The organism is Streptomyces sp. NPDC059994 (genome assembly GCF_042737755.1).
Taxonomy (GTDB): Bacteria; Actinomycetota; Actinomycetes; order Streptomycetales; family Streptomycetaceae; genus Streptomyces.
This window is the reverse complement of the sequence record NZ_JBHWUR010000007.1, coordinates 1-55308: the sequence shown is the minus strand read 5'-3', so window position 1 is coordinate 55308 and position 55308 is coordinate 1. Positions and strand designations below refer to the sequence as shown.

The following is a 55308-nucleotide window of genomic DNA, read 5'->3' as shown; positions in this document are numbered from 1 at the left end:
CTGCGCAGCGCGAGCGAGCAGGTTCGCCGCGCGCACGATCCGTCCCGTATCAGGAGTACTCCGCCATGCACATACCCAGACCCTCACGCTTACGGCGCGCCAGAGCCGCTGTCGTCGGAGCGGCCCTGGCGGCCGCCCTCACGCTCGCGGGCTGCCAGGACAGCACCTCCGGCGCGGCCTCGGCGCCGCCGTCGCTCACGGCGAGCGCCACCCCGAGGGCCGGCTCCCCTGCCACGTCTTCCCCGACCGCCCCGGCCACGACTCCCGCCGCCTCCCCCAGCCATACGCCTGCCCCGAGCCGGACGAGCGCGAAGCCGCACACCCCGGCTCCCGCGCCGACGAAGTCGCGCACCCCGAAGCCCCCGGCGCCGGGCAGCCACCCGAGTACGAAGGCCACCGCCTCCGCTCACTCCGGCAGCTGCGAGATCGTCTCCAACGCGGGCAACTGCTACAACGCCGGCCAGTTCTGCCGCAAAGCCGATCTCGGCCGTTCCACGCATGCCGCGAACGGGCGAATGATCTACTGCCGGACCGTGAGCGGCCGCCCTCATTGGCAGTACTGACCGTCTCGTCCGCGCCCGTCGGCGCGGCGCGGCGGGTCTCGTGATCGGTTCGGCCCGCTGCGGACGGTCCCCGGATCAGCCGAGTCCGAGTCCGGGCGTGCTCATGGTCTGCTCGGCCATGCGCTGCTCGCCGAGCGCGTTGGGGTGGACGGGAACGACGTTCTGCCCGAACAGGAGCGGTTCGATCCAGCGGGTCCCGGTGGGGGCGCACGCGTCGTGACCCTCGGACGCCCGGGAGAAGTCCACGTAGGTGGCTCCGGTCTCATTGGCGGCGCGTTGGACGACGGCGTTGAGGTGCGCCTGTATGCCGCGTACGTACGGGACGTCGCCGGAGGCGATGGGCAGCTTCACGAAGCAGGACGGGTCGGCGGTGGCCGGGGTGATCCAGGGGTAGCCCAGCACCGCCACGCGGGCGTGGGGCGCCTTGGCGCGGACGGCGCGCAGTGCGCTCTTGAGCGCGGGATACGTGTTCGCGTCGATCTGGTCGTCGAAGGCGGTGCCGTTCCGGTCCTTGCAGGGGCTGCCCTGACCACCACTGAAGACGCCCGCGGTGCCGCAGGTCAGGATGGCGTTGATGAAGGTGTTGTTGTCGTTGCCGCCGATGGTCAGCGTCACGAGTTCGGTGTCGGCGGTTACGGAGTCCAACTGGGGTGCGGTGCCCGGGTACTGGGATGCGGAGAAGTCCTTGGTCTGTGCGGCGCCGCAGGTCACGTCCGTGAGGTGGGCGCCGGTGCGGGAGGCGATGACGTGGGGGTAGTTCGCGGTGGACCGCAGGCACAGCAGATTGGTGGGGTCCACGGGCAGGACGCCGGATCCCGCGCTGTAACTGTCGCCGAGGGCCACGTAGTTCAGGGCCGGAGCAGAGGCTGTGGCCGCATCCTGGGCCGGGGACTGGGCGGCGTGCGCGGTGGTGGCGCCGACGAGTCCGAGAGCCAGCGCACCGGCCGCGACTGACGCAGACATGACATATCGAGCGGACATGGGCACGATTGCTCTCTCTTCCCGGGGAACGGCGCGCGCCGGACCGGCGCGACGAAGGAGCGGCTCGAACAACGAATGACGGCAGCGGGCCGACGGTGCGCGCGCCGACGACCGCGGAGGACCGATGCGGGATTACCGCCCGGTTCTACCCATAGGTAATGTGAGGTGCCGCCAGGGCCGCGTCAATATTGGTGACCGGATTTATTTGAAATCCTCACGACCATGACAGCGGCGATGACTTGAGCAGCACCTCCCGGGCGTCGCCGCGCACCCCCGTCACCCAGTCGGCTGGGCCCGTACGGTCGAGGCCGACCGCCGCGCCACATACCCTGGCCGGCTCCGGTGCTGCGGAGCTGCGGAGCTGCGGAGCTGATCGTCAGGCTGGACGAGGATCAGGCTCGGGGGAAGGTCCTGGAGTGGGAACTTCCCAACCACCTCCGGCGCAAAGCCCGCCTCCTCTTCGTCGCCGGCCGACGCGACGAGGCGGCCCAGGCACTGGCGGAGGCGGTCAGCCAGAGAACGTGCAGCCCCGAGTACGACTACGCATGGGAGGCCCTCACCTACGACCTCGATCTTGCCCATCGGGAGCTCAACGGCGCCCCCGCGCTCACCCTGGTGAGAAACACCGTCCAGCGCCTGCTCACACACGACAGGCGGCCCGCCGGCTCAAGTCGGGCCCAGGAGGTGATCCGGGCCCTGGAAAGCATCGGCGCCCACAAGGAGGCCGCCCACCTCAGACGGCTTTCGGGCGCCTGAAGCGTCCACCCGGGCGCGGCCCTCGCTGCCGAGCAGGTCGTCAGAGCGGGTCGATGCGGGCCTTGAGCAGGCAGAACTCGTTGCCTTCGGGATCGGCGAGGATGTGCCAGGACTCCGCCCCGGTCTGACCGATGTCGACGCGTTCGGCCCCGGCGGCCAGGAGGCGTTCGAGCTCGGCGTCCTGATCGCGGTCGGTGGCGTTGACGTCGATGTGCAGCCGGAGCTTCCCGTTCTTCGGCTCGTCGCTTCGGCTGAGGACAAGCGTCGGCTGCGGGCCGCCGAACCCTTCGCGCGGTCCGATCTCGATGTCGCCCTCGTTGCGATCCAGCACGATGAAGTCCAGGACCTCGCACCAGAACCGCGCCAGCACCTCGGGGTCGCGGCAATCGAGCACGAGCTCACTGATACGGCTTGCCATTGACGAAACCTACTCTCAGCGTGGGAACTGCCGGGTGGCCGCGCGCGGATCTGATGGGCTCCCGCAGGGAGAACACTCCCGCGACCGTACCGGGCGAGGCGAGCAGTGGCGGGATTATTTCAGGGCCCTCGCCCGGAGAGCCGGTTCGCGCGGCACGGCCCGGGCACTCCGTAGAGCCCCATAAGGCGCACCGTATGTTGCCGGGAGCCGCGCTGGGTGTTGAGGTCGGGACCATGGGCAGTGACGGCGACGCCGCCGACGGGCGCATGCGCAGAGTGACCGGGGAGAAGGTGTTCGCCAGCGACTTCCGGCCGGTGGACATGGCCGCCATGGGCTGGCCCACGGACTGCCGGCACGCCCTGCTGCTGCGCAGCCGACACGTCGACCGGCTCTTCACGGGTGTGGATTTCGCACGGCTGCCGGTCGAGCTGCGGCCCGACGTGGTCGTGACAGCCGAGGACCTCCCGCAGCCCCCGTACAGCAACCGTGTCTCCGCCGACAATGTGCAGGCGCTCCTGCCGGCGGGTGAGAAGGCCGACTACCTCGGTCAGCCGGTGGCCATCGTGGTCTACGGCGACTTCGTACGGTTCCGCCGCGCGGCGCAGGAGCTGCGCGAAGGCGCTGCTCCAGTGACGTACGGACCCGCCACCGGCGTCCTCCCGCCCACGGAGGAGCAGCTGATCACGCAGGATCTGGAGGCATGGACGCAGCGGAGCTTCACCGGCACGCCGCGCCAGGCGCACTACCTGCTGGACGCCACCGTTCCCAACGGCTACTCCCACTGGAACCGGGGGCGTGTCACCTACGACGCCACACAGAGCACGTTCGTCAGGAACGGGCAGCCCGACACCGACGCGGAACACCTGTTCTCGGCGATCGAAGGCGACATGGCCCAGCCCGGCGCGCTCGGGGCCGTCACCACGACGTTCACCCAGCAGACCGACCCGGCGTTCTTGGAGCCGGAGGCAGGACTGGCCTGGCTGGACCACTCCTCCGGCACCCTGCATCTGGTCCTGGGTACGCAGTCGCCGCACGGCGACGTGCCGGACATCCAGACGCTGCTCGGCCGCGCGGCCCATCCGAGCGTACGGTCCGTACGGCTGTGGTCGAAGGACTGCGGCGGTGGGTTCGGTGGCCGGGACAAGTCGCCGTTCCCGTACTACCTGGCGCTCGCCGCGGTGTTCGCGCCCGGCCCCGTCCGGCTGGCGTACGACCGGCGCGAGCAGTTCCAGGGCGGCTTGAAGCGACACGCCTCCGGCGTCCGCAGCTGGCTCCGGGCGGATCCCGACGGGCGGATCCGGGCGATGCGGTCGTTCATCGTGCTGCACGGGGGTGTCGAGGCAAACCTCAACGGGCCGGTGCTGGGGCTCGCGGCCCTGCACGCCACCGGCCCCTACCGGGTGCCGCAGGCCTCGGTGCACGCCATCGTGGTGGAGCGGGCGATCCCCGCCGTCGGTTCCATGCGCGGCTTCGGCATCCCGCAGGTGGCGTTCAACCTGGAGACCGCGCTCGACCGGTTCGCCGTACGGGGTCTCGGCATGGATCCACTCGACTTCCGCCTGGCGAACGTGGTCCACTCCGCCACCGACGGACCGACCGACGCCACTGACGCGGACACGGACCTCGCGGGGACTCCGCTGCGGTTCCACGTCGGCGCCGCCGCGGTCTGCGCGGCGGCTCGGGACCACACGCTGTGGCAGCAACGCGACGAGGCCCGTGACCGGGTCGCCGGGCGCGGAGACGGCACGCTGTACGGGGTCGGCTTCGCCTGTTGCATGGAGGCGTACGGAACCAGCCAGGACAGTGTCTACACGGCCGTGCAGGTGGCCGGGGACGGCCAGGTCGCGGTGTGGGGCCAGAGCGTGGAGATGGGACAGGGCTCCCGCGCCGCTCTGGAGCAGGCCGCCCACGACGTGCTGGGGGTACCGGCAGTGGCCCGGCTCGGTGTGGTGGGGCCCTTCGAACGCTTCGCCCAGCGGCTCAAGGAGCGCGGACTGCACGACCAGGTCAAGATCTCGCTGTCCCACGGAGCGAGCAGCGCGTCGAAGACGGCGTTCTTCCATGTGCACGTGGTCCGCGAGGCCTGCCGCGCACTCCTTCGGCTGCGCCTGCTCCCCGCAGCACGCACGCTGCTGAACGAGCCCACGCTGAGCGACGCCGACCTGCTGGCTGCTTGGCACGATGGTGCCGTGCGGCTGCCGGGCCGCCCCGCGGTGCCGCTGGCCGCACTCGCGCACGAGCTGGTGCGTACAGGAAGCCAGACATGCGTCATGGCGCACGGCTACTTCTGCAACGGCTGGTCACAGGCGACGTTCCAGGTCGACGGGATGCCTCACGAGGCGTCCGTCGACGCGCTGGCGCTCGTCCGCTCGCCGGACGACGACCCTGTGCCCCTCACCCCGGTCGGCCCGCTCAAGGCCCCGGTCGCGCGTGGACCGGGCGGGGACGTCGTACCGCGGTCGCTGTACGCGGCGGCCGGTCACTTGATCGGCGTGGAGATCGTGCCGGGGCACGGGGCGATCCGTGTCGTGGACGCGGTGACGTTCCTGGACGCGGGCGACCCGCTGCTGCCGGCCGCGCTGGAGGGCCAGGTGGCAGGCGGGCTCGCCATGGGGATCTCCCACACACTGCACGAGGAACTGCCCCCGGAGACGGGTGCCGGTCCCTACGTCAACTTCGACCGCTACCGGCTGGCACGCTACGCCGACATCACCGGAATCCGACGCGAGACGATCCTCGTTCCCCTGCCGACCGCGGGTGTGCTCGGCACCGGCAGTCCAAGCCTGCGGCACAAGGGGATCGGGGAAGCAACCATGACGACTGTCGCACCCGCCGTGGCCAACGCCGTCGCGCATGCCCTCGGGCACGGCGACGACCGCTGCTGGCCCTCCCGTACCCCGATCCGCCTGGCGGACCTGCCCCTCCCCGACAACGGGCGGTCGTGATGCAAGAGCCGAACACCGATCTGGACCTCACCGTCAACGGCGTCCGCCACCACGGCCGTTCCGTGCCCGGCGATATGTCCCTCGTCCACTTCCTGCACGAGGACCTGAGCCTGACCGGCACGAAAATCGGCTGCTCCATCGGGGAATGCCGCGCGTGCACCGTCGCGGTCCGCACCCGCCCCCAAGCCCCGGTGGTGACACGTCAGGCGTGCATGACCAGCATGCGCCACGTACAGGGGTGGGACGTCACCACCGTCGAAGGCCTGGCGGCTGACGGCGCACTCCACCCCGTACAGCAGGCGTTCCTGGAGCGTGAGGCGTTCCAGTGCGGATACTGCGCGGCCGGGTTCGCGGTCGCCAGCAGCGTCGTCGTCGACCACGCCGGCAGCAACCGCGAATCGGGCGAAGCGGATCAGCAGTTGGAGGAGACCGTCGACACGGTCCTCGGCTCGCATGTGTGCCGCTGCACGGACTACGAGCGCTACCGGGCGGCCGTACTGGCCACCGCGCAGAGCGCGCCCCCGGCCCCCGCCCCGCCGGAGCGCGAACTCAACCCGGCCGCCACACCAACCCTTCCGGAGACCGGGGCAACCGCCCCCAGGGCCATGCCCCGGCTGAGCAGGACACCTGCGCTGTCCGCGGCGGACACCGAACGGCTCGGATACACCCCCGTGTTCGACGATCCGACGCTGGAACTGATCCGGCTGCTGCGCGACGGTGCGGAGATCGAGCACTCATTGCTCGTCCAGTACCTGTACGCCGCCTTCTCGATCAGAGTGCCGCGTTTCGCCGACCTCGCCGGCTGGCCCAGCCACCGCTACGGAGGCCGGCCGCTGCACCTGATGGGCGTCGCCATCGAGGAGATGACCCACCTCGACATCGTCAACTCGCTGCTCGTCGCACTCGGTGCGGCCCCGCACCTCGGCCGCCAGCAGTTCCCGTACGAACAGGACATCTATCCGTTCGACTTCGTGCTGGAACCACTGAGCCTGCACAGCCTGGCCAAGTACGTATACGTCGAGGCATCGCCCAGCGCGGTCGACCCCGCCCAGCAGCACACACCCGAGGACCGTGCCTTCGTCGACCGCCTGTACGAGGTGCTCGGCTCGACAGCACCTGCGGCCCCGCGCCCCAACCAGGTCGGCAGCCTCTACCGCAAGGTCACACGGGTACTCGAACTGCTACAGGAGCGGGAGCCGGACCGGCTCGACTACACCTCCTGGTTCGCCCGCCTGGAGCTGTTGCGAGAAGAAGGGGAGAGCGAACACTTCACCCTCTTCCGTTCCATGTTCGAGGGCACTCATCCCGCACTGAAGGACTGCACTGACGTATGGAATCCGGCCGGCCCGGACCACCCGGTGGTCCCCCTCAGCCACACGAGCGGGCTGCCCGCGTCCGGCGACCCCGTCCCCGACGAAACGGTGCCGGCACTGCGCCACCTCGCGAACCTCCACTACTGGGCGGTATGCATGCTGCTGGACGCGTCCTACCGGCAGGGCATGCTCTTCCACAGCGCCGCACGCCGCCATATGACGGGCCCGCTGCGCAGTCTGGGCACCGCACTGGCCCACCGCACCGAGGGCCTCCCCTTCGACGCCTTCGTCGCCGGATACGCCCCCGGACTGGACGACGCGCAGAACCTGCGTCTGGCCCACAGCATGGTGCAACAGATCACGATCGACCAGCAGCGCTACGCCCGCCACCTGCCGTACGACTACCCGGCCAACTGCGCCCTGGAGACGCTCTGGGAGCTGTCGCTGGTGCCTGGGGGGCGGTGAAACACGGTCTTCCCGCGCCGAGACGTCCTGTCGCGAGGAGAGACGGAGGCCATGGCCCGGGCCCCGTCCTCTGCACCGACCCCAACCCCACCCGCAGCACGGCGCACCTCTCGCCCTCGGGGCGGGGGGTGCTCATCGTCATGCCGCCTCGTACTGGTGAGGCCGGCCCCCGCGCCATTCGATCATCGCCGAGTCCCCCGCCACCATGTCCTCGGCCGTCGTCTCATCGAGGCCCGACTGCCGCAGGAACTCCACAAGATCTCGGTCGTTGTGCGCGAGGCCGATGATCTGCCCGCGCACGGTGACACGGCGACCGCCGGTGCCACGCGGCCGGTGCACGACTATCAGTGCCCCATCCATCTCTCCAGCGTGCTCCGTGCCGGCCACTCCAGCACACCGAGCGCGGTGTCCGGAGGCGACAAGCCCCGGGCGCGTTTTTCGACTACACGTTCGAGTTCGGGCGGCCCGCCACACGTCCTGCGCCGGGGCCTCCGTAAGGTGGACGCGATGAACGAAGACGCGCAGGTCCTGGCCCTGCTGCACACTCTGGACCAGCTGTCGGGACCAGACCACCTGGAGTTTCCCGACGGCTTCGACCATCCGCTGGCCAAGGCGCAGGCGACCCAGCTGAAGGACCGGCTGACCAAAGACTTCGGGCACGCCTGCGGACTCGACGACGAGATCCAGGACGCCAGCTACTACTTCAAGATCGCTATACCGGCGGAGGCGACCGAGGCCGGGGTCCCTCTGGGACTGCGGTTGAGCAACTTCGGCAACCTTGCGGTGGTGACCACTCCGGGACCCGACAGCCACGACGACCTGGACCACGCCGTTCGGGAGGGCGCGCTAGCCGTTGCGGACCGCGGCCGGATCGAGGCCGCCCTCTGCGATTTCGGCTACACGCCGGTGCCCCCACGGCTGCTCCACCGGCCCTACGACGGCGTGACGTGGCTCGCCGGCGAAGGTTCCTTCTACGCCGGCTACGGCCCGCATCAAGGGCGCGCAACTTGGTGGACCCGCTACTTCGAGTATCTGTGACGACCGGTAGAACCCGCAGCACTCTCACTGGGCACACCAACGCCGATACCGCCGCCCGCTACAAGTGCTTCCTCAACCTTGACACCCAGTCAGGTTCACATCGCGCCCTCTCACTTGTCGGCCTGCTCCAGGCCGATCTCATGGAGGAGCCGGTCGTCAGCGCAGAACTGGAACCTCGTAGCAACGGATGAAGCCCGCGTTCCAAGGCCGGTGTACTCAGGGCTTGCTCGGTCCCACTGACCTGGGAGTTCCGGTCCGGCGCACCCGTGCGGCGTACCGCCGAAGACCGCAGCGCGCAAGGCCGCTTGGCGGGCTACCCGCGCAAGGGCGGGGTCCGGTTCGAGGGGCGGGGTCCGGTTCGAGGGGCGGGGTCCGGTCGAGGGCGGGGTCCGGTCCTGGGCGGGGTCCAGTCGAGGGGCGGGTACGTCCTCAATGCCCCGCTTGGCCGTCGCCCCCAGGAATCCCCGCACCCGCCGGTCGGCGGAGCGGTTGCCCGTCGAGCCGGCCACCATGCCGATGACGCGACAGCACAGGCGGCACAGGCGGCACACGCGATGGTCGCGGAGCATCTGGAGGCGGCTGCTGTAAGACCATGGTGACTGCTGCAAATAAGGAACCTGTCGGAAGGTGAATGTCATGGCGACCCTGCGGATCTCTGTTTCCACCGACTCTGACGAGGGGGTGGCCCGTCAACTCGTGGCGGAGCTGTGCCGCCGCGGGTACGAGGTGATCCCTCATGGCGTACTGGCAACAAAAGAGACGGCCGACTGGGCGTTCTGCACGGAGGCTGCCGCGCGGGACGTGGCAGAGGGGCGTGCCGATCAGGCGGTGGTGTGCTGCTGGACCGGTACCGGCGCGAGCATCGCGGCCAACAAAGTCCCTGGCGTGCGGGCGGCGCTGTGCACGGATGCCTACACAGCCAGTGGTGCCCGCCGCTGGAACGACGCGAACGTCCTGGCCCTGGGCCTGCGACTGACCTCCGCAGCCACACTCGGAGAGATCCTGGACGCGTGGTTCGACACCAGTCCGAGCCAGGACCAGACCGACCAGCAGAACATCCGGCATCTGGAGCGCCTTGACCAGGCGTGACGGGACAGCGCTCACCCAATCGTTGGCCGAGCCCCATCCCCATCCCCATCCCCATCCCCATCGTCGATCCCGACCCCAAACCTGACCAGTTACCGATAAGTGGCCGTCAACAACAACCAGTTGGCCATCTCGGGCGGACGGCGGGACGGGGTGCCGGAAGTGGCCGCGACCGCGCCTTCGTACGTCGGTCACACGCTCGCGAGGAGGTCGTCGAGCGGGGCCGGTACCTGTCCCGGGTCGAGGGCCTCCACCAGGAGACGGCCGTAGCGGATCTTGCGACCCTTCTTCGTGCCGAGGAAACGCCGCAACTGCTGCTGCCGGGGCCGATCCTGCTGTGCGGGCTGGTGCAGGAAGGTCTGCCAGGCGCGCAGGTCGCCCTCGGCCCGGATGATCTCCCCGACCCGCGCCGTGCCCAGCGCGCGGATCAGCTCGTCCTCCAAGTCCGCGACGCACACGTAGAAGCCCCGGCGCGGCGCCCCGGCCCGCGCCAGGCCGCGGTCGTAGAAGCGCTGCTCGCCCTCGTCGCACAGTCCGCTCAGGCGCAGACCGAGACCGGGCGGCCCGAGAAGGCCGGCATAGCGGCCGACGCTCATCGCCCCGCCCATCGGCACGACGCACACTCCTTCGGCGGCCAGGTTCCGGCGACGCCGTGCGGCCAGCTCCTCGACGGCCGCGAGGTCACTCGGCCCCTCCAGCAGTACCGCCGTCCTCAACCCCAGTCGCACGGCCAGTTCACTCGCCGGTTCACCGGGACCACCGGCCGCCCAGCGGCTCACCGCATCCCGGAACGCCCACACGTCTGCCATGAGGCGAGTCTGCCCTTCCACCGACCGGCACGGCACGCGATATTCGAGAGCCTCGCTCTACACACCGGGCGCCCTCATCACCTGGGCAGCCATCAACCTGATGATCCACCCCATCACTTGTGGCGCCGAGCCGGTGGAGGCTCGGGCTGCGATGTAGATGATGGTGTGCGTCTCGGAGCGGTCCGGGGCGACCGTTTCGATCACCTCGGGCCGGCCGCCGAGCGCCCTTGGCCGCCCGACTGGCCCTTCCCGCGGCGGACTTCTCCATACGGTTCCCACGTGCGTGCACGATCAGTGCGCCAGCGGACCGGGTGTGGCCGCGTCCCTGGCCGCAGGGGTGTGGCGCTCCTCAGCACCGACGTGCGCGCCCGGGCCACCGCGGGTAACCCGGAACACCCGTGATCGTTTGCCCGGGCATGCGCATCTCACGACGAATGCACGCCGCAGTCGCCCTCAGCAGTGTTCTGCTGGGCGCCGCCGCAGCCCAGGCCGCCGGAACGCACGGAGCCGCCGGGCAGAGCAGGACTGTCGCGCCCGGCGCCCGGCACGACACCACCGACGGCTCGTACACGTACCGCGACGAGGACCACCAGTACGACGAGGGCAACTTCTACTCCAAGTACGGACACACCGCGTATGAGGCCGACAACGAGCATTACCAGAGTTACTCCTGACCCGACCGCGTCACCCGACGGACTCTCCCCGTCGCCCGGTCCCCGGGCAGTGTCAGGGCGATGGCCCCGCCGGGAGGCCGTCTCGCGCGCCGCGTCCCGCGCGCGGCCGGCGGTCTCCACCGCCTTGCCGCGCGCGGGCAGACCCGCGCGGATCTCCACCGACTCATACAGACGGTTGAGAAGGTTCCGTACCCCGGCGCTGCGCCGGCGTCGACGCGCTGAGCGTACGCGAGCCGCTCGATACTTCGTCCGCCTCTGGGCGCAGGCACTCGATCAGGTAGTCGCCGGTGGCGGAGTCGAGAGTCACGCCGTGGGTTTCGCTGCGGAAGCCGGGGAAGTGGCGGTCGAAGGACTCCAGTGCGGTGAGGTAGCGCAGCAGGGGGCCGTCCGGGTCGCCGACGCTCTCGCCGGGCATGAGCACGGGGATGCCGGGCGGGGTGACGGTGACCATGGCCGCTGCCACACGGCCCGCCGCATCGGCCAGCCGTACCCGCTCGGTGCCGCCTCGGATCAGTCGCTGGTAGCACAGTTGAGGCGGCGCGACGGGCTCGGGAAGCTGCTGGAAGGCGGCGTCGAGCAGAGCGACCAGGCGGACCGAGCGCAGATAGTCGTGCATCTCCTGGCACAACTCGCGCAGGGTACGGCCCGAGTAGCGCTGCGGGTACTCGGCGACCAGAGCCGGCAGAACGCGGTCGAGCGGTGCGTCGTCGTCGTAGAAGGCCTTGAAGTCCATCAGGGCGTCCAGAAGCGTGCCCCACTTGCCCTTGGTGATGCCCATGGAGAACAGCACCAGGGTGGTGTAGCTGTCGGTCTTCTCCACGACGATCTTCCGCGTGTCCAGATACGCGGTGAGCACCCGGGCCGGGATGCCCCAGTCGCTCATGTCGCCGGTGGCGTTGATCCCCGGGCAGGTCAAGGTGACCTTGATGGGGTCGAGCATGCAGTGGCCCTCGGTGAGGCCGGGGAAGCCGTGCCAGTCCGCACCCGGTTCGAGATGCCAGCAGGACGGCTCGGTGCGCAGCAGATCGGCCGATGCCTCGTCGAAGGGCACGTGTGCGCCACTCACCGGGTCGGTCACCGTCTCGGGCTGCCACACCCCGAAGAACCAGGGGGGCCGGTCGCCTGCGGCCTCGATCCGCCGCCCGATGCGTACCATTTCCTGACGGAAGCGAATCGCCTCGGTCACCGCCTCGTCGATCAGCCAGCGGCCCTGCGCACCGTCCATCATCGCGGTGGCCACATCCAGCGAGGCGATCATCGGATACAGCGGCGACGTCGTGCCGTGCATCATCAACGCCTCGTTGAAACGGGCGCCTTCCACCGGCGCCCGGGGCGCGGGCCTGACGTGCACCATGGCCCCCTGCGACAGGGCGGCCAGCAGTTTGTGCGTGGACTGGGTCGCGAAGACGGTGGGCCGCTCGGGGCCGGGGAGGGTCTCCTCGTCCACCGACATGCCGTAGCGCCCGCGGTACAGGGGGTGGAAACGGGCGTAGGCGAACCAGGCTTCGTCGAAGTGGAGACGGGGGGTGCTGGCGGCGAACGACCGGGCCGTTGACACGGCGTCGTAACAGAGGCCGTCGTAGGTGGAGTTGGTGAACACCGCGTACTGGCAATCCTGTGAGGAGGCCCCCTGGGCCAGCGGGTTGGCGGCGACCCGGGACGCCACCGAGCCGGCCTCGATCTCGGCCGGCGGCAGGGGTCCGGCGAGGCCGTAACCGTTGCGTGTGGGGATGAGGAAGACCGGCCGGGCGCCGGAGACGACAAGGCCGTGCAGGACCGACTTGTGGCAGTTGCGGTCCACGAGCGCGATCTCGTCGCGCGTGACGCTGAAGTGGCCGACCAGACGGTTGCACGTGGAGTCGCCGTGCAGAACGAAGAAGGTGAGCTCGGAGCCGAACACCCGCGCCGCGTTGCGCTCCGCCTCACCGATCGGGCCGGTGTGCTCGAACAGCGACCCGAGTTCGCCGACCGAGATGGAGAGGTCGCTGCGCAGCAGACGTTCCCCGAAGTAGTCGTGGAAGGCGCGGCCCACCGGCGACTTCAGGAACGCGACACCGCCGGAGTGCGCGGGGGTGTGCCATGAGTACTCGTGCGCGTCGTCGAAGCGGCGCAGGGCCTTGAAGAACGGTGGCAGGAGCGCTTCTTGGTAGGTGCGAGCGGCGGCGGTGATCCGTCCCGCGATGAAGGCCGGAGTGTCCTCCAGCGGCCACACGTACCCGATCACTGACTGCGACACCCACAGCGGCAGTTCGCGCAGGCTGTCGTCCCTCATGACGAGGAACACCGGAAGGTCCTTGAAGCGGCGGCCGATCGCCCGCAGAACGGTCGCGCCACCCGGTTCGTCCTTCGCGTCGTGCCCCGCCGGAAGGTCCCAGGCCACGAGTACCGCCGCGAGGCCCGCCTCCGTACGCAGCACCGCCTCGGCGTCGGAAACGCTCACCACCCAGCGGACGTCGTACCCCTGGGACTCGATGGCCCCGCGAATCCTGTTCAGCTGATCCACACCGGCACTGTCGTCCCGCGGGTGTTCCGGTACCGCCACCAGAACAGCGTTGTCACCCATGTGTCCCCTCCCGGTCGGCTCCTGCCTACCTCGATCAGTCTCGGCCGGACCGCGCCGCGAAACCACCGAGACGGGGATAAACCACCCGGCTGAAGGAATGTGGGGCCGTGAGGCTGACTTGCCGTACGCAACCTCGCCAGCGGGCCGGCCGTCCCCGGCGACGCACTGCGCGGGGCCACCCGGCCATGCGTTCCATGGCAGGGGGGCGGGCAGCCCTGCACGCCGCGTCGCGGATGCGCTGCAGCGTCCACTGGCCGATGCCCCGGATGAAGTCGGCGATGGCCGGGTTCACCCCCTCGTGCACGAGGGGGACGCGCGCCTTCCTGCCCACCACACGAAACTCCTCCTTCTCCACGACCCTGTACCGCATACTGCCGCTCCCTTCGACGACGAGGCGGAAGGACATCCGTGGCTGGGACCGCAGACTCGCACCGACCCGTCTGGCCTCTCCCGGACCGACGCCGTGCATAGCGCGGAACGCGCGCGCGAACGCCTCCCCCGAGGTGTAGCCGTAACGCACCACGACCTCCAGCAGCGTCCGCTCGCCGGTCAGCACCTCGGCACCTCGGCACCCGCGACCGTCAGCCGCCTGCGCCGGATGTGTTCCGACAGCGGGATCCCCGCCAGCGCGGAGAACAGCCGCCGCAGGTGGTACTCCGACGTCACCGCGATCCGCGCCAGGTCAGCCGCCTCGATCCGCTGATCGAGATGGCCCTCGATGTGCTCCATGGCCTGGTTGAGCCGCTCCAGCACCCCGGTCTCCTTCCCTTTCGATCACTCACATCAGAAAGGACTCACCTTGCCGCACCCGACATCCTGTGCCCGGTCCGGTCGGGTACGGCTGACGACGGGCATCAGGGGGCCGGCACCCAGGTGGCCGACGAAAAACACCGCACACAATGATCCCGAGTGCCGGCCCGTCGGTGCCCGACTCGACGTTTCCGCGCCGTTCACACGGACACGGGCTTGCTGTCCTGGCTGCCGGATACCGCCGTTGGACAACGTCCGCGACCACCTCTTCACCGACCAGCCGTTGCTGGCCACAGACCCGGTCCTGGCCCCGTGGCAGAGGCCGGCGGACCTCGACGTGGTGCAGACCGGCGCGTGGGTGCTGCCGGACGAGCGCCCGCTTCCCGCCGAGCTGGTGGCGTTCCTGGACGCCGGCACACCGCCGGTGTACGTGGGGTTCGGCAGCATTCCCGTACGCGATCCGCGGGACGTCGCCCGGGTGGTCATAGCCGCGATCCGCGCGCAGGGCCGCCGCGCGGTCGTCTCCCGCGGCTGGGCCGAGCTGGGCCTGATCGACGAGGGGGACGACTGCTTCCCCGTCGGCGAGGTCGACCACCAGGCACTGTTCCGCTGGTCGTGCCCGCGCCGTCGTACACCACGGCGGCGCGGGCACGACCACGACGGCCACCCGGGCGGGCGTACCGCAGGTGGTGGTACCCCAGAGCGGGACCAGCCCCACTTCGCCGGCCGGGTGGCGGACCTGGGCACCGGCGCGGCACACGACGGCCCGACGCCGACCACCGAGTCCCTGTCGGCCGCGCTCAGGACAGCCCTGACCCCCGAGACCCGCGTACGGGCGACCGCCGTGGCCGAGGCGTTCCGTACCGGCGGGGCGACGGTGGCCGCGAAACCGCTCCTCGATGCCGCCGGCCAAGGAAGGCCGTCCGCGGTGCCCGCGTGAACCTGGTGGGATGGTCGAGCGTGCCCAGCTTGTGCCTAATCGGCGTGGCCTGTCGCTGCCACGGTCACGCCCAGGCCGATCATCGCGATGCCGCCCGCCCCTCCGACCATCGACAGGCGGCGGTCCGAGCGGGCGAACCAGGAGCGGGCCGCCGAGGCGCCCAGGCCCCAAAGGGTGTCCGTGATCATGCCGATGGCGACCGGGACCAGCCCCAACACCATCATCTGGAGCGGCACATGGCCCGCCGAGTGGTTCACGAACTGGGGCAGCACCGCCGCGAAGAAGACGACACCCTTCGGGTTGGTGACGCCCACGAAAATACCGTCCAGGACGGTGCGCAGATCACCACGGCGCTCACCCGCCGGGGCCGCCATGTTCGACGCGCGCATCTCCTTGCGGTGCCGGAAGGCCTGCACGCCGAGGTAGACGAGATATACCGCCCCCGCCAGCTTCACGCCCACGAACACCGTGGCCGAGCTCTCCACCAGCGCGCCGAGGCCCCACGCCACAGCGATCACCAGGAGGTACGAACCGATCAGGTTGCCCACGACCGTCGCGAGCGCCACACGGCGGCCGTGTGCGAGGGCTCTACCGATCACGAACAGCACGCTCGGCCCCGGAATCACGATCACCAGCAGCGAAATCGCCGCGAACGCGAGAATGCTCTCCGTGGACACCATGTATCCGCCACCTCCTGCGATTGTCTCCCAGAGGTCATACAAACAGACGGCGGACCGTCCGCTCTAGACACATCCACCCACCAATATCACCGGGCACCGACGGGCACGGTCTCTTGACGCCGTGGGTGGGCGGGGAACCTGCGACCGTGTGGCGTGTCCTACGGTACGGCGCCATACGGTCACTGCCGGAGGCGGCGGGTGCAGTGACAGGTCAGTACAGCGGGCAGCCCTTGGGGAGCTTGGGGAGCTTGGGGAAGTCGGTGAACCCATACTCTGTGGGACCGCCTTGAGTCTTGGGCTTCAGCTGCGGGTCCCAGCCGGACGGCTGCACGATCTCGGCGTAAATACCGGCCGACGCGGGCAGTTTGGGGTGACTGCGGTTGAGTGTGCCGAGCCGCGTGACCTGGCTGCCGTCGGCCTCGTCGATGAAGGTGACCCACGGTGGCAGTCGAGCGGTTCTGGGCGCTGATCGACCGCTGGCGCGACAGTGCCGCCACCCTGACCGACGAGCAGCTCGACACGGTCGGCTTCTCGCAGTACCCGTACAGCAACGACTCCGAATACCCCTACGTTGGCGTGCTGGCGTCAGCCAACCTCGAATTCATCCATCACATGGCCGAGATCGCGCTGCTCCGCGACCTGTGGCAGGCCCGCTCCACCACTGACAAGAGGTAGGTACGAGCGCGGTGGTGTGGAGCGCAAACGGCATTCAGCACCCACTCGCGCGCTCGATCAGCGCGGGTCGACCCATCTGCTCAGCAGCACTGGCCTGGCCAAGCGCCAGGCGGCCTCTGGCCACCGGGCCGCGCCGAGCGCCGCAGGAGAACCACTTCGTCAGCGGCGGCCCCGGCGGCCGTTCAGCCGGGCGGCCTGGCGAGTGAGGTGATCGCGCTCTGCGAGGTTGGGGGCCTTCTGGGCCGCCTCGGCGTACAGCCGTGCCGCCGTCGCCAGGTCACCGTCGCGCTCGTGGAGGTACGCCGCCACCGCGGTATGGCGGGGCAGGGAGTCGTCCAGTGCCGCGAGTGCCGCCAGGCCGGCGCGCGGTCCGTCCGCCTCCCCGACGGCCACCGCGCGGTTGAGGCGGACGACCGGGCTGTCGGTCAGGCGCGCGAGCTCGTCGTACCACTCGACGATCTGCACCCAGTCGGTCTCCTCGGCAGTGAGCGCGTCGGCGTGGAGGGCCGCGATGGCGGCCTGGGCCTGGAACTCGCCAAGGCGGTCACGGGCGAGAGCCGCCTGGAGGATCGCGACGCCCTCGGCGATCGACTTGGTGTCCCACCGGCCGCGGTCCTGCTCGGCGAGCGGCACCAGGCTGCCGTCGGGCGCGGTCCGGGCGGCGCGCCGGGCGTGGTGGAGCAGCATGAGGGCGAGCAGCCCCGCCACCTCGGGGTGGTCGATCGCGGCCGCGAGCTGCCGGGTGAGCCGGATCGCCTCGGCGGCGAGGTCGACGTCGCCGGAGTAGCCCTCGTTGAAGACCAGGTAGAGGACGCGCAGCACGGTGGCGACGTCGCCGGGCTGGTCGAACCGTATGCCGGAAACCGTGCGCTTGGCCCGGCTGATGCGCTGCGCCATGGTCGCCTCGGGCACCAGGTAGGCCTGGGCGATCTGGCGGGTGGTCAGCCCGCCCACGGCGCGCAGCGTGAGCGCGACCGCGGACGACGGCGTCAGTGACGGGTGGGCGCACAGGAAGTAGAGCTGGAGCGTGTCGTCCACCGCGGGCGCGGGCCCGGGCGCCGGTTCCTCGTCGACGACGTCCTCACGCCGGCGGCGGGCGGTGTCGGCCCGGGTCGCGTCGAGGAACCGGCGCCAGGCCACGGTGACCAGCCAGCCCTTCGCATCCCGCGGAGGGTCGGCCGGCCAGACGCGGACCGCCTCGACCAGCGCGTCCTGCACGGCGTCCTCGGCCGCCGCGAAGTCGGCGCCGCGGCGGACGAGGATCCTGAGCACGCTCGGCGTGAGGCTCCGGAGCAGGGCCTCGTTCATCGTTGAGGTCACTCCGTGATGGTGGGCGACACGCCGTAGAACGGGCGCAGCTCCAGCCACTCGTGGATCGGCTTCCCGCCCGCCCCGGGGGCGGCCGACAGTTCCCCGGCCAGCTCGACGGCGCGGTCATAGCTGTCGACGTCGATCACCATCCAGCCGGCGATGAGATCCTTGGTCTCGGCGAACGGGCCGTCGGTGACCGGCGGGCGCCCCTCACCGTCGTACCGGACCCATGTCCCCTCGGGTGCGAGCGCCTGCCCGTCGACGAACTCGCCGGTCCCCTCAAGCCGGGCCGCGAAGTCCTGCATGTACTGCACGTGCGCCGAGATCTCCTCCGGCGTCCACTGCTCCATGGGCACGTCGTTGGCGGGAGCGGGAGCGCCGCGGTAGTGCTTGAGAAGCAAGTACTTGGCCATGGTGGTTCTCCTCGGTACTGGTGCGACCCATTCTGGCCGCGTTCACTACGGGGACGGAGCCAGCCACGGGTTCTCGACATCGCCGCCCGAACTTTTGTGAAGCAGTCTGTGCATGGGGTTCAAGCCTTTCACCTTCAACGCGCCTCTTGGACCCTGGAGCGCCACCATCTCCCCGCCCTGAGCCAATGGAGCGCCGGGATCATGGGCCACTCCGGCGGCAGCCGGTTGCGCCTGGCGGATCGTGCCCTGAGGTCGCCCGTGAGGCATGCTGGCGCGGTGAGTGATTCCCCATCCGGGTGGCAGGCCTGGCTGAACAGCCTGGACTCGCGCCGAAGCGCGGCCGCAGAGTCGCTGCGTGCCCAGTTCGAAGCACTCGGCGCGGCCGATGCCGAGGAATGGGCCAAGTCGGAGATCCGCGAAGATCTTCCGCACCTCGCACGGTTCATGCTGCTGCGCAGCCTGTGGCGCGGTCCGATCGACGGTTGGGCCGATGCAGGCGCGTTCGATCAGCTTCCGGCTGCGCAGCGACTCCTTGCCGCTGGGGCGGACAGCCAGGACCTCGTTCGCCTGGCCCGAGCCGTCGCCTACGAGGCGGTTTTCGCGACGCTCGACGAGCTCGGCGCCGGCAGCGATGTGAACGTGCCGGGCATCGATGTCGGCTGGGTTGTCATGGAGACGGGCGAGGACGGCTCCCCGACCGGCCGAGCCCTCTCAGGTCTGCATGAAGACCTCATGACCATGGACCCGAGCGGACGTGATGGTACTGATTTCTGGCAGTAGTCACGGGAGGAGGCGCCGCAGGAATAACAGTTGGGGTGACGATCCGGGCGCGGCGGAGACGGTCACCTCTGACACTTCAGGGCCTGTACTCTCGCCTGACCGGACGACGAGTTGCTCGCCGTACCAGCCGCCACCGCCGGCGTCACAGGGGCAGCGACGGCCAGTGCCGTCACAACCGACAACACCGCTCCACGCAAAGGCACTTGGTTCCTCCTGTTTCGACTTCCGTGCCACGCCCTGCCTGCCGGGGGGTCAGTCCCGACCCGGGCGTCGCGGTCGTCATCGAAGCTACAAAGCACGTTGCGGGCGGTCGTCCAACGCACAATTGAGCTTCCGGTAGACCGCGCGCGGCAGCGCCGTGGGGAGGTCGACTCCGGCGGTACACCGCCTACCAACCCGAGGCTGGGAGCGAGCCCGGACACGACGACGCCGGGGTGTCATTGACACCCCGGCGCGAAGTCGAAGGCGAGGAAAGCGAAGGGACTAATTTCAGTAGGATGGAGAAGGAAGTCCGTTCATGGCCTCGCCCGGCCAACAGTAGCAGTCAGCCGGGGATCAGGTCGCGCAGATTTTCCGGCGTGAGGATGCGGGAGCCGGGGTGCAGCCCCTCCGGGCGTTCCAGGCCGATGTAGGTGACGGGGCCGTCCGGGACCGACACACCGTCCCACGGTGTGGTGGCTGTCGCCCGGTCGGCCATCAGATCGGTGAGGTAGCGGACCGTGAGGTGGTCGCGCTCGACGATGCCGCGCAGCAGCATGGCCACCGAGACCCGGTTGCCCTCGACCCGGTTGGAGTTCGGGTTGCCCTTGAGGTACAGGTGCAGCCACTTGGCGCGCCAGCGGCCGTCGTCCCCACGTATGAACGCCAGCGGCAGCGCGACGCGGCCCGGGCCGCGCAACTCCGACTTCATCCGGACCGTACGCGGTTCGAAGGGGCGGCCCTGCTGCTCGGCCTCGCGCAGCATGAAGCCGAAGAACGACTCCTCGACCTCCTCGAACCCCTCCCCCGAGAAGATGTTGACCTGCGGGACGATGAAGGTGCCGCGCACGGCGCCCAGACGCAGATTGATGAACTCCGAGGCGCCGTCGGGCGCGTCGGTGATGTCGCCGGAGTGCTCGCCCTCCATCTCGGTGAGCGCGGTGTACGACAGCCAGGACACGGTCTTGTACGAGGCGTTCAGCATCAGCGCCGACAGGTCGAAGTCGGTGCTGCGGCTCGCCTGCTTCCAGTGGACGAAGAACCGCAGCAGCTGACCGTCGACCGGGGAGAGCGAGCCGCGGGGCAGCACGCCGAGACCGGCCGCCGTCGCCTTGCCGCTGAGCGGGAGCGCGACATCGAGGACGTCGGGGTCGATCAGCAGGTGGCCGGGGTCGGGCAGACGGCGGCGTATCTCGGCGTCCAGGGCGGTGATCAGGCGCTCACACTCGCCCGCGGGCACGGGCGGCCGGGTGTCTTCCGCGACCCAGGCCCGCCCGCGGCCGTTGACGAAGACACGGCGCTCGCCGTGCTCCTGCGCGCGGTTGTGCAGGTGCTCGCGCACCGACAGCAGGACCCGGCCGGACACCTGCGGGACGACCCGCTCGGCGGCGGCCACCACCACGTCGCGCTCGTCCTGGGTGTCGCACGAGCGCAGCAGATGGTCCAGCGAGCGGAACAGCTTGCCCGGAGCGGACTCCAGCAGCCGCGTCGCCCCGGTGACGTCGTGCGCGTCGAGCAGCTCCGCCGCGCGGCTGTCGAAGGACCGGGCTTCCTTCTCACCCCGGGCTACGGCGAACACGTCGGCGGCGTGCGGCCAGCGCGCCGCGTACTCGTGCGCGTGCAACCGCTCGCCCAGGCGCTTGAACGCCTCGCGGTGAGCGGCCACGTCGGCGAGCTTGGCCGGGGACGCCGCGACGACCGCGTCGAGGCCGGCGAGCAGGGCGCGCCGCACCGGGCGGGCCGGCGACCGGAACCGGGTCGGCTCCAGAAGGGTCACGTCACCGTCCGACAGCGCGCAGGCCAGCCGGAGCACATCGGTGACGGTGTCAAGGAGCAGGTCCGCACCGGTGTCGAGCCGGGCGTGGTTGACCACGGCACGGTTCTCCCGGACCGGGATCGTCTCGGGCTGCGGCCCGTCCGCACAGTGCCCGGCGAGCACGGCCAGGTCGAGCAGCCCTTCGTCGCCCAACGGCGTGGTGCTCCCGGCCAGGGCCAGGTACAAGGCGGTGACCTCGTCGTTCGGGGTACCGCCCAGGTGCAGGACGGTCAGGCGGTCACCCGCCGCGGCGATCAGCTCGTCATGCGCGGCGAGCATCTGCGCGTACGTGTGCTGATAGGTGCCGTAGGACGGGAGGGTCAGCAGGTCGAGCACGCCCGTGCGCAACTGGGCGAGCGTGCCCTCGCGCGACGCGTCGTCGGCGAGCGCCTCGGTGATGCACCGCGTCCAGAAGTCGAGGGTGTCCGGCACGTTGGCCGGGAAGTCGATGAAGTAGGCGTTGTGCTGGACGTGGTCGCCGACCATCTCCCGGACCGTGTCCAGCGTCCGTACGGCGGTGTCGACGACCGTCCCCTCGGACAGCGCCGACAGGTGCCCCAGCAGATCTGCCGAGAGCTTGAAACCCACCGACATCAGCGCGGCGTCGAACTGCCGCGCCGCGACGTCGCCTTGCCCTGCGGTTCCACAGGGGGCGGGAAGGCGGTGGGTGTGCCGGATGACCAGGGGCTCGAAAGGGTGGACCATCCGGGAATGATCCCAGAGCCGTACGAACCGACGCACTCGGGTTTTCGAACGCCGCGCGCAATGGACCGCGTCCATACCTCGATCTCCCGGGCCCGGCCGCCGGACGCGGGAACCTGCCGTCGCCCTGTCACACCGTGCCGGTAGGGTCGGCTCCGCGCCAGGGGGGGATCACCGGGCGCCGCAGCGGCGCACCTGCCGCAATCCTTCGCCCTGGGGAGGGCGTCCCATGCGTCAAACCAGAGCCCGTGCCGCAGCGATCGGCGCGGCCGTGGCCGCCCTGGCCGCCGGCGCCCTGACCACCGCCCAGCCCGCCGCCGCGGACGAGGGTTTCTTCCCCACGGTGCGGGACCTCACCTTGAGCCCTGGCTACAGCTGGGGCCCGGCCGGCGGCGCGGGCGGGGTGCCGAACGGCACGGTGGTCTACGCGTTCAGCAAAGGAGCCGCTCACCGACGCGTCGTGGAGCGGCGGCGGCCTGCCCGCCGGGCTGACGGCCACCGCGGGCGGGGACGGCTGCACGGTGTACGCGGGTGCGCCCGGAGTCTTCGCCTGTCCCGTCACCGAGACCAACGTCTTCGACCAGCCCACGGTGGCAGCGGCCGCGTCGGCCGGCAATGACACCACCGCGTATGTGGGCGTCGGCTACGCGCCGCACGGTGCCGGTATCGTCACCGCCGTCAAGGCAGCCCAGCTGGTCGGCACCACGTCCGACCCGGAGAACCCCACCGCGGCTGTGATCAAGGCCAAGACGCCGGAACAGGTCGCCGAGAGCAACCTCCAGCTGACCACCCCGGACGTGCCACTGAACTCGACGCTCGTCCAGAACGTGCGCGTCCATGCCGAAGACGCCGGCCATCTCAGGCTGAACTCCGAGCGCACCCGCGATGAGCGGGACCGGGACCAGGAGGAGGTGGACGGCAACCTCTGGTTCCACGAGGGCGACGGCGCGGGCGGCTACGCTCCGCGCGTCCAGATCGGCAACGGCCACCCCGACAACGAGCCGCTCCTCTAGACCCGGTCCGGGCGATCGCCGCTGTCCGGGCGACCGCCCGCCTCCCTGGGACGCCCCCCCTGCTGCGCAAACGTCACCCGGAGGGACCCGCCGACGTGCCCGAATGCGGTGCGGGCTCAAGAATGAGGGGCCACCGGCGTTGCGGCGCGCCCCGGCAGAGAGGCCCTCCCATGCCAGGACCTACTCGTCGTCCGGCCGGGCCACGCCGTGGGCACGCGCGCACCGACCGCATGCTCCGTACAGTGCTCCGCCGCCGCAAGCGGTCCCTGAGCAGCGCGGACGTGACGGTCGCCGATCAGCCGCAGGTGCGCCGCGCGGTGACGGCGGCCGCGCTCGGCAACACCATGGAGTGGTTCGACTTCGGTGTGTACGCCTATCTGGCCGGGACCCTGGGCAAGGTCTTCTTCCCTGCGAGCTCCCCGGGCGTCCAGGTCGTCTCCACCTTCGCGACCTTCGCCGCGGCCTTCCTGGTCCGACCGCTCGGCGGGCTGGTGTTCGGCCCGCTCGGCGACCGGATCGGCCGGCAGAAGGTGCTCGCCGCAACGATGATCATGATGGCGGCGAGCACCTTCGCGGTCGGGTTCCTCCCCACCTACGCCGCGGTCGGCTTCGCCGCGCCGCTGCTGCTCCTCGTCTGCCGGCTCGTCCAGGGCTTCTCGACCGGCGGCGAGTACGCGGGAGCCACCACGTACATCGCCGAGTACGCGCCCGACCGGCGACGCGGATTCCTCGGCAGCTGGCTCGACTTCGGCACCTTCGTCGGCTACGCCCTGGGATCCGGCCTGGTCACGATCCTCACCGTCACTCTCGGCGCGCAGGGACTGGAGGACTGGGGGTGGCGCATCCCCTTCTTCGTCGCCGGGCCGCTCGGCCTCATCGGTCTGTACATGCGGCTGAAGCTGGAGGAGACCCCGGCCTTCAAGAAGGAGGCCGCCTACGCCGCGGCGGAGAGGGGCACCAGCGGGACCGGCGAGCCCATGACCGAGGAAGCCCCTCCGACGGCCAGGGGGACCCTCAAGGAGATCTTCACCCAGCACTGGCACGCGGTGCTCATCTGTATGGGCCTCGTCCTCCTGTACAACGTCACCAACTACATGGTGACGTCCTACCTTCCGACGTACATGACCGTCACCCTCGGCGAGGACGACACCACCGCGCAGTTGCTGGTGCTGGCCACCATGCTGCTCGTGGTCCTCACCATCACGACCGTGGGCCACACCTCGGACCGCTGGGGCCGCAGACCGGTCTTCCTCGCGGGCAGTGTCGCCCTCATGGTGCTGGCCGTACCGGCGTTCCTGCTCATCCGGGAGGGCGGCATCCTGCTTCCGGCCGTGGGCTGTGCGGTCCTGGGCCTGCTGCTGGTCTGCTTCGCGGGCACGGCCGCCTCCACCTTGCCGGCGCTGTTCCCCACCCGGCTGCGTTACGGCGCGCTGTCCATCGCCTTCAACATCTCGGTTTCGTTGTTCGGCGGTACGACGCCGCTGTTCACCTCCGCGCTCGTGGAGGTGACGGGGAACGACCTGGTCCCGGCGTACTACCTGATGGTGGCCGGGTTCATCGGTCTCGTGTCCACACTGTTCCTGCACGAGACGGCGGGCAAGCCGCTGCGCGGGTCCGGCCCGATGGTCGAGACACCTGACGAGGCGGAACGCCTCGTCGCCCACAGCCGGGCCGCGGCCGGGCGGCAGGCGCGGGACATCTGGATCCGGCTGCGCCACCCGTGGGCCCACCACCCTCCCGAGGACCGCCGCGACTGACCACTGCCCTGTCCACCCTCGCGGGGTGGCGTCCTCTTCGCGACAGCACGTCTCTACGAACGCAGGCCGGCCTCTGCCATCAGGCGTTCAACGAATCGGCATGCCCCCACGAGGGCTGTTCACCACCGTGGCCAGTGATCCAGCGGCAAGGTAGTAGTGCCCGGGGTAGTACTCGATGTGCTGGTGACCGCCGTCGTCCCGTGCTGAGGGCGAGGGCCAGGCCGAGGAGTTCCGTCGCGCTGCCCGAGAGGTCTACTGCGTCTTCATCGGGAAAGAACAACACCCTCATCTGTCACAACCCCTTCAGCTCCCCAGCGCGACGAAGCGCAGAGGGGTACCCCCCCCCCCACGCCGGGCCTGAGCCCTCCGGGGCTCCTGGTCCGTCCGGCGCCGCTTGGTTCTCAGCTCCGCGGGACGGCCCAGACCGCGGCGACGATCACGCCTCCGGGAAGCAGGAGTCCGGCCTCGCCGAGGGTGTCCACCAGCCATGGGGACAGCGAGGTCCAGTGGTCGTACGCGATGCCGACGGCGACTCCGCTCGCGACCGCCAGGGCGCCGCCGATGTACAGAGCGGCCCAGGACGCGATGCGGACCCGGCGGTTGAGGAGGACGTCGTCCCGCCACAGGGTCTCCGTCTGATGCCGGGGCCGTGGAGAGGGCGCGGCAGGCAGCGGCTTCCACCAGAAGAAGAAGACCGCCGCTGACAGAAGGCCACCACTGCCCCACACCATGGCCTCGGTCCATCCGGCGGCGCGGTGGTGGAGGACGGAGTTGTTGAATCCGGACGCGGAAACGATGAGCATCAGCGTGGAGAACTGCGCCGCGAACTGGATCAGCCCGCGGAAGAAACTGATCATGTCGTTGTTGTCGCGGCCGTACGCGGGCAGCAGCCAGGCGAGCGCGACGATCACGACGACGGCGTCTCCGGCGAGGATGGCCCCGGCGAACAGCTGTTCAGTGATGGCCCGGCTGCAGACCAACTCCCCGGAGGTGAGGGCGTACAGGTAGGACGCGGTGGCAAGGCCGATGAAGCAGGGCAGCAGAAGCCTCAGCCCGCGCGAGGCGTGACCGTCACCGCCGGGCGGGTTCTTCTCCCCGATGACCACGATGATGCCGGCGAGGACGAAGCCGGCCATGATTCCGCAGAAGGCACTCATCGCCCCCGCGGAGGCTATCGCGCTCCAGTCGATGCCTCCGATGCCGCTGCCGCAGGTGTCGGGAGTGAACGCGGACTGTCTCTCAAGTGGCGCCATGGCCATAGATGTTGACAGCCCGTCACCAAGGGCGGCGCCGGGATCGACGGGATCGTGAGGTACCACTTGGCGTACTCGGGGCGCACGTCACCGGCGCGCCGATACCCGTTACACGCCCCCGGCTACCACCGCTCCGGGTTCATTCCACCCCGGAGTCGAGGCGACCCCTCGGTCAGCCGGCGACCACTTCCGCCGAGCGCACCGCCCGCGTCGCCGGTGACACCGCGAGGCGCACCACACTGCCCGGCACGACGGCCGGTGCCTCGGGCAGCAGGGCCCAGGCGATGGTGCGGTCCGTCTCGCCCGTATCCAGCGCCAAGAAGCGCGGCGCACTCTCACGCCTGCGCGGCTCCATGCGCAGCACCTCACCCGTGACCGTGTGCGGAGCACGCCGCTCCAGGACGGCGAGGGTCGCGTAGTACGCGGCCGGCGCGCCGAAGCAGACGATCACGACCATCTCCCCCACCAGCGGCCCGGAGCCGTCCATGGCGTGGCCCAGCCAGCCGTGGGCGCTGCCGAAGTTGCCGGGCGTCAACGCGAGAACGCGAGGAACGCCAAGAACAGCGTCCAGCGGCCGAAGCGGCCCGCCACCAGCACGCCGAGCAGTGCGATGCCCACCCAGCCGGCGCTCAGCAGCAGCCCGGGGCGGCGCAGCGAGTGGTCCGCGACCGGGCCCGTGGTCACCGCCCAGTCGGGCTGACGCAGTACCGCGAAGAGGTACAGGGCCACGGCCACCACACCCGCCGCGCACGCCAACTGCAGCAGCCGGCCCGTGGTGGCTCCGAAGCCGGGGCGCAGCCGTGGACAGCGGATCCGTACCGGGCGCCAGGTGCCAGGCGCCAGGTGCCATCGTACGAGGACCAGACCCGGCGCCTGTCGCCCACGTCGAAGCCCAGCAGTCTCCCGGCCCGGCTGGTGACGCCGAGCGCGGTGCCGTATCCGAGACAGCGATCCAAGACGGTGACGGCCGCCGGTGGCAGCCGGGCGAAGTCCTCGTGTGCGTGCAGCCAGGCCTGGACCCCGGCCCAGTGCCCCGCCGTTCGAGCCCGCGCGGGGTGGCCCGCTCACCGAGCGACCTGGCCAGCAGCCACATCAGCGGAAGCGCCGGAAGGGCCGCGATCACCAGGGCGCCAGACCTCAAACCTCATGGCCCGGCCCCGGCCCCGGGCCGAGCCTGCAGATCCTATGGCCATAGCCATACCGGGCCGGACACCGCCATGAAATTCGAGCCACGCTTCGGGGCACGGACGGAGACCCACTCCTCGGCCGCCGCACGTGAACAATTCACTGTGACCTGGGATGCGGTGTCCGTAGGGTTCCTGCATGGCGGATGAGACCGAGCAGGCCGTACAGGTGGCAATGGAGAGGGAGCTGCGGCTCCTCGATCCTGAGGTGCGTGCTTCCCCGGACCGTGTCCTGGAGCTTCTTGATCCGGAGTTCACCGAGATCGGGGCATCTGGACGCCGGTGGGACGTGGCGTCGATCCTCACGGTGACGGGTGACGGCACGGTGTCCCCGGAGTCTCCGGTCAACGTCGACGAGATGGCCGGCGTCGTCCTTGCCCCGGGCATCGTGCACCTGACGTACTTCGCCCACCACCAAGGCCGCCGGGCATGGCGGAGCTCCTTGTGGCGCCTGACGGAAGAGGGCTGGCGCATGTACTTCCACCAGGGCACTCCGGTCGGCTGATCCCAGGCGCAAGTCCACAGGGTGAGGTAGGTGCCGTTGGCGTTGTACGCGTCGCCCTGCGGGTCAGACACCTCCCGAGAAGTCGGAGAACCGCGGTGTGCCGGGCTCCAGGGGGAGCCGGGTGGCGCGGGCGGTGTAGCTGATGGCGTGGTACCAGCCGCACAGCATCAGGAGGTCCAGGAGTTGCTCGGGGCTGAACTCGGTGGCCAGTCGGTCCCATAGCGCGTCGTCGATGTCGTGGTGGGCGTGCAGCGCGTCGGCCGCCTCGATGAGCAGCCGGTCGCGTTCGGTTTCCCAGCATGGGTCCGTGCGGGTTCCGTGCGTGAGCGAACGGATCTGCGCCGCGTTCAACTCTGCGCGGGGTGCGAAGCGTTGAACGTGCACGCCCCACTCGTACTCGCACCCGCACAGCGCGCAGGTGCGGTCGATGACGATCTCCCGGTCGCGCAGGCCGAGACTGAGTCGGCGGCTGAGCTGGTAGGCGCCCCAGGCGTGGAGCGCCTCCGTCAGTCGCGGATTGCGCGCGTAGGTCCGGAAGAGGGCGATCGGCTCCTCCCCGGTGGGCATCATGCCGCGCAGCACTGACGCAACGTCAGCGGAGTACGGGGCAGTCACAGGTGAGATCCGGGAAGTCATGGAGCCTCCCTCTGGAATGCTTCTCTTTTAGAAGCGCCTGGAGGGAAGGTACTGTCTCTGAAACCGAAGCACCATCCCGGGCAGAAGAGAGCAGAAGAGAAGGGCATGCTCGATGACCGCCACACCAGTACCCCGGCGTCCCGTCCGCGGGTCCTCCACCGGGCGCCCCCTCATGGCGGCCCTCGACCTGTTCGGCCGACGCTGGACCTTGCGCATCCTGTGGGAACTTCGCGACGAGGCTCTTGGATTCCGGCCGCTGCAACAGCGGTGCGACGGCATGTCGTCCAGCGTGCTTCAGCAACGCCTCGCCGAACTCCAGGAAACCCGCCTCGTCGAGCGCGACCTCGAAGGCGGTTACCGCCTGACCCCTCTCGGCAAGGACGCCTGCCACGAACTTCGCGGCCTGCACCGCTGGTCCGAGCGCTGGGCCGCCGAACTCGACCGGACACCTCCCGACGGCTTGAAAGCGGAGCCGTAAAGCGATCGCCCGGCCCGCTGAAGACCGACCCAGGGTGCCCGGCGGACGTTGCCGCTCTCAGCCCGTCTCCCGCAGGGCATCGGCGGCCCCGCTGGAGAGCTCGACTCGTACCAGGGCGGCCGCCAGCTTCGGCAGGTCCTCGGCCGCGACGAGACGCGCCAGCCCCTCAGGTGTCTTCGGGAGCCCGAGCTCGCCCGCAGCGTGGCGGGCCCGGCTGTCGAACGCGGGGCGCAGCTCGGGCCACACGCCCTGCGCCTCCCGGCAGAAGATGCCGGCTCCCACCGGGCCGATCCGAGGGACCTCCTGCAACAACTCGCTCACCCGGTCCGGGTCGCCGCCGGCCTCCTCGCGCAGCCGCCGCAGGTCCCCGCCATACCGGTCGAGAACGAGCTCGGCTCCGGCTCCCAGCGCGGTGGCCGTGCTCTCGTCGTAACGGCGATAGTGCGCACGGCCGAGTGCGTCCACCCGCGCCTGCCACGACGACGCGGCCATCGCCCGGGGTGTACGCATCCCGGCCGCGAACAGCTCGCGCGCCGCGGCCACCGCGATGTCGGCCTTGATGCGCACCGAGAACAGTACGCAGAGGGTCAGCAGCTGGTACAGCGGTGCCGGCGTGTTCCGCAGCCGGATGCCCGCCTCCTCGGCGTGGGTCCTCCCGTACTCCTCCAACAGGTGCTTCGCCGTGACTCGCCGTGCCATGGTGCTCCTCGGGGCCGCAGTCGAGAACGGGCAGGTCACGCAGACTCGGGTTGCGGGATGACTCCGGACCCGCGCGTAAACGCCACGACAGGCGCACGGCGGAGCCGCATCCGGTCACGCGGCGCGCCCGCGCCCTCACGCCTTGGGTGCGACACCAGCATCGTCGACAGTGCCCTGGCGGATGATGACCACCGGGCACGACGCATGCTGGGCGCACTGCAGGCTGACCGAGCCGAGCAGGAGACGGGCGAACCCTCCCCTGCCGCGGTTGCCCACCACCAGCAGCGCCGCGTCGCCCGATGCGCCGATCAGCACCTCTGCCGGGTTGCCCCGCACTACGTGGCTGGTCAGTGCCACGTCTTCGGCCTGTACGAGCACGGCGTGAATTTCATCGGCAAGATCCTTTCTCGCCTGTTCCTCATCGAGGTCCGCGTCCACCGCCGGAGCGGACCACCCGGCCGCCCCGGGCACGTCGTAGGCCGCCACGGCGTCCACCGTCGCCCGGATGAGCCGGGCGTGCCGCACCGCCCAGCGCAGCGCCTCATGAGACGCCTCGGAGCCGTCGACACCCACCACGACACGGGGATTGCCGATATTGGTATCCATGGCCGCTTCCCTTCTCCCTGGCCGCCGCCCAAGGCCGTCTTCACGCAGCCGCCGGCCGTCCTTCTCGAAGGCCTCCGTCTTCACCCGTCCCGGCGCGCCCTGACGGTCCGGCCATGAGCGGGGCCCGACCTCAGGGGAAAGGGGAAAACCGGGGCGCTTTGTGTTGCTTTCTGCTCGCGCGACTTCTCCTCCTCCAGGGTGCTACACACCCTGCGGCGTGACCACCGGCGACGCACCGGACCGGGCGGGCGGGGGCCGCCACACCGCCTCACCCGGAGCACACCCCCCGTTATCGAGGGTGTCCGGGCGTTGGCTTCAGAGGCTTCAAAGCCGGGCGCGGCGGACTCACTGGCCGGGTTACGGGTGGCGGCCGAGGCCCTTTTCGTACGCGCTCCAGCCCTTCACGCGCTCCGGCGCGGCGGGCCGTGTCGCACCGCTCGACGAGACGGCCCGGGCCGCCCGCGTACCCGAGAGCGCCGCGAGCGCGATGGCCGCCAGGGCGAGCACGACGCCCGCGACGGTGGCCGCCGTGATCCGCGTATCACCGCGCGGCAGCAGCAGGTCCAAGGCGAGGGAACCGGCCAACTGACCGCTGATCGTGCACAGTCCGAGCACCAGGACGCCGAGCTTCTGCACCGTGGCGACCGCGATGGTGATGAAGGAGATACCGACCAGCCCCCCGAGATAGAGGTACGGCCCGGTCGGCAGACGAGCAGGCAGCCCCGTCGCCACGGCATGCACCAGGAAGATCACGCTCAGCGCGCCGGTACCGGCGACGAAATTGAAGAGCGTCCCCGTGTAAGCGGACCCGGAGGCGTTCCTCACATGCCCGTTGACCGCCTGCTGCCAACTCACGCACACGCCCGCCACCAGCGGGAGCAACAGCATCGGATACGGGAATCCCCCGCCCAGCTTGTCCGCCATCGACAGACCCACGGCCGCGAGCACGAGCACCGCGCCGACGACCCGGCGCCGCGTCGGCCGCTGCGGTCCGGCCGGCCCGAGCCCCATCCGGTCGAAGAGCAGTCCCCCGGTGACCTGGCCCGCCACGATCGCCACGGTGAACAGTGCGACCCCGAGCGCCCCGACGGTCAGCCCCTGCGCGAGCAGAAAGGCCGCACCTCCGAAGCCACCGAGCACCTGCCACCACTTGAGCCGCCCGCTGCCTACGTCCGCCAGCACCAGACCGATCCCACGGCGCGGCTTTCGCAGCACGAGCAGCCCGAGGGCCAGCACCGCCAACCCCGAGCCGAACGAGATCACCGCGGCCGTGAAGCCGTCGCCGCCGAGCCTGGCGGCGAGCTCGCCGGTGATGCGGGCCTGGAGGGATATCAGGGTGCCGGAGAAGACGGCGAGGAACAGCCAGGGGGCTGCGGCTGCGGGCATGTGCGTACGACCTCTGAGCTGGGCATTGCCGACGGGAAACGAAACGGCCCGGAAGCACCTGCGGAGCGGCATCCGGGCCGGTCCCTTTTTAGCTGATCAGCTCATCGCCGGACAGGGCGGGCCGGATGACGAGACATCCGGAGCGCCGGCCCGTAGCAGGCTGCGCACGCCGCACCCCAGTGCTGACCGCCCACCCAGTCGGCTCCGAGCGGGCCGATCGTGTCGGTCGCCTCCATGAAGTGGACCTCGGTACGCGGCACGTCGGCGTACCGCGGGAGGCGATGGCGCCGGAAGGACGCCGTGGTCACCTCGCCGCGCTCGTCGAGCCGTACGCTCTCGAAGAGCGTGGCGCCCAGCGCCCGGGCGGCTCTCCGGCCACGGACGCAAGCTCCGGGGGGCCGGGCCGGAACCCGGCAGCCCCCCGGAGATTTTCAGCGGTCGCGGCGGCTAGTTGTAGACCCAGCCGCTGCACGCCGGGCCGGCGCCCGTGGAGACGTCCTCGACGCAGACGTTGTCCTCAAGCCGTCCGCCCGAGGAGGCGAAGCCGTGCCAGTAGGTGGCCGTGTTGGCTCCTTGCTCGGGGGCCGCCACGTAGCCGGAGTTGGAAGAACCCTGGTTCGGGCGGGCGCTGTCCCACTGATAGATGGTGACCTTGCACGTGTCGTACGAATGGTCCCAGGTATGGCCGGTGACATGGTTGGCGTCCCAGGTCGTCCAGCCGAAGCAGCTCCCCGACCAGCCGCTCCAGTTGGCGCCGGCCGCGCTCGCGCTGGGCGCCGCCAGGAACGTGGTGGCGAGTGCGGCGGCGGCGATCGCGCCGGCCGCACCGATGCGGACCTTGCCCCGGCGTGCGCCGGGAGCCGTGCGTGATCTGCGCATGGAATTCCTCCTCGTGCCGTTGAAGTCGTCCCAGGAGACTAGGAAGCGCGCTGCCTGGCCGACAACGGGTTGGGACAGGGTGGGACGACTTGGGACAGCCACCGGGCGGCCCAGGACAGCGTGACTCCCACTGTCTGCGCGCGCCGTTGTTGCTTCGAAGCCCGCTCGTGGTGGCAGCCGCAGGCGGGGCCGACGTTCTCCCCTGGCCAGGGCCAGGGGCCGGAAGCCATCTGTCTGGCCCGCGACACGCACGGTCTGTCACCGGTGTGAGGGGGCAGGCTGGACACCATCGCGGGATGCCCACATGGAGCACTGGCCGAGAGGCGATGCCGCCTGGCGGGTACCGCTGTAGCAGCCGAGGCCGCGACCGCCGGTCGGGGTGACGAACGATGAGAGGTGACGAAGGATGCAGCACGTCAGGCCGAGTGGCCTTGAGCAGATCGACAAGCTCAGCGGCCGGCCTGCCTCCGGCCGCCGGAAAACCACCCGGAAGGCGCCCGGCAGATGCCCGAGCGCTGACACCCGCCCCACGAAGCACGGCTCCGGACGCCCCTGCCCGTAAGGATCCCGCATGCAGACCGTCACCCTGAACAACGGCGTCGAGATGCCGACCCTCGGCTTCGGCGTCTATCAGATCCCGGCCGAGCAGACCGAACAGGCCGTCAGCGACGCCCTCGCCGCCGGCTACCGCTCCCTCGACACCGCGGCCGCCTACCGCAACGAGGAGGCCGTCGGCCGTGCGATCAAGAGCAGCGGCATCCCGCGTCAGGACCTGTTCGTCACGACCAAGGTGTGGGTCTCCGACGCCGGCGAGGACAAGGCCAGGCGTGCTTTCGACGCCTCACTGCGCAAGCTCGGCCTGGACCACCTCGACCTGTATCTGATCCACCAGCCCTACGGCGACGTGTACGGCTCCTGGCGAGCCATGGAGAGCCTGCACCGCGAAGGTCTCATCCGGGCCATCGGCGTCTCCAACTTCCACTCCGACCGCCTCGTGGACCTCATCGACCACAACGAGGTCACACCGGCGGTCAACCAGGTCGAGACCCACCCCTTCCACCAGCGCGTCACCGATCAGGACCTGATGCGCGGGCGCGGGGTCCAGATCGAGTCCTGGGGTCCCTTCGCGGAGGGCCGCAACAACCTGTTCACCCATCCGGTACTCGTCCGGATCGCCACCGCGCACGGCAGGTCGGTGGCACAGGTCGTACTCCGCTGGCTCATCCAGCGGAACGTCGTGGTGATTCCCAAGTCGGTCCGCGCCGAGCGCATGGCGGAGAACCTCGACGTCTTCGACTTCGAGCTCACCGACGACCAGATGACGGCCATCGCTGCCCTGGACACCGGAGAGTCGCTCTTCTTCGACCACCGCGACCCCGTCATGGTCAGCCGGCTCGGCAACAGCACCCTGGACAGCTGATCCGCCCTGCGGTCGTGGGGCCCGAGCGGCGCCTGCCTGCACGGGTCGCGGGGCTGCGGGCGGGTCGATTCGCCGCAGGCGCCGGAAGCCGGCTCCGGTTTCCTCGTGTACCTGCCGAGATCATGACATGACGGATACACTCCACCACATCCGACGGCCCGGTCGAGCTCTGGTGGGGGATATGGCAGAGGCGCCGAACGACACGTACGTAGACCTCTCGGGAATCGCTCTCACGACGTCCTACCTGCTCCCTTCGGGGAGCCTGATGGGAGCGGTCATCCACGGGGCGAACTTCGCGCTTCCGAAACCCCTGTGGGTGTCGATCGGGGCGGGCGGGCCGGAGTACCTTGACGCCGGTCTCCTGTTCGGGCTCCGTCAGCGGGGTCAGATGGTCCTGGGCGGGGCGGTCAGCGGCGCGCCCGTCATCGCCGCCGTGCGCGAGATCGTGCGCGAGCTGATCGCCGCCGGCATCCGGCGGAACCTCGCGCAGCAGACCGCGGCGTCGACCTCCACCTCCACCTCCTCCGACGAGGTCGAGGCCGAGGAGAAGACGCCGGGGCGGAGCCGCTGGGAGGACTCCGACGAGGAGGAGAGCGCGCCGCCGCCCCAGCCGGTACGGCAGGTGCCGGTCGCGCGGCCGCAGCAGCAGAGGGTCCCCCAGGGCCCCACGGCGCAGGAGATCGGCGCGCGGATGGCCCCTGGGCAGCGGTTCGTGACACCGCGCGGGCGGGCCTGCTACTTCAGCGACCGGGGCGACAGCGCGCTGCGGCACTTCGGCGAGTACCTGGCCTCGCAGAAGGAGCAGGCGGCCGTCTACTTCTCGAACGTACGGCGGTACTCGCCGCTGGAGTACTGGGAGACCCTCCTGAAGATGTGCGACACCACGATCGACCTCTACGCCATGGGCGCGGCGCGTTACGGCCAGAACTGCGTCGTCCTGGATGCCGAAGGCCGTCCGTGGACCATCGGCGTGGCACAGCCCGAGCGCGAGTACCGGCTGACGCACGCGCACTTCGAGAACTACCAGAACAGCTGACCGGAAGCAGCTCACCGGCCTGCCCGACCGGCTGCCGACCGCAGCCGGTCCGCGACCTGCCGCGGCGATCCGCCGCAGCCGGGGGCCCCGGCACCGGCGGAGCCTGCTCCCCGTTCCCGCAGCCGATGGTGTACGAAGTCCTTCGTGAACGAACAGATTCAGCCCTCGACCGTCCGCGTGTTCATAGCGCTCGCGCCGCCCGACGACGCGAAGGCGGAGCTGGCGCGAGAACTGCGGCACGCCTACTCCGCGTACCCCCGTCTGCGGTGGAACCGCATCGAGGACTGGCACATCACCCTGGCGTTCCTCGGCGAGCTCCCGGGGGCAGCCGTCCCGCTCCTCCAGCCGCCCCTCGCCGACCTCGCGGCAGTGAACCAACCCCTGCGACTGGCATTGCGCGGCGGCGGGCACTTCGACGAGCGGGTGCTGTGGAGCGGGATCGAGGGGAACCTCGAAGGGTTGCACCTGCTCACCAACGAGGTCCGCGATGTGATCAGAGCGTGCGGTCTCGCCTTCGAGGACCGGCCCCTGCGCCCCCATCTGACGCTGGCCCGGTCACGCCGCGACGACTCCTCCAGCGTGGTGGAGGCCGCCGCCGAACTCGCCGCCTTCACCGGCCGGCCATGGCGGGCCGAACGCCTGCACTTGGTCGCCAGCAACGTCGGCCGCGGACCGGGACCGATCCACTACCGCGACATCGAAGCGTGGCGTTTCGGCGCGGAGCCTTCCTGAAGCACGGTTGAGAAGGCCCGGGTTCAGCAGGTCAGGGGTCGGGGCCCGCACCCCACCAGGACGCTTTCAAGCCGGACCAGCTCCCGCCCTTTCCCGACCGCACCCCGCCGAACCCCGCCGAACCCCGCCGAGCCTTCCCGACGCTTCCCCGGCTCGGACACTACGAGCGCCACGCCATCCCCCATTCCGACTTCCTCCGACCGGCCCTGGATCATCGACACCGTACGCAGGCAACCGCTCTGAGCTGGGCCTTTCCCCCAAGGAAGTCCATCGCAGCACGGCGGCCCGTGACCTCCAGGGGCGCGCAGGGGCTTGGTTCACGCCGGGGCGCGTGCGCGCTATGGGTTGACGGTGTGTCACATTCTAAGTCTGGTCAAGCATTGAACTTCCCTGCCCGAGTGGCCGGATTCAGGGGTCAGAGTGTGGTGTCCGGCCGAATCGGCGCCGTACACGCAGTACATGCACGCAGTACACGCACGCAGTACATCCGCACATCCCGGCACCCCCGCGCTCGTCGCAGGTGCCGTGAACTGGGGGCCCACATGTCTTCTCGTTCCACCGCCCGCGTCCTCGCGCTCGCTCTGGCCACCGCCGGCCTCGCCGGCGCCGCAGTCGTCCCCGTCAACGCCGCCACGGCCGCCGCCAAGCCGGTGCCGCGTTCGCCGATCGTGCTGGGGGCGATCCAGTACGACAGCCCCGGACGCGACGACCACTCGCAGCGCTCCCTCAACGCCGAATGGGTCACCGTCACCAACACCGGCCGCGGCACGGTGAACCTGAAGGGGTGGACCCTGACCGACCGATCCCGTCACACCTATACGTTCCACAGCCTGCGCCTGGCCGGACACCAGTCCGTGAGGGTCCACACCGGCATCGGTCGCGACACCGGCCGCGATGTTTACCAGGACCTCCGCACCTACGTGTGGAACAACTCCGGCGACACCGCGACCCTGCGCGACAACCACCGGCACGTCGTCGCCGCCAAGTCCTGGGGCCGCCGCTGACCACCACAGGCCGGCGCCGCCGCCACAGTGCCGGAGACGAGGAGGCCGGCACCCCTGAACCAGGGGTGCCGGCCTCCGGCCTGCGGCTCTCCAGAGCCGGAGGCTCAGCCCGCGAGGCGGGCCATCCACTCCTCGACCTCGTCCGCCGAGCGCGGCAGGCCCGCCGACAGGTTCTCGTGGCCGTAGGCGGTGACGACCAGGTCGTCCTCGATACGGACACCGATGCCGCGCCATTCCTCGGGCACGGTGAGGTCGTCCGGCTGGAAGTACAGGCCGGGCTCGACGGTGAGCACCATGCCCGACTCAAGGACGCCGTCGACGTACTCCTCGTTCCGGGCGTGTGCGCAGTCGTGGACGTCCAGACCGAGCATGTGACCGGTGCCCGCCATGGTGAAGCGGCGCTGGAGACCGAGCTCGTAGGCGCGCTCCGCCGGGCCTTCGATGAAGCCCCACTCCACGAGGCGGGCCGCCAGATGGCGCTGGGACGCCTCGTGGAAGTCTCGGTAGGCAGCGCCAGGCTTGACGGCGGCCATACCGGCTTCCTGGGCCTCGTACACCGCGTCGTAGACCTTGCGCTGCAGCGGCGTGAAGGTGCCGCTGATGGGGAGCGTGCGTGTGACGTCGGCGGTGTAGAGGGTGTGCGTCTCCACACCGGCGTCGAGCAGGAGGAGGTCCCCGGGGCGGACCGGGCCGTCGTTGTCCGTCCAGTGCATGATCGTGGCGTGCTCGCCCGCCGCGCAGATCGTGCCGTAGCCGACGGCGTTGCCCTCCAGGCGTGCGCGGCGGAAGAACGTGCCCTCGATCCACCGCTCGGACGACGCGATCGCCCGGGAGAGCTCACCGATCACGTCGGTGAAGCCGCGCACGGTGGAGTCCACGGCCTTGCGGAGCTCGGCTATCTCCCACTCGTCCTTGACCAGGCGGAGGTCGCTGAGCGCCTCCTCCAGTTCGGCGTCGCGCTCCTCCTCGGTGGCGAGGGCGGCCTCAAGGGACGGGTCGACTCCTCGGACGATCCGGGTCGGCGCACCGGAGGCGGCGGCGAGGTCGTCGGCCGCCGTGCGGACGTCGCGGCAGGGCAGTCCGAGCACGACCTCGGACTCGACGAGGGAGCGGCGCCGGCCCATCCACAGCTCCGCCGTGGCCCCGGTCCAGAACTCGTTGTTGTCCCTGCTGTCCCGCGGCAGCTGGTAGCAGTAGGCGTCGTGGCCGCCGTCCGCTCGGGGTTCGAGGACGAGCGCGCCGTCCCGGGCCTGGTCTCCGGTCATGTGGACGTAGCCCGTGTACGACCGGAAGGGGTAACTGTCGTCGTTGGAGCGGGTCTTGAGGTTTCCCGAGGGGATCACGAGGCGTTCGCCCGGGAAGCGCGCGGAGAGCGCGGCGCGGCGGGCGGCAGCGTACGGGGCCTGCTCGTCGGGCCGCAGATCGTGCCGCTCGGTGTCCGCCCACCCCGTCCGCATCAGCGCGGACAGTTCCTCGGAGATCCCTGAGTAGAGACCGTTCTTCCGGCCTTTCGCCACGGCGTACACCTTCCTCTGAAATGGGGCTGCTGGGTGCGTTTCCTCGGCGGACGGTACTCCGCGCCGCGCACACTCGGTGCCGAAGAGTGCCACTGGCACGAATCGGCCACAGCCCCGGCGGGTGCCGTTGATAATGCGGCGTATGACGAACGCGAAACTCGGCGAGGCCCTGCGGCTTCTGGGCATCGATCACACGGCGGGCCGGGTCTATCTGGCGCTGCTGGAGCTGGCCCCCGCGCCGCTGAGCGCGATCGCGGCCGCGGCTGGTCTGGAGGGTGCGGAGCTCGCCGCGGCGTACGGCGCGCTGGTCGACGCAGGTCTGGCCAGTGCCGCCGAGGAGGGTGGGGACGTGGTGGCCCCGGTTCCGCCGGCCGCCGGTCTGGAGATCCTGGCCCGGCACCGGGCGGCCGAGGTCGAGGAGTCGCGCATCGCCGTCGGGGGCGCGTTCGAGTCGTTCCGGCGCCAGCGGCTCGCCGCGTACAACGACAACCTCGTCGAGGTCGTCACCGGCGACGCCGTCGGCCCCCGGATCCGTCAGGCCTGGGCGAGCGCCCGCGAGCAGATCCGGCAACTTGAGTCGCCTCCCTACCTCACCCTGCCCGGCTCCACGGACGACGCGCTGGCCACGCTCGCCCGCGGGGTGACGCAGCGCGTCGTGTACTCGCGCGAGTCACTGGAGTACCCGGGCCACCTGAAGGAGGCCATCGAACCGTGCGTCAACGCCGGCGAACAGGCCAGGGTGCTGCCGTCGGTGCCGGTCAAGCTCGTGATCATCGACGAGGCGTACGCGCTCGTGTCGTTGTCGATCAAAGAGGCCGACGTGCACAACACCATGCTGGTCGTACAGCCCTGCGGCCTGCTCTCCGCGCTCATCGCTCTGTTCGAGCAGTCCTGGCAGAACGCCCTGCCGTTCCACGGCAGCACCACCCGCCCCGGCGGCGTGCCACCCGCCGACCGCCGTCTGCTGTGGCTCCTCGCGGGTGGCGCGAGCGACGACGTCATCGCCCGCGAGTTGGGACTCAGCCGCCGCACACTGTTCCGCCGCCTGCAGATCCTGATGGCCCAACTGGGGGCCGCGAACCGCTTCCAGCTCGCGCTTCAGGCACAGCGCCACGGGTGGCTGTGACACCGTCCTGCCTGAACGCCCCGGCACGGCTCAGCTGGAGCCCGTACGCAAGCGGAAGGTACGGCGGCAGGCGTCGGGAGGCACGTCCACCGTGCGGTTGAAGTGCCGCCGCAGCGTCGTGGCGGTGCCCATGCCGGTCGCCGTCGCGATGGAGGTGACGCTGTCGTCGGTCTTCTCCAGCAGCTCCTGGCGCGGTGGATCCGCTGGGTCAGCAGCCACTGCAGCGGAGTCGTGCCGGTCGCCGCGTGGAAGCGGCGGCCCAGGTTGGGCGAGCTCATTTCCACATCGACGTCGGCCCAGCCGGGGACGGTCACGGTGGCGGCCTCGCGCAGCCGCTCCAGTCCATGGTCGGGCTCCAGGCGCTCGCCCCGGACTCCCCGGCGTTGGCGGCCGTCGATGAGCGGGCCCGGTCGGCGCAGACCTTCCCCGTCGACGTCGTCGTGCGCTCCGGCGGTCGCGAGCGGCGCGCCGTGCGAGGGGCCGGGACATCCACGCCGTCAGCGCGCCGCTCGCGGTGGATGCGGTGCACCGCATCCTCGCCGGGCGGACGAGGACGGTCGGTGTCGCCTCCGCCGGCGCGCTCTTCGACGCGGCCGACTTCCTCCGTGCCCTGTCCCCGCACATCTCCTTCGACCTGGGCGAGTGACTGGGCGAGCGACTGAACGAGTGACTGGGCGAGCGAAGGACAGAGCCCGGACGCGGTGCGGCGGCCGGCGGAACACCGACGAACCTGACCGTCAAGAGGTGGCGAGGGCCCGCGTTTCGGCGGTGTAGAGCTCTGCGGGGTCGAATCCCATACCCCTGAAGTGGCCCGCGAGTTCGAGGGACAGTACGCCGTGGAGGCGGGTCCAGAAGAGGAGGGCGCGGCTGAGCGCCGACGGCGGTGCCTGGTGCTCGCGCGCCCAGGGCCGGTGCTCGGCGAGGTGGTCGTCGAGGGGAGCCGCCGGGGAGCCTTGCGGTGTGCCGGCGGCGCAGGCATCGAGGAGGACGGCCATGATCTCGGAGGCGATCCGGGTGGTGTCTTCGGGGGCCTGGTATCCGGGCACGGGGGTGCCGTAGACGAGGAAGTACCGGTGGGGGTCGTCCAGGGCCCACCGGCGCAGGGTGTGCGCCAGTTCCGCGAGGTCGGCGCCGGCCGCGGCGCGGGCCAGGAAGGTGTCGGCGAGGCTGCGATAGGCGTCCCGGATGAGCTCGGTGATCAGCTGGTCGCGGTTGGCGAAGTACCGGTAGAGCGCGGGCCCGCTCACGCCGATCTGCTTGGCGATGGCGTTGAGGGACAGGGCGGAGGCCCCGGCATCGGCGATCTGCTCCCAGGCGTGCTTCTTGATCTCCTCCCGCACCTGAGCGCGGTAGCGCTCCCGGGGGGTCCTCGCGTCCGACTCTGCCACGTCCGCCTCCAGGCTTCACGACTACAGCATCAACCTCTAGTTAGAGGCTATCACTTTCCCTCTTGACTCTCACCGGAGCTTTCAGTTATAACTTCTAACGAACGCAACAGCTTCCACAGAGCGTCTACAGAGAGGGATCGTCATGACCAGCGAGCACCTGACCGAGGTCGTCCTGCCGGGCATCGTGGCTCCGGAGGGCCTCAAGATCCGCCACGGAGCCGTACCGGAGGCCGGCCGGGGCCAGATCCTGATCGCCATGGAGGCGAGCGGGGTCTCCTTCGCCGAGCAGCAGATGCGCCGGGGGCGGTACTACGACCAGCCGCCCTTCCCGTTCGTGCCCGGCTACGACCTGGTGGGCCGCGTACTGACCACCGGAGAGGGCGTCGACCCGGAACTGGCCGGCCGGCGGGTGGCCGCGCTGGTGAAGGTCGGCGGGTGGGCCAGCCACGTCGTCGTCGACGCCGAAGACGCCGTACTCGTCCCGGACGGCCTCACGGCGGCGGAGGCGGAAACCGTGGTGGTCAACGGCATCACGGCCTGGCAGATGCTGCACCGCCGGGCGCGGGTTCGCGCCGGGCAGACCGTCCTGGTGCACGGCGCGGGCGGCGGAGTGGGCTCCGTCCTGGTCCAGCTGGCGCGTGCGGCCGGTGCCGAGGTGATCGGCACGGCGTCTCCACGGCACCACGAAGCCCTGCGAAAGGTCGGCGTGATCCCCGTCGACTACCGTGCGGGCAACGTGGCTTCCCGGGTTCGGGAGCTGGTGCCCGGCGGGGTGGACGCGGTCTTCGACCACGTCGGCGGGCGCAGCGTGATCGACTCCTGGCACCTGCTCGCACCCGGCGGCACGCTCGTCTCCTACGGCAGCGCCTCCACCCGCGACGACACCGGCTCCAAGCAGTGGCCCGTACTGAAGATCCTCGCCCGCACCTGGCTCTGGAACACCCTGCCCAACGGCCGCCGAGCCCACTTCTACAACATCTGGGCCGGCCGCGCCCTCGGCAAGGACCGGTTCCGCGCCCGCCTGCGGGCCGACCTCACCGAGGTGTTCGCCGCCGTCGCCCGGGGCGACGTCAGCGCCCGCATCGCCGCGCAACTCCCGCTCGCCCAAGCCGCCGAGGCGCTGCGCCTGGCGGAGTCCGGCACCGCCACGGGCAAGGTCGTCCTGACGCCCTGAGCCGCTCCCCGGCTCCCCCGGCCGCACCAAGCACTCTCCGGCACTCTCCGTACCGCTTCTACAACCATCGGGCCCGTTCGGCGATCAACTCCCGTGCACACAGCGACAACACTGGGAGAGCCGTGAACCGTACCGCCATCGTGTTATGCACCGTCGTCGCAGCCGCAGGGCTGGCCGCGTGCAGCAGCGACGACACCGCGCCCCAAGCGCCCGAGGCATCGAAGTCCGCCGCCATTCCGAAGGCCTCCGCATCCCAGCAAATCGCGGACGGTCTGGCCAAGTTGGGCATCCCGCGACGGCCTGATGCCGCCACTCAGGCGAGGTACATCGTCGCCTTGACCTCGATCGACCCCGACATCGTGCACGGCAAGCCCGACAAGGCGGTCGACCGTGGACGCAACCAGTGCAGCGTCATCGCGAGCAACCCGAAGGACCAGGCCAAGCAGGTGGAGCTCGCGAACAAGCGGTTCACCTCGCCCGCGCACCCGGACGGCTTCGGCCTGGCCAAGGCGGCCGAGGTCAACGAGGTGGTACACGCGCAGCTCTGTCCCGGGAGCTGACGCTTGACCGCCCTCGACGCGCCCCGAGTCCCTCATCGTCGTATCGTCGAGGGCTGAGCGGCAGTCTGCCGCGCGTACGCGAAGCACCCTGGCACAGTTCAGAATTCGCGGTCGATCCCCGTGACCGCTGCAGGCCCCAAGGGGGCGTCCTCCTCGGTGAATCCGCTGTCGCGCAGGGCAGTGGAGACCAACCGCACCGCGTGTGCTTCGGCCTCGGTGCGGCTGGCGGCCTCCACTTCGAGCCGGACGGAGAACGTGTTGCCGTCCTGGACGGTCAACAGGCTCAACTCCTCGTTCTCCCCGAAGTCGGTGTTCGCCGGGTCCTGGGGACGCAGCTTCCGCTCCACCGCGGAACGCTGGGCGTCGGTGACGCCGTGCACGAACGTGCCCGGCACGGTGATGACGTAGTCGGTCATGGAAACTCCTGACGTGCAGGCCCCCGCGGGTGTCGGGGGCATCCTCTTGGAATGCCCCGCAATGGGGATACCAACCAACCCACTCCCCCACCCGGGTGGTCGCCCGCCAAGAGCCCGCCTCGCTTCAGCCCACAACTGCTCGAACTCCTCGGCGGAGATCTCGGCTGCCCGGGACTGGCCCTGCCGGCCGTCCATGGGGTCCTCGGCGAGAACGCCGTACCGGAATACAAAGGGCCCCCGCGTGCGCCCGCGGGTCAGTGGACCTGCCCGATGGGGCGGACCACCACGGTGCTCACATCCACTCCGGCCGGCTGGCCGAGCGCCCAGGTGATGGCGTCGGCGACGTTCTCCGCGGTCATCACCGGCCCTGTGGGCGCGGCGCCCTGCGGGTGGCTGCTCCAGAACGGGGTGTCGACCCGGCCGGGGGCGATCAGGGTGACACCGACTCCGGCACCGGTGACCAGGACGCGGGTGTTCTCGGCGAGGGAGGTGAGGGCGGTCTTGCTGACCGAGTACATGTTGCCGGGGGTGTTCTTGATGCCCGCGGTACTGCCCACCAGGATGATCCGGCCCCCGTTGGCCATGAGCTCCGGGAGCGCCGCCTTCACAAGGAGAGCAGGGCCGAGGACGTTCACGAGGAGCATCTCGCGCCACTCCTCGGGGTCGCCGTCGGCGAGGTTGTCGTGGGTGGAGAACCCCGCGTTGGCGACGACGTGGTCGAGCCGCCCGAAGACCTTGACCGTGGTGTCGACGGCACCTTGGACCGCCGCGAAGTCGGTGGTGTCTGCGGCGATGGGCAACAAGGCCTCCCCGGCGCCCAGTTCGGCGGCGAATCCGTCGAGCCGTCCCTGGTCGCGGCCGGTTACGGCCACCCGATGCCCGGCCGCGACCAACCGCCGCACGGTCGCCGCACCGATCCCGCTGGCCCCGCCGGTGACAAGGGTCACCGGTCCGCCGTGCTCGCCGCTCATGACTTCCTGACTGCCGCTCATAACTCCCCCTGGAACCAAGCCTGATGATCAGCGACTCTCTACCACGCGCACAGGCACCGCCGCGCGCGGATTCCGATCCCCGTACGGGCGAGCAGCGCGGTGTACGCCAGGTGCTGGCCGGCGCACGGGCCCGTGACCGGCCCACGGACGAGGAACGCCTGCTTCTGAACGAACTCCGACGCGAGCACCGCGCCCGGGCATCACGGAGTCCACCCCGCCCCACGCGTGACATTCAGACCACGAGACGACTCACGGTGCCGGAACCGGCGGCACGGTGGTGGTGGCGGAAGGCGAAGGACCGCCCTTCCTCCAGGGCGACGTACTCTTCGAGTACTACCGTGACCTCGGCCCGGTGAAGGGGCCGCACCACGTCGACGCCATGCAGCAGTGTGACGGTGCCCCACACCACGGCGGTTCCGGTGTAGAAGTGAAGACGATCGCCAGAGACCACATCCGCGCCGCCCTGTTCCTCGGGCAACAGCGCGATGTCCGCGGTGAACGCCGTGTGGGCACGGATCGAGCCCGGCGTCGCCAGCACCTGCCCGCGCGCGGCCGCGTCCGCCGCGACGCCGCGCAGCAGCACACCGACGTTCATGCCCGCACTCGCCTCGTCGATACGTACGTGGCTCTGCTCGATGTCCGCGACGCGAGCGGTCACGCCGCTGCCGGAGCCGACGATCTCCACCTCGTCCCCCGTCCGCACCCTCCCGCGCTCGATACGGCCCGTCAGCATGACCAACCTCCCCTGCTGCAGGCGAAAGACGTCCTCGACACACATCAGGAACGTCGTCTCCACTCCGTCCACACCAGCCACCCCCTCGGTCCACCCACAGTGTGAGGGCTTCACACGCCCAAACGCTCACGGGCTCGTACGGGACAACCCTCAGGTCCCGCTGGGAGCCTTGATCGGGACACAGGGGAATTCGTCGGTGTCCACCTCGGCCTGCTTCGTGGGACCGCACACCTCGGACGAGGTGGCCTTCTCCGTGTCCGGCACGCCGAACCCGACCACGCCGACCTTGGCCGCGCCTTGCTCCACCATGCTCCCGAGGAAGGATTCGGTCCAGCTGTAGTTGCGGCACTGGCCGCCCGCGTCCCGCTGGACATCGGCAAGCTCAGCGAGCTCGCCGGGGGCGGCCGGCTTACGTACCCGTTCTGGCGTCCAACTGGTGTCCACGGCCTTCACCGCACGCCGAGCGGCATTCCCGGTTCGGTCGTCACCAAGTCCTTGCCCGGGAAGTCGGCGAACTTGGTGTACTTGGACTGCGAGGCGGCCGGTGCCGACTCCGCGCCGTCGGGCGTCTTGGGCGTCGTTCCGCTCTTGCCGTCACCGCCGCCGCCCGAACATCGCGCGACCAGTACGAGAGAGCCGACGGCAAGCGCGGTAGGCATGCGAGTCGACACGTGATCCCCCTGAGATCAGAAAACAGCATGGGATCGTCCCGGGGAGTCTGGCTGCGGCAGGATTGAACCGTGCCGAACGAGTCAGAAGACATTGAGCTGAGCGAACACGAACTGCGCGAGATCACGGGCTACGCGGCCGACTGCGCCCGCAGAGTGCTGTCGCTCTTCGAGCAGCGTCTTCCTGCGGACACGCGCCCTCGCGACGCCATCGACGCAGCACACGCCTTCGCCCGTGGCGGTCGGCGCACGGGCGCCCTGCGGCAGAGTGCATGGGCGGCGTACAGAGCGGCACAACAAGCCCCTTCACCCGCCGCGGCCGACGCGGCACGAGCGGCGAGCCATGCCGCCGCCGCTGCCTACCTCCATCCCAAGGCAAGCGCTCATCAGGTCAAACACATCCTCGGCGCGGCAGCGCACGCGGCCCGCGCGGAGGAGCTGGCAGCCGCAGAGGACCAGCGCGTCCCTGCGGAAACCCTTGACTGGGCGCGCCATCACGCCCCTCCGGCGGTCACCGCGGTGCTCGGCCGTCTGCCCATCGCACCTCCCGGAGGCGGACGCGTCGGAGAGTTCATCCGCGATCTCGACGCCGCACTCCGTACCTGAGGACGATCAGACTCGGCAGCCCGAGCCGTGATTCCTGGGCGTTGCAGGCGGCGAGGAGAGGAGTGAGGCGGCGCGCGGGTGTGGCGGGATGGACGGCGAGAAAGGTCTCGGCCATCGGGACGGGAGGAGCGAAGGGCCGGAAGACGGTGCGCCCGGCGAGGAGGCGGGCGGCCTGGGCGGCGTAGAAGACCGTCCAGTCGGCGGCGCCGGTGGCGATCGCGGCAAGGGTGTCCTGGTCGGTGGTGAAGGCGGGGCCGAGGACGGGCTCGAACCCGGCGCCGTTGCACGCCGCGCCCACCAGGTCCACCAGAGGGGGTTGTTCTCGCGAGGGACGATCCGCAGGGGCAGGGAGGCGGGGTCGGCCACGTGGACGGCAGTGCCGGTGGCAGGGGTGGGCTGCGGGAAGGGCCACGACCAGGGGATCCTTCCAGACCGGGATGAGGTCCAGCCCTTGGCTGCGACTCGCCCCGCGTACGAAGGCCGCGTCCAGCTCATCGTCCCGTACGGCTTGCAGGCGGCTGGTCGAAAAGGCCGGCACATGGCCCACCAGGAGCAGCCCGCCGCCGTCAACACGCTCATCGCGCGGCACTGGAGCGCATCACGGCCGACGCGTTCCCGAGGCCAGTGACGGGCAGCCCCTCCATCAGCCCTGCCGTTCAGGGCTGGCCGGCCTGCTTGGAGCAGGTCTGGTCGTTGGCGGGCAGCTTGCCCGTGGCCAGGTACTGGTTGACGCCGTTGTCGACGCAGGCGTTCTCATAGAGGCCGTAGATCGCGTGCCGGTTGGCGCCCTTGAGGGTGATCAGCTTGGAGCTCGGCAGCAGGCCGTGCAGAGCGACGGCACCCTTGTGCGCGGTGCGCGGGTCGCCGGTGGCGGACACGATCAGCACCTTGGCGTCGTGCTTCACCCGAGTGGGCTCCTCGCGCGGCCGGTCCCAGAAGGCGCACGGGCCGATGTTGTTGACCAGCGCGCCGAAGCGCGGGTACGCGGCACGGCTGCGCTCGATGTCCCGCCAGTAGACCTCGGGGTCGCGCGGGGCCGCCTTGTCCCCGCAGATGACCGCGGACTGCACACTGCCGTGGTGTGACTGCTCGCCGGTCATCGCGAGCCGCAGGGTCGCGGCGAAGATCGGCGACAGGCGGGTCGGCTGCCCGGCCGCGGCCTTGTTCAGCACGGACACCTGTTCGGCGAGGGTCGCCCGGGACGTGTCGGTGTCACTGTCGACCCCGGCGAGCAGGATGAACGGGACCTGGGTGTCGTCGAGTGGGAAGGTCTCGGGCGCCGTGCCGACGGTCAGCGGGCCGCGCGCGGAGGTCTTGATGATGTGGTCGATGGTGGCCAGGACCTGTGCGCGGGTGCGGCCGAGGCCGTACGTGTCGTTGCGGGCGGCAGCCCATGCGGCCCAGTCGGCGAGCGCCTGCTCGTTCTCACCGACGGCCGTCTGGAGCAGCCGGGGGCCGAACTTGCGGGGGTCGACGGCACCGTCCAGGACCACGCGGTCGGTGCGGCCGGGGAACATCTGGGTGTAGACCGTGCCCAGGTAAGTGCCGTACGAGTAACCGAAGTAGGAGATCTTCTTCTCGCCGAGCGCGCCACGGATGACGTCCATGTCCCGGGCCGTGTTACGGGTGGTGACGTGCGGCAGCACGGAGGCGTTGGTAGCACGGCACTTGGCGGCCAGATCCTTCTGCTGGGCGACCTGGCGCTCGAAACTCGCCCGGCTGAGACCGGCCGAGAAGATGTTGGTGCCGACGGACCAACCGCAGTCCAGCGGGGTACTACGGCCGACGAAGCGCGGGTCGAAGCCGACTATGTCGTACCGCGGGCCGGTCTTCTTCATCCAGGCGTGGAATTCCGGCGGGGACTCAAGCGCCTTCCCACCGGGACCACCGTTGTTGAGCAGGATCGACCCGATGCGGTGGCGGGTGTCGGTGGCCTTGAGCCGGGATATCGCGACGGTGATCGTACGGCCCCTGGGGGCGGCGTAGTCGAGCGGCACGGTGACGTCCGCGCACTGCACGCCCGCCTTGTCGAGATCGCGGCCCGTACTGTCGCCCGGCCCCTTGGCACAGCTGCCCCAGCCCAGGCGCTGATCGTAGTAACGGTCGAGCGGGGCCCCGGACTTCGACGCGGTGGGCGCCGCCGCCGTGGCCGTAACGGTGGGTACCGCACCGAGGCAGGCGGCGAGAGCGAGGCCCACGGCCGAGGTGCGGCGCAGGGCGGGGCTGGAGGTGATCACGAAGTCTCCTCGGGATGCGGGGGGTTGCGGTCGGGAGTGCAGGCGGTGTGCGCCGCGCTCGCCGTGGCCAAGGCGACCGCCACAGCGGCTGAGCTGCTGGCCAACGGCCCTACGGACGCGGCTGGTTGACATTTGCCAAAGGGGTATCTCTTCACCCTGTTCCGTATATGTCTCACACCGTCAGACACTAAGCGGAACGGCCGTCCCCTTCACTACGGCTGTCCCCCGAGCCTCGATGGGGGCACCCCTACCAATGGCCCGTCAAAGCCACACTCCGCGAGGACAATCAGCCGGAATCTACATCGCCGACATACCGTCGCCCGAGACCGAGGCATGGCGACCGTCCGTCAGGTAGCGTGCGCGGAGGCGGGTGAAGGCGGTGGGAGTCGGGCGGTACGGGAGGAACTCCTTGATCCGCTGAGCGCATTCGCGTGGGCTCGCCGTGCCGGTGTCGCACTCCAGGTCGTAGTCCCCGTGACCGTGAACCACGTCGTACTGGTGCGCTGCGAGGCCCGCCGGACGGTCGCCTCGGGCCTGCTCACGGCGCGCCAGTTCGTCCATCGGGCAGTGGACGCCGACGAACAGCACGTTCTCGGGTGGCAGAACCGTCAGGCAGTCGAGCAGCCGCCACGGTTCGCTCAGGACATGGTCGACAACAATGTCGTTGCCCACCGCGGCCATCGCCGCAGCCGAGCGGTGGAAACCCATCCTGGTCCGCCGCAGCGCCGCGTCCAACTCCTCGGCCCCGAGCTCCCGCTTGCTGCGCATCGCGTTGAAGCCGTCCACCGCCAGGTGGAAGAAGACGCCGTCATCAAGGATGTCCAGAAGGTCCCGGGCGATGCTCGTCTTCCCTGAACTGGAGGTGCCGTTGAGGAAGATGATCCGGCCGGGTGTCATATCGGCATGATGACACGGTGCCGCGTCGGCGCCGCGCCCACGGCACCTTTGTGCCTGGCGAGATCCGTGGGAGAGTCCGTCACGGAAGCCAAGTCCATGGCCGCAGACAGCGGGATGCCTTACCCCCGAAGGAATCTACGGCGCAGCCTCCTCCAGGAGTTCCGGACCGTTGTTGCGCACGTTGTTCACGGCCGGGGAGACCGGGCGGGCGTCCAGGTGGCCGCCCGCGGGCTGGGTCAGTAGGGCGCGCAGCTCGTCGGGGTCCTGGTGGTGGGGGTCGAGCCAGGCGTCGTAATGGTCCTCGGTGAGCGCCAGGGGCATGCGCGGGTGCACGCGGCCGGCCGCGTCCGTGGCCTCGGTGGTGATGATCGTGCAGGTCACCAACCAGGCGTCAGGATCGTCGTCGTGCTTGACCGAGCGATCGCGCCAGTACTCGTACAGCCCGGCGAGCGCCATCACCTGGTCGTCCTCGGGATGGATGAAGTACGGCTGCTTGCGGACTGTGCCGGTGTCTTGGTCCTTGACCTGCTCCCACTCGTAGAAGCCGTCGGCCGGCAGCAGGCAGCGGTGCTTGAGGAAGGCGCGGCGGAAGGCGGGCTTCTCGTGCACGGTCTCCACTCGGGCGTTGATCATCCGGGCGCCCACCTTCACGTCCTTCGCCCATGACGGCACCAGCCCCCAGCGCAGCGGCCGCAACTGCCTGCCGTGCGGCGCGGCATCGTCATGTCCGCGCGCGGTGCGCTCCAGGACAGCCCATACCTCGTCGGTCGGCGCGACGTTCCAGCTCGGCGCCAGACTCTCCTGGGCGCGCCAGTCGGTGACCTGGAAGAGCTGGACCAGGTCCTCGGGGCTGCGGGTGGAGACGTAACGGCCACACATGGAACCACTGTGCCACCGGGAGCACCGAGGGAAACACTGTTCCGTGGCCTATTTACGGGTAGGCGAATATGGCGGCTGCTCAAGGATGCCATTCTTGAATTCCATGACCTTTCCGTCGAAATCCATCAGATCCGACCCACCGTTCGGACGCTGGCGGCGTCTCCGGTACGCACGCGATTTACTTTCGCATTGCTTTCAGGATTCGCCTCTTCGGACGCTGACGATGACGCCGACGCGGTGGTCATCCCTCGGTACTCGGGTGCGGAGGAGACCGAGGATTCCGGTGCGGGCGAGGTGTGCAGTGCCGTACGGGACGGGTGTGTTGCGGCCTGCTCCTCTCGGCCTGCCCCGACCAGGCCCATACGTTCCGGGCCCGCTGCGCCGAGTACGGCCTCCTGGCCGTCGAGATCGGGGAGGTGACGGGTGGCGGCTCCCCCGGGACGATCGTGATGAAGGCCCTGGGAAGCGGAACCGGGAAGGGGACGCCCGCGTGACTCCGTCCGTCGTGCACCAGAAGTTCCTCTACCTCTGCGCCGCAATCGGGTTCGCCGTACTGGTCTCGGGACTCGCGGTCGGCGTCCTCCCCGAGGGCAAGCCGTGGGCCCTGTCGGCGGTGGTTCTGGAGTCGCTGGGATCGGCCGTGCTCTTCCCCATCCTGGTGCCGTTCTCCTACGACCGGCTCAAGGAGAAGTGGCCCCTGGCGTGGCTTCGCTTTTGTACGTGTCACTTGTACGTGTCACTTGTACGTGTCAGAGGGGTGTGGCGGTCGTGCCGGTCATAGGGCCTCAACTCGCCTGTACTGCCGTGGGCTTGGGCGTCGCCGGCGCCGCGGTGGGCTTGCCCCGCAGGGGTATTTCCTTGATGAAGCAGGCCGCGGCGATGCCCACGAGGCAGATGAGCGCGCCACACAGGAAGAGCGTGTGAGTGCCGGACGCCACGGCGTCGAGGTAGGCGTCCTTGACCGTGGGCGGCAGGCTCGCGAGCGCCGACGGAGCGAGCTGGGCGCTGTCGGCACGGGCGCCGTCCACGTGCGCGGCCCGCATGCCGTGCTCGACCTGACGGGCGAAGAGCGACCCGAAGAGCGCGACGCCGAAGGAGCCGCCGACGGTGCGGAACATGGTGGAGGAGGCGGAGGCGACGCCCATGTCCTTCATCTCGACGCTGTTCTGCGCGATCGTCATCGGTATCTGCATCACCAGGCCCAGGCCCGTACCGAGCACCGCCATGTAGAGGGAGGAGGTCGGACGGCTGGTGGAGGTGTCCATGGTGGAGAGCAGGGAGAGGCCGAGCACGATGCCGGCGGTGCCGACCACGGGGAAGATCTTGTACTTGCCCGTCTTGGTGGTCACCCTTCCCACGAGCTGCGCGGCCAGCACGATCGGGAGCATGAGAGGCAGCAGCAGCATTCCTGAGTTGGAGGCGGACGCGCCCTGCACGGTCTGCTGGAACATCGGCAGATAGCTGACGACGCCGAACATCGCCACACCGACGACCAGGGCCAGCACGGAGGACAGGGCCAGGTTGCGGCTGCGGAAGATGCGCAGCGGCAGCACCGGCTCCGCTGCCCGGGTCTGGGACCACAGGAACGCGGCGAGGGCGAGGACGGTGAGGACGGCCAGGCCGACGATCTCGGCCGAGTCCCAGGCGTACTGGGTACCGCCCCAGGTGGTCACGAGGATGAGCGAGCAGATGGTGACGGCCAGCAGAGCGGCCCCGGCATAGTCGATCCGTGCCTTGGTGCGGATCCTGGGCAGCCGCAGCATCAGCTGGAGCCAGACCAGGACGATCAGGCCGATCGGCAGGTTGATGTAGAAGCTCCAGCGCCAGCCGAGATGGCCGGTGAGGAACCCTCCGAGCAGCGGCCCGCCCACGGTGCCCACCGCCATGATGACCGCCGACATGCCCTGGTATGTGCCGCGTTCGCGCGGCGAGACCAGCGCGCCGATGAGCGCGAACGCGCCGACCGCGAGCCCTCCGGCCCCCAAGCCCTGCAGGGCCCGGAAGGCGATCAGCTGGTTCATGCTCTGCGCCGCGCCGGACAGGCCGGAGCCGAACAGGAAGACCACGATCGACGTGAGGAAGGTGCCCTTGCGGCCGTAGAGGTCGCCGAGCTTGCCCCAGACGGGGGTGGAGGCCGCGGTGGCGAGTGTGTAGGCGGTGACCACCCACGACAGATGGCTCAGGCCGCCGAGTTCACCGACGATCGTCGGCATCGCGGTGCCGACGATCATGTTGTCGAGCATGCCGAGCAGCATCGCGAGCATGACGCCGAGCATCGCCAGACGTATCCGCCGCGATGTATCGACCGGGTCGTCGGCCGAAGTGTCGTGGGCGGACGAGGAGGGGGCTGAAGTGATGCTTTCCGGCATGGCGCATCAGTCCTTGCGGAGGGGAGGTTCAGGGGAATGGGGCGGGGCCCGGGGCCTTCTCGCCGCTTCCAGAGAAACACAGCCGATCCATAAGTGCAACCGTTCTACTTTTGCAGCCGATATACCGGGCAGGTAGAGTGGGGGGCATGACCGAGACGATGGGGCGCCGCGAGCGCAAGAAGGCGCAGACCCGCCAGGCCCTGGCGGATGCCGCGCTGCGGCTGTTCCTGGAGCGCGGCTACGACAACGTCGGCGTCCGCGAGGTGGCGGAAGCGGCGGATGTCTCGCTGGCCACGCTGTTCAAGCACTTCGCCGGCAAAGAGGCCCTGGTCTTCGACGAGGACGAGGGCCGGGAAGCCGCGCTCGTCGCCGCCGTACGGGACCGTGCCGCGGGCCAGTCGGTCATCCACGCCCTGCGCGACCACCTGATGCAGACGTACGCGTCCCGGCCCGGCGACGACCCGGGGTTCGCCGCCTACAAGGAACTGGTGGAGTCGACGCCCGCTCTGCGGGAGGCCTCCGACCGCATGTGGCGGCGGCATGAGAGCGCCCTGACGGCCGCCATCGCCGAAGCGACCGGCGCCCCCGAGGACGACATCGCCTCCGCGGCCCTGGCCCGCTTCGCGCTGGAGACCCTCGGCCTGCTCCGTGGCCGCGACGACCCGCCGCGGATGCTGGGCGAGGTGTTCGCCCTGCTGGAGAACGGCTGGGGTCACGGGCCGGCCGGCGAGGCATCCGCCACGGGGCGGTGACGCAACCGGGGTCAAGGCGTTGTGCAATCACCGATTCGGGTGGCCGCACCCCCAGGGGTGGATCGAACGAAAGATCACAACGGTGAAGCGCGGTACGACGGGCCCCGCACCCGCACATAGAACATTCATGCGGCCACTCGCCCCCGCTTCACCGTTACGCATGACCAACCGCGCCGGTTTCCCGAGCACCAGTCCGTACTGATGCCACCGGAGGACCTCCATGGGAACCCAGCCCAACATCGTCGGCGTACACCTCGTGTTCGAACAGGCCGGGCAGGTACTCCTCCAACGGCGCTCCCCCGACGCCCGGTTCGCACCCGGTACGTGGCACGTTCCCGCCGGACACCTGGAGAGGGAGTCGGCCGCGGAGTGCGCGGTACGGGAGTGCGACGAGGAGCTCGGTGTGACCATCGAGCCCCAGGACCTCCGCCTCGTCCACGTACTCCACTACCGCAACACGATCGGCAGCACCCCGCGCATGCAACTGTTCTTCCGTGTCCTGCGCTACCGGGGCACCCCGAAGATCTGCGAGCCGGACCGCTGCACCGCGTTGGGCTGGCACCCGTACTCGGCGCTGCCCTCCCCCCTCGTCGACTACACCGCCGTCGCCCTCACCGCCATCGCGGTCGGCCGGTCCTACACCGCGATGGGGTGGGGCGCATGACCGCCACGGACCCGGTCGCGCGAGCGTGCGCCTGCAATCGGGCACACGTTGCTGACCCCGCCCCTCATCCGCACCAGCGTCCCCAGGGGCTGCGGCATGCCCTTGTGCGGGTGACCGGCACCGGCCACCCTGGCCGGATGGCCATCACACCGCGCTTAAGACGGCGCTGCGGCGCCGTGATCGCGCTCGCCGCAGCGCTCGTACTCGTCGGGACCACGGAGGCATCCGCTGCCGGGCCGCCGGAAGGCGTCGTTCAGTACGCCCACGCGCCGGGGGCCGTCGCCGACAGCTACCTCGTCGTCCTCAACCCCTCCCGCGCCGCCTCGCGTACGCCGGGGGGCCGGGCCGTCGTCGAGCGGTACGGCGGCAGGATCCGCCGCACGTACGACGCCGCACTCAACGGCTACTCGGCCCATCTGTCGGAGCGTCAGGCCCGGCGCCTCGCCGCCGATCCGGCGGTCGCCGAGGTGGCGCAGAACCGGACGCTGAGGCTCGATGCCACCCAGCCGGATCCCCCCTCCTGGGGCCTGGCCCGCCTCGACCAGCGGCGTCTGCCGATGGCCGGGGGCTACACGTACCCGGATTCGGCCGGGCAGGGGGTGACCGCGTATGTCATCGACACCGGTGTGAACATCACCCATGAGGACTTCGGCGGCCGTGCCTCCTACGGCTACGACGCCATCGACGACGACATGACCGCGCAGGACGACCACGGCCACGGCACACACGTCGCCGGTACGGTCGCGGGCACCACCTACGGGGTGGCGAAGAAGGCGAGGGTCGTCGCGGTGCGGGTGCTCGACTACACGGGCGAGGGCACCACCGAGCAGGTGGTGGCGGGCATCGACTGGGTGACCCGCAACGCGGTGAAGCCGGCCGTGGCGAACATGAGCCTGGGCGGGGACCCGGACGACGTCCTGGACGCCGCCGTCCGTAACTCCATCGCCTCCGGCATCACCTACGCCGTCGCCGCGGGAAACCAGGACATCGACGCGGCGGGCCACTCCCCCGCCCGCGTCCAGACCGCGCTGACGGTCGGGGCGGTCGGCGACCAGGACCACCGTGCCTCCTACTCCAACTACGGGCCGCTGGTGGACCTGTTCGCTCCGGGAGACTCCATCACCTCCGCCGCGTACTGGTCCGACGACTGGTACACGACCATGTCCGGCACCTCGATGGCCACGCCGCACGTCACCGGTGCGGCCGCGCTCCATCTCGCCGACCACCGCACGGCCACGCCGGCCCAGGTCGGTGCGGCACTCACCGCCTCGGCCACGACCGGATCCGTCATCGACCCGGGCGCCGGCTCGGCCAACCGGCTTCTGTACGTGGGCAGTTCACCGCAGCGTCCGCCCGGCAGCCGCTTCGCGAACACCACGGACTACCCGGTGGCCGACCTGGCGACCGTCAACTCCCCTGTGACCGTCAGCGGAGTGTCCGGCCGAGCCCCGGCGGACCTCGACGTCGAGATCGACATCAAGCACCCCGACTCCGGCGACCTGCGGATCGACGTGATCGCCCCCGACGGCACCGCGTATCCCATCAAGGACGAATGGGAGGGCTGGGCCGTCACGGACTTCACCGTGGTCTACGCGATCGACGCCTCCTCGGAGACCGCCAATGGGGTTTGGCGGCTGCGGGTGTTCGACGCCCGCGCCGGAAACACCGGCTACGTGAACTCCTGGGCGCTGCGCTTCTGAACGGGTCATCGGCGCCCCCCGCTCCGGGGAGCGCCGATGACCGGTCGCGGGGGGGGGGGGGGGGGCGGCCCCCGCCCACGAGCGCGCCCCCGCCGCTGTGGGTGGGAGGAACAACACGGCCAGCAGAGCGGGCAGAGAAAAAAACAAAAGACACCAACCCAAACAC

Annotated in this window: 53 protein-coding genes and 6 pseudogenes; 26 read left to right on the top strand and 33 right to left on the bottom strand. The window is 70.2% G+C overall.

Translation table 11 applies throughout. The features are described from left to right. Positions 1-49: 49 nt before the first annotated feature. Positions 50-397, bottom strand: a complete 348-nt coding sequence (locus ACFWA7_RS06310; protein ID WP_385537496.1) for a hypothetical protein — start codon at positions 395-397, stop codon at positions 50-52. A 241-nt stretch (positions 398-638) separates the two neighbouring features. Continuing rightward, on the bottom strand, positions 639-1526 hold the full coding sequence (locus ACFWA7_RS06305; protein WP_385821331.1) for an SGNH/GDSL hydrolase family protein: 888 nt from the start codon (positions 1524-1526) through the stop codon (positions 639-641). Positions 1527-1886: 360 nt separating this feature from the next. Here ACFWA7_RS06305 and ACFWA7_RS06300 point away from each other — a divergent pair, with 360 nt between their 5' ends. Beyond that, positions 1887-2300: a hypothetical protein gene (locus ACFWA7_RS06300; RefSeq protein WP_385821329.1), complete on the top strand. Its 414-nt coding sequence runs from the start codon at positions 1887-1889 to the stop codon at positions 2298-2300. A gap of 40 nt (positions 2301-2340) precedes the next feature. On the opposite strand, the gene ACFWA7_RS06295 is transcribed toward ACFWA7_RS06300, so the two are convergent. Continuing rightward, positions 2341-2718 (bottom strand): VOC family protein, encoded by a 378-nt coding sequence (locus tag ACFWA7_RS06295; protein WP_385537502.1) that lies wholly within the window; start codon positions 2716-2718, stop codon positions 2341-2343. 233 nt (positions 2719-2951) lie between these two features. Here ACFWA7_RS06295 and ACFWA7_RS06290 point away from each other — a divergent pair, with 233 nt between their 5' ends. Beyond that, positions 2952-5663 carry a xanthine dehydrogenase family protein molybdopterin-binding subunit gene (locus ACFWA7_RS06290; RefSeq protein ID WP_385821327.1) on the top strand — a complete coding sequence of 904 codons (2712 nt, stop codon included), beginning with the start codon at positions 2952-2954 and terminating at the stop codon, positions 5661-5663. Continuing rightward, positions 5663-7441, top strand: coding sequence for a ferritin-like domain-containing protein (locus ACFWA7_RS06285; RefSeq protein ID WP_385821325.1), 1779 nt, complete (start codon positions 5663-5665; stop codon positions 7439-7441). Before ACFWA7_RS06290 ends, ACFWA7_RS06285 begins: the two co-directional genes overlap by 1 nt. A 138-nt stretch (positions 7442-7579) precedes the next feature. Here ACFWA7_RS06285 and ACFWA7_RS06280 read toward each other — a convergent pair whose 3' ends face one another. Beyond that, positions 7580-7801 (bottom strand): hypothetical protein, encoded by a 222-nt coding sequence (locus tag ACFWA7_RS06280; RefSeq protein WP_385821323.1) that lies wholly within the window; start codon positions 7799-7801, stop codon positions 7580-7582. Positions 7802-7948: 147 nt separating this feature from the next. Here ACFWA7_RS06280 and ACFWA7_RS06275 point away from each other — a divergent pair, with 147 nt between their 5' ends. Both ACFWA7_RS06275 and ACFWA7_RS06270 read left to right on the top strand, forming a co-directional pair. Beyond that, entirely contained in the window at positions 7949-8479 is a 531-nt protein-coding gene (locus ACFWA7_RS06275) for a hypothetical protein (protein ID WP_385821321.1), read from the top strand. A 645-nt stretch (positions 8480-9124) separates the two neighbouring features. Next, complete coding sequence (locus ACFWA7_RS06270) at positions 9125-9568, top strand: RpiB/LacA/LacB family sugar-phosphate isomerase (RefSeq protein WP_385537529.1); 444 nt, start codon at positions 9125-9127, stop codon at positions 9566-9568. A gap of 188 nt (positions 9569-9756) precedes the next feature. On the opposite strand, the gene ACFWA7_RS06265 is transcribed toward ACFWA7_RS06270, so the two are convergent. Next, positions 9757-10374, bottom strand: a complete 618-nt coding sequence (locus ACFWA7_RS06265; RefSeq protein WP_385821318.1) for a TOPRIM nucleotidyl transferase/hydrolase domain-containing protein — start codon at positions 10372-10374, stop codon at positions 9757-9759. A gap of 434 nt (positions 10375-10808) precedes the next feature. Here ACFWA7_RS06265 and ACFWA7_RS06260 point away from each other — a divergent pair, with 434 nt between their 5' ends. Continuing rightward, positions 10809-11048, top strand: coding sequence for a hypothetical protein (locus tag ACFWA7_RS06260; RefSeq protein ID WP_385537519.1), 240 nt, complete (start codon positions 10809-10811; stop codon positions 11046-11048). A 163-nt stretch (positions 11049-11211) separates the two neighbouring features. On the opposite strand, the gene ACFWA7_RS06255 is transcribed toward ACFWA7_RS06260, so the two are convergent. Together ACFWA7_RS06255 and ACFWA7_RS06250 are read right to left on the bottom strand one after the other, a co-directional pair. Then, positions 11212-13611: an Orn/Lys/Arg decarboxylase N-terminal domain-containing protein gene (locus tag ACFWA7_RS06255; RefSeq protein WP_385821316.1), complete on the bottom strand. Its 2400-nt coding sequence runs from the start codon at positions 13609-13611 to the stop codon at positions 11212-11214. 232 nt (positions 13612-13843) lie between these two features. After that, positions 13844-14364 (bottom strand): annotated as a pseudogene (locus tag ACFWA7_RS06250) (helix-turn-helix domain-containing protein); the annotation flags it as partial. A 232-nt stretch (positions 14365-14596) separates the two neighbouring features. On the opposite strand from ACFWA7_RS06250, the pseudogene ACFWA7_RS06245 reads away from it, so the two are divergent. Further along, positions 14597-15301, top strand: a pseudogene (locus ACFWA7_RS06245) (glycosyltransferase); the annotation flags it as partial. Positions 15302-15336: 35 nt separating this feature from the next. Here the strand turns inward: ACFWA7_RS06245 and ACFWA7_RS06240 are convergent. Beyond that, complete coding sequence (locus tag ACFWA7_RS06240) at positions 15337-15981, bottom strand: LysE family translocator (RefSeq protein ID WP_385542048.1); 645 nt, start codon at positions 15979-15981, stop codon at positions 15337-15339. A 441-nt stretch (positions 15982-16422) separates the two neighbouring features. Here ACFWA7_RS06240 and ACFWA7_RS06235 point away from each other — a divergent pair. Further along, positions 16423-16656 (top strand): annotated as a pseudogene (locus ACFWA7_RS06235) (DinB family protein); the annotation flags it as partial. Between the two features lie 159 nt (positions 16657-16815). Here the strand turns inward: ACFWA7_RS06235 and ACFWA7_RS06230 are convergent. Further along, positions 16816-17964: an RNA polymerase sigma factor gene (locus ACFWA7_RS06230; protein WP_385821467.1), complete on the bottom strand. Its 1149-nt coding sequence runs from the start codon at positions 17962-17964 to the stop codon at positions 16816-16818. An 8-nt stretch (positions 17965-17972) separates the two neighbouring features. Then, positions 17973-18380, bottom strand: coding sequence for a YciI family protein (locus tag ACFWA7_RS06225; protein ID WP_385542047.1), 408 nt, complete (start codon positions 18378-18380; stop codon positions 17973-17975). A gap of 276 nt (positions 18381-18656) precedes the next feature. Here ACFWA7_RS06225 and ACFWA7_RS06220 point away from each other — a divergent pair, with 276 nt between their 5' ends. After that, entirely contained in the window at positions 18657-19160 is a 504-nt protein-coding gene (locus ACFWA7_RS06220; RefSeq protein ID WP_385821314.1) for a hypothetical protein, read from the top strand. Positions 19161-19704: 544 nt separating this feature from the next. On the opposite strand, the gene ACFWA7_RS06215 is transcribed toward ACFWA7_RS06220, so the two are convergent. Beyond that, entirely contained in the window at positions 19705-21879 is a 2175-nt protein-coding gene (locus tag ACFWA7_RS06215) for a hypothetical protein (RefSeq protein WP_385821312.1), read from the bottom strand. A gap of 518 nt (positions 21880-22397) precedes the next feature. On the opposite strand from ACFWA7_RS06215, the gene ACFWA7_RS06210 reads away from it, so the two are divergent. Both ACFWA7_RS06210 and proP read left to right on the top strand, forming a co-directional pair. Beyond that, positions 22398-22889 (top strand): hypothetical protein, encoded by a 492-nt coding sequence (locus tag ACFWA7_RS06210; RefSeq protein WP_385542042.1) that lies wholly within the window; start codon positions 22398-22400, stop codon positions 22887-22889. Between the two features lie 230 nt (positions 22890-23119). Continuing rightward, a complete protein-coding gene (gene proP / locus ACFWA7_RS06205; protein WP_385821310.1) occupies positions 23120-24646 on the top strand; it encodes a glycine betaine/L-proline transporter ProP in 1527 nt (508 codons plus the stop codon). Between the two features lie 401 nt (positions 24647-25047). Here proP and ACFWA7_RS06200 read toward each other — a convergent pair whose 3' ends face one another. From ACFWA7_RS06200 to ACFWA7_RS06190, 3 genes are all read right to left on the bottom strand, one after another. Then, positions 25048-25899 (bottom strand): hypothetical protein, encoded by an 852-nt coding sequence (locus tag ACFWA7_RS06200; RefSeq protein WP_385542039.1) that lies wholly within the window; start codon positions 25897-25899, stop codon positions 25048-25050. A 172-nt stretch (positions 25900-26071) separates the two neighbouring features. Next, complete coding sequence (locus ACFWA7_RS06195; RefSeq protein WP_385821307.1) at positions 26072-26434, bottom strand: hypothetical protein; 363 nt, start codon at positions 26432-26434, stop codon at positions 26072-26074. Then, positions 26431-26628 (bottom strand): hypothetical protein, encoded by a 198-nt coding sequence (locus tag ACFWA7_RS06190; RefSeq protein ID WP_385821305.1) that lies wholly within the window; start codon positions 26626-26628, stop codon positions 26431-26433. Before ACFWA7_RS06190 ends, ACFWA7_RS06195 begins: the two co-directional genes overlap by 4 nt. 594 nt (positions 26629-27222) lie before the next feature. On the opposite strand from ACFWA7_RS06190, the gene ACFWA7_RS06185 reads away from it, so the two are divergent. Next, positions 27223-27588 (top strand): DUF4440 domain-containing protein, encoded by a 366-nt coding sequence (locus ACFWA7_RS06185; RefSeq protein WP_385542035.1) that lies wholly within the window; start codon positions 27223-27225, stop codon positions 27586-27588. Between the two features lie 63 nt (positions 27589-27651). Here ACFWA7_RS06185 and ACFWA7_RS06180 read toward each other — a convergent pair whose 3' ends face one another. Then, positions 27652-28170 carry a carboxymuconolactone decarboxylase family protein gene (locus ACFWA7_RS06180; RefSeq protein WP_385821302.1) on the bottom strand — a complete coding sequence of 173 codons (519 nt, stop codon included), beginning with the start codon at positions 28168-28170 and terminating at the stop codon, positions 27652-27654. Between the two features lie 226 nt (positions 28171-28396). Between ACFWA7_RS06180 and ACFWA7_RS06175 the strand changes: the two genes are divergently transcribed. Next, positions 28397-28702 (top strand): winged helix-turn-helix transcriptional regulator, encoded by a 306-nt coding sequence (locus ACFWA7_RS06175; RefSeq protein WP_385821300.1) that lies wholly within the window; start codon positions 28397-28399, stop codon positions 28700-28702. Between the two features lie 57 nt (positions 28703-28759). Here the strand turns inward: ACFWA7_RS06175 and ACFWA7_RS06170 are convergent, their stop codons facing one another. The 5 genes and pseudogenes from ACFWA7_RS06170 to ACFWA7_RS06150 form a co-directional block, all read right to left on the bottom strand. Further along, complete coding sequence (locus tag ACFWA7_RS06170; protein WP_385821298.1) at positions 28760-29401, bottom strand: endonuclease; 642 nt, start codon at positions 29399-29401, stop codon at positions 28760-28762. A 135-nt stretch (positions 29402-29536) separates the two neighbouring features. Continuing rightward, positions 29537-30007, bottom strand: a complete 471-nt coding sequence (locus tag ACFWA7_RS06165) for a universal stress protein (RefSeq protein WP_385542029.1) — start codon at positions 30005-30007, stop codon at positions 29537-29539. A 357-nt stretch (positions 30008-30364) separates the two neighbouring features. Beyond that, positions 30365-31393 carry a DMT family transporter gene (locus ACFWA7_RS06160; protein ID WP_385821296.1) on the bottom strand — a complete coding sequence of 343 codons (1029 nt, stop codon included), beginning with the start codon at positions 31391-31393 and terminating at the stop codon, positions 30365-30367. A 200-nt stretch (positions 31394-31593) separates the two neighbouring features. Next, positions 31594-31758 (bottom strand): annotated as a pseudogene (locus tag ACFWA7_RS06155) (hypoxanthine oxidase); the annotation flags it as partial. Positions 31759-31840: 82 nt separating this feature from the next. Further along, entirely contained in the window at positions 31841-32272 is a 432-nt protein-coding gene (locus ACFWA7_RS06150; RefSeq protein WP_385542025.1) for a hypothetical protein, read from the bottom strand. A gap of 571 nt (positions 32273-32843) precedes the next feature. On the opposite strand from ACFWA7_RS06150, the gene ACFWA7_RS06145 reads away from it, so the two are divergent. The 4 genes from ACFWA7_RS06145 to ACFWA7_RS06130 all read left to right on the top strand — a co-directional run bounded on the left by ACFWA7_RS06145 (position 32844) and on the right by ACFWA7_RS06130 (position 36464). Continuing rightward, a complete protein-coding gene (locus ACFWA7_RS06145) occupies positions 32844-33692 on the top strand; it encodes an aldo/keto reductase (RefSeq protein ID WP_385542024.1) in 849 nt (282 codons plus the stop codon). 181 nt (positions 33693-33873) lie between these two features. Further along, positions 33874-34728, top strand: coding sequence for a hypothetical protein (locus ACFWA7_RS06140; RefSeq protein WP_385821294.1), 855 nt, complete (start codon positions 33874-33876; stop codon positions 34726-34728). 144 nt (positions 34729-34872) lie between these two features. After that, a complete protein-coding gene (gene thpR / locus ACFWA7_RS06135) occupies positions 34873-35460 on the top strand; it encodes an RNA 2',3'-cyclic phosphodiesterase (protein ID WP_385821292.1) in 588 nt (195 codons plus the stop codon). A 542-nt stretch (positions 35461-36002) separates the two neighbouring features. After that, positions 36003-36464: a lamin tail domain-containing protein gene (locus ACFWA7_RS06130; RefSeq protein WP_385542019.1), complete on the top strand. Its 462-nt coding sequence runs from the start codon at positions 36003-36005 to the stop codon at positions 36462-36464. A gap of 104 nt (positions 36465-36568) precedes the next feature. Here ACFWA7_RS06130 and ACFWA7_RS06125 read toward each other — a convergent pair whose 3' ends face one another. Then, positions 36569-37981 carry an aminopeptidase P family protein gene (locus tag ACFWA7_RS06125; protein WP_385821289.1) on the bottom strand — a complete coding sequence of 471 codons (1413 nt, stop codon included), beginning with the start codon at positions 37979-37981 and terminating at the stop codon, positions 36569-36571. A 142-nt stretch (positions 37982-38123) separates the two neighbouring features. Here ACFWA7_RS06125 and ACFWA7_RS06120 point away from each other — a divergent pair, with 142 nt between their 5' ends. Next, on the top strand, positions 38124-39107 hold the full coding sequence (locus tag ACFWA7_RS06120) for a LuxR family transcriptional regulator (protein WP_385542015.1): 984 nt from the start codon (positions 38124-38126) through the stop codon (positions 39105-39107). 30 nt (positions 39108-39137) lie between these two features. Here ACFWA7_RS06120 and ACFWA7_RS06115 read toward each other — a convergent pair. Beyond that, positions 39138-39385 (bottom strand): annotated as a pseudogene (locus ACFWA7_RS06115) (helix-turn-helix domain-containing protein); the annotation flags it as partial. An 87-nt stretch (positions 39386-39472) separates the two neighbouring features. On the opposite strand from ACFWA7_RS06115, the pseudogene ACFWA7_RS06110 reads away from it, so the two are divergent. Then, a pseudogene (locus ACFWA7_RS06110) lies at positions 39473-39753 on the top strand (saccharopine dehydrogenase); the annotation flags it as partial. A 91-nt stretch (positions 39754-39844) separates the two neighbouring features. On the opposite strand, the gene ACFWA7_RS06105 reads toward ACFWA7_RS06110, so the two are convergent. Continuing rightward, positions 39845-40495 (bottom strand): TetR/AcrR family transcriptional regulator, encoded by a 651-nt coding sequence (locus tag ACFWA7_RS06105; protein ID WP_385542013.1) that lies wholly within the window; start codon positions 40493-40495, stop codon positions 39845-39847. Positions 40496-40637: 142 nt separating this feature from the next. On the opposite strand from ACFWA7_RS06105, the gene ACFWA7_RS06100 reads away from it, so the two are divergent. Together ACFWA7_RS06100 and ACFWA7_RS06095 are read left to right on the top strand one after the other, a co-directional pair. Continuing rightward, the gene (locus ACFWA7_RS06100; protein ID WP_385821287.1) at positions 40638-41669 is read left to right on the top strand and encodes a medium chain dehydrogenase/reductase family protein; all 1032 of its coding nucleotides are present in this window, start codon (positions 40638-40640) and stop codon (positions 41667-41669) included. A gap of 122 nt (positions 41670-41791) precedes the next feature. Beyond that, positions 41792-42229: a hypothetical protein gene (locus ACFWA7_RS06095; RefSeq protein ID WP_385821285.1), complete on the top strand. Its 438-nt coding sequence runs from the start codon at positions 41792-41794 to the stop codon at positions 42227-42229. A 98-nt stretch (positions 42230-42327) separates the two neighbouring features. On the opposite strand, the gene ACFWA7_RS06090 is transcribed toward ACFWA7_RS06095, so the two are convergent. The 5 genes from ACFWA7_RS06090 to ACFWA7_RS06070 all read right to left on the bottom strand — a co-directional run bounded on the left by ACFWA7_RS06090 (position 42328) and on the right by ACFWA7_RS06070 (position 45029). After that, a complete protein-coding gene (locus tag ACFWA7_RS06090) occupies positions 42328-42645 on the bottom strand; it encodes a hypothetical protein (RefSeq protein WP_385542007.1) in 318 nt (105 codons plus the stop codon). Positions 42646-42899: 254 nt separating this feature from the next. Beyond that, a complete protein-coding gene (locus ACFWA7_RS06085; RefSeq protein ID WP_385821283.1) occupies positions 42900-43637 on the bottom strand; it encodes an SDR family oxidoreductase in 738 nt (245 codons plus the stop codon). 232 nt (positions 43638-43869) lie between these two features. After that, entirely contained in the window at positions 43870-44442 is a 573-nt protein-coding gene (locus ACFWA7_RS06080; RefSeq protein WP_385821281.1) for an EF-Tu/IF-2/RF-3 family GTPase, read from the bottom strand. Between the two features lie 78 nt (positions 44443-44520). Then, positions 44521-44814, bottom strand: coding sequence for a hypothetical protein (locus ACFWA7_RS06075; protein ID WP_385821279.1), 294 nt, complete (start codon positions 44812-44814; stop codon positions 44521-44523). 5 nt (positions 44815-44819) lie between these two features. Next, entirely contained in the window at positions 44820-45029 is a 210-nt protein-coding gene (locus ACFWA7_RS06070) for a hypothetical protein (RefSeq protein ID WP_385542000.1), read from the bottom strand. Positions 45030-45110: 81 nt separating this feature from the next. Here ACFWA7_RS06070 and ACFWA7_RS06065 point away from each other — a divergent pair, with 81 nt between their 5' ends. Then, positions 45111-45644 (top strand): putative immunity protein, encoded by a 534-nt coding sequence (locus ACFWA7_RS06065; RefSeq protein ID WP_385821277.1) that lies wholly within the window; start codon positions 45111-45113, stop codon positions 45642-45644. On the opposite strand, the gene ACFWA7_RS06060 is transcribed toward ACFWA7_RS06065, so the two are convergent. The 4 genes from ACFWA7_RS06060 to ACFWA7_RS06045 all read right to left on the bottom strand — a co-directional run bounded on the left by ACFWA7_RS06060 (position 45610) and on the right by ACFWA7_RS06045 (position 49657). Beyond that, the gene (locus ACFWA7_RS06060) at positions 45610-46182 is read right to left on the bottom strand and encodes a LysR substrate-binding domain-containing protein (RefSeq protein WP_385821465.1); all 573 of its coding nucleotides are present in this window, start codon (positions 46180-46182) and stop codon (positions 45610-45612) included. The two genes, ACFWA7_RS06065 and ACFWA7_RS06060, sit on opposite strands and share 35 nt — an antisense overlap. Before the next feature lie 118 nt (positions 46183-46300). Next, positions 46301-47881 carry an alpha/beta hydrolase gene (locus tag ACFWA7_RS06055; RefSeq protein WP_385821275.1) on the bottom strand — a complete coding sequence of 527 codons (1581 nt, stop codon included), beginning with the start codon at positions 47879-47881 and terminating at the stop codon, positions 46301-46303. A gap of 297 nt (positions 47882-48178) precedes the next feature. Then, on the bottom strand, positions 48179-48778 hold the full coding sequence (locus ACFWA7_RS06050) for a chloramphenicol phosphotransferase CPT family protein (protein WP_385821273.1): 600 nt from the start codon (positions 48776-48778) through the stop codon (positions 48179-48181). A gap of 135 nt (positions 48779-48913) precedes the next feature. Beyond that, positions 48914-49657: an SOS response-associated peptidase gene (locus ACFWA7_RS06045; protein ID WP_385821271.1), complete on the bottom strand. Its 744-nt coding sequence runs from the start codon at positions 49655-49657 to the stop codon at positions 48914-48916. Between the two features lie 490 nt (positions 49658-50147). Between ACFWA7_RS06045 and ACFWA7_RS06040 the strand changes: the two genes are divergently transcribed. Next, a complete protein-coding gene (locus tag ACFWA7_RS06040) occupies positions 50148-50438 on the top strand; it encodes a hypothetical protein (RefSeq protein WP_385821269.1) in 291 nt (96 codons plus the stop codon). Between the two features lie 4 nt (positions 50439-50442). Here ACFWA7_RS06040 and ACFWA7_RS06035 read toward each other — a convergent pair whose 3' ends face one another. Further along, complete coding sequence (locus ACFWA7_RS06035; RefSeq protein WP_385821267.1) at positions 50443-52026, bottom strand: MDR family MFS transporter; 1584 nt, start codon at positions 52024-52026, stop codon at positions 50443-50445. 146 nt (positions 52027-52172) lie between these two features. On the opposite strand from ACFWA7_RS06035, the gene ACFWA7_RS06030 reads away from it, so the two are divergent. The 3 genes from ACFWA7_RS06030 (at position 52173) to ACFWA7_RS06020 (ending at position 55142) form a co-directional block, all read left to right on the top strand. Beyond that, positions 52173-52778 (top strand): TetR/AcrR family transcriptional regulator, encoded by a 606-nt coding sequence (locus tag ACFWA7_RS06030; protein WP_385821265.1) that lies wholly within the window; start codon positions 52173-52175, stop codon positions 52776-52778. A 220-nt stretch (positions 52779-52998) separates the two neighbouring features. Then, a complete protein-coding gene (locus ACFWA7_RS06025) occupies positions 52999-53442 on the top strand; it encodes an NUDIX domain-containing protein (protein WP_385821263.1) in 444 nt (147 codons plus the stop codon). Positions 53443-53579: 137 nt separating this feature from the next. Next, positions 53580-55142, top strand: coding sequence for a S8 family serine peptidase (locus ACFWA7_RS06020; protein WP_385821261.1), 1563 nt, complete (start codon positions 53580-53582; stop codon positions 55140-55142). The last annotated feature ends 166 nt before the right edge of the window (positions 55143-55308 follow it).

Bases quoted from the DNA above. Each gene is read 5' to 3' on its own strand.
- ACFWA7_RS06200 (WP_385542039.1), bottom strand. From the start codon at position 25,899: ATGGCGCCACTTGAGAGACAGTCCGCGTTCACTCCCGACACCTGCGGC.
- ACFWA7_RS06280 (WP_385821323.1), bottom strand. From the start codon at position 7,801: ATGGATGGGGCACTGATAGTCGTGCACCGGCCGCGTGGCACCGGCGGT.
- ACFWA7_RS06295 (WP_385537502.1), bottom strand. From the start codon at position 2,718: ATGGCAAGCCGTATCAGTGAGCTCGTGCTCGATTGCCGCGACCCCGAG.
- ACFWA7_RS06045 (WP_385821271.1), bottom strand. From the start codon at position 49,657: ATGTGTGGCCGTTACGTCTCCACCCGCAGCCCCGAGGACCTGGTCCAG.
- ACFWA7_RS06025 (WP_385821263.1), top strand. From the start codon at position 52,999: ATGGGAACCCAGCCCAACATCGTCGGCGTACACCTCGTGTTCGAACAG.
- ACFWA7_RS06255 (WP_385821316.1), bottom strand. From the start codon at position 13,611: ATGGGTGACAACGCTGTTCTGGTGGCGGTACCGGAACACCCGCGGGAC.
- ACFWA7_RS06285 (WP_385821325.1), top strand. From the start codon at position 5,663: ATGCAAGAGCCGAACACCGATCTGGACCTCACCGTCAACGGCGTCCGC.
- ACFWA7_RS06265 (WP_385821318.1), bottom strand. From the start codon at position 10,374: ATGGCAGACGTGTGGGCGTTCCGGGATGCGGTGAGCCGCTGGGCGGCC.
- ACFWA7_RS06030 (WP_385821265.1), top strand. From the start codon at position 52,173: ATGACCGAGACGATGGGGCGCCGCGAGCGCAAGAAGGCGCAGACCCGC.
- ACFWA7_RS06275 (WP_385821321.1), top strand. From the start codon at position 7,949: ATGAACGAAGACGCGCAGGTCCTGGCCCTGCTGCACACTCTGGACCAG.
- ACFWA7_RS06050 (WP_385821273.1), bottom strand. From the start codon at position 48,778: ATGACACCCGGCCGGATCATCTTCCTCAACGGCACCTCCAGTTCAGGG.
- ACFWA7_RS06070 (WP_385542000.1), bottom strand. From the start codon at position 45,029: ATGCCTACCGCGCTTGCCGTCGGCTCTCTCGTACTGGTCGCGCGATGT.
- ACFWA7_RS06290 (WP_385821327.1), top strand. From the start codon at position 2,952: ATGGGCAGTGACGGCGACGCCGCCGACGGGCGCATGCGCAGAGTGACC.
- ACFWA7_RS06165 (WP_385542029.1), bottom strand. From the start codon at position 30,007: ATGGATACCAATATCGGCAATCCCCGTGTCGTGGTGGGTGTCGACGGC.
- ACFWA7_RS06035 (WP_385821267.1), bottom strand. From the start codon at position 52,026: ATGCCGGAAAGCATCACTTCAGCCCCCTCCTCGTCCGCCCACGACACT.
- ACFWA7_RS06100 (WP_385821287.1), top strand. From the start codon at position 40,638: ATGACCAGCGAGCACCTGACCGAGGTCGTCCTGCCGGGCATCGTGGCT.
- ACFWA7_RS06240 (WP_385542048.1), bottom strand. From the start codon at position 15,981: ATGGTGTCCACGGAGAGCATTCTCGCGTTCGCGGCGATTTCGCTGCTG.
- ACFWA7_RS06140 (WP_385821294.1), top strand. From the start codon at position 33,874: ATGGCAGAGGCGCCGAACGACACGTACGTAGACCTCTCGGGAATCGCT.
- ACFWA7_RS06160 (WP_385821296.1), bottom strand. From the start codon at position 31,393: ATGCCCGCAGCCGCAGCCCCCTGGCTGTTCCTCGCCGTCTTCTCCGGC.
- ACFWA7_RS06175 (WP_385821300.1), top strand. From the start codon at position 28,397: ATGGCGGCCCTCGACCTGTTCGGCCGACGCTGGACCTTGCGCATCCTG.
- ACFWA7_RS06130 (WP_385542019.1), top strand. From the start codon at position 36,003: ATGTCTTCTCGTTCCACCGCCCGCGTCCTCGCGCTCGCTCTGGCCACC.
- ACFWA7_RS06305 (WP_385821331.1), bottom strand. From the start codon at position 1,526: ATGTCTGCGTCAGTCGCGGCCGGTGCGCTGGCTCTCGGACTCGTCGGC.
- ACFWA7_RS06230 (WP_385821467.1), bottom strand. From the start codon at position 17,964: ATGAACGAGGCCCTGCTCCGGAGCCTCACGCCGAGCGTGCTCAGGATC.
- ACFWA7_RS06225 (WP_385542047.1), bottom strand. From the start codon at position 18,380: ATGGCCAAGTACTTGCTTCTCAAGCACTACCGCGGCGCTCCCGCTCCC.
- ACFWA7_RS06185 (WP_385542035.1), top strand. From the start codon at position 27,223: ATGGCGGATGAGACCGAGCAGGCCGTACAGGTGGCAATGGAGAGGGAG.
- ACFWA7_RS06120 (WP_385542015.1), top strand. From the start codon at position 38,124: ATGACGAACGCGAAACTCGGCGAGGCCCTGCGGCTTCTGGGCATCGAT.
- ACFWA7_RS06260 (WP_385537519.1), top strand. From the start codon at position 10,809: ATGCACGCCGCAGTCGCCCTCAGCAGTGTTCTGCTGGGCGCCGCCGCA.
- ACFWA7_RS06085 (WP_385821283.1), bottom strand. From the start codon at position 43,637: ATGAGCGGCAGTCAGGAAGTCATGAGCGGCGAGCACGGCGGACCGGTG.
- ACFWA7_RS06215 (WP_385821312.1), bottom strand. From the start codon at position 21,879: ATGGTCCACCCTTTCGAGCCCCTGGTCATCCGGCACACCCACCGCCTT.
- ACFWA7_RS06150 (WP_385542025.1), bottom strand. From the start codon at position 32,272: ATGCGCAGATCACGCACGGCTCCCGGCGCACGCCGGGGCAAGGTCCGC.
- proP (WP_385821310.1), top strand. From the start codon at position 23,120: ATGCTCCGTACAGTGCTCCGCCGCCGCAAGCGGTCCCTGAGCAGCGCG.
- ACFWA7_RS06090 (WP_385542007.1), bottom strand. From the start codon at position 42,645: ATGACCGACTACGTCATCACCGTGCCGGGCACGTTCGTGCACGGCGTC.
- ACFWA7_RS06170 (WP_385821298.1), bottom strand. From the start codon at position 29,401: ATGGCACGGCGAGTCACGGCGAAGCACCTGTTGGAGGAGTACGGGAGG.
- ACFWA7_RS06020 (WP_385821261.1), top strand. From the start codon at position 53,580: ATGGCCATCACACCGCGCTTAAGACGGCGCTGCGGCGCCGTGATCGCG.
- ACFWA7_RS06145 (WP_385542024.1), top strand. From the start codon at position 32,844: ATGCAGACCGTCACCCTGAACAACGGCGTCGAGATGCCGACCCTCGGC.